40 protein-coding genes (2 of these 40 only partly in view) are annotated in these 57671 nt (G+C 41.3%); 23 read left to right on the top strand and 17 right to left on the bottom strand.

The genetic code is table 11. The annotated features are described in order from the left end of the window. From K6V30_RS11735 to nfo, 12 genes are all read left to right on the top strand, one after another. Positions 1-1838 carry the 3' portion of a surface glycan-binding family protein gene (locus K6V30_RS11735; RefSeq protein ID WP_224207295.1) on the top strand. The gene continues 328 nt to the left of window position 1, outside the view, so only the last 1838 of its 2166 coding nucleotides appear in the window; its start codon lies beyond the left edge, outside the window; it ends in the stop codon at positions 1836-1838. Between the two features lie 20 nt (positions 1839-1858). Beyond that, positions 1859-5011, top strand: a complete 3153-nt coding sequence (locus K6V30_RS11730) for a SusC/RagA family TonB-linked outer membrane protein (protein ID WP_055271187.1) — start codon at positions 1859-1861, stop codon at positions 5009-5011. Positions 5012-5023: 12 nt separating this feature from the next. Continuing rightward, a complete protein-coding gene (locus tag K6V30_RS11725) occupies positions 5024-6715 on the top strand; it encodes a RagB/SusD family nutrient uptake outer membrane protein (RefSeq protein WP_010537303.1) in 1692 nt (563 codons plus the stop codon). A 100-nt stretch (positions 6716-6815) separates the two neighbouring features. Next, positions 6816-9743, top strand: coding sequence for a chondroitinase family polysaccharide lyase (locus tag K6V30_RS11720; RefSeq protein WP_055271189.1), 2928 nt, complete (start codon positions 6816-6818; stop codon positions 9741-9743). A gap of 1 nt (position 9744) precedes the next feature. Beyond that, entirely contained in the window at positions 9745-12180 is a 2436-nt protein-coding gene (locus tag K6V30_RS11715; RefSeq protein WP_055271191.1) for a glycoside hydrolase family 95 protein, read from the top strand. Positions 12181-12364: 184 nt separating this feature from the next. Beyond that, positions 12365-13651, top strand: coding sequence for a DUF4995 domain-containing protein (locus K6V30_RS11710; protein ID WP_010537300.1), 1287 nt, complete (start codon positions 12365-12367; stop codon positions 13649-13651). A gap of 28 nt (positions 13652-13679) precedes the next feature. Further along, positions 13680-15680 (top strand): heparin-sulfate lyase HepC, encoded by a 2001-nt coding sequence (hepC, locus tag K6V30_RS11705; RefSeq protein ID WP_055271193.1) that lies wholly within the window; start codon positions 13680-13682, stop codon positions 15678-15680. A gap of 114 nt (positions 15681-15794) precedes the next feature. After that, positions 15795-17405: a sulfatase family protein gene (locus K6V30_RS11700; RefSeq protein ID WP_010537298.1), complete on the top strand. Its 1611-nt coding sequence runs from the start codon at positions 15795-15797 to the stop codon at positions 17403-17405. A 154-nt stretch (positions 17406-17559) separates the two neighbouring features. Next, on the top strand, positions 17560-19188 hold the full coding sequence (locus K6V30_RS11695) for a PHP domain-containing protein (protein WP_055271195.1): 1629 nt from the start codon (positions 17560-17562) through the stop codon (positions 19186-19188). 160 nt (positions 19189-19348) lie between these two features. Then, a complete protein-coding gene (locus tag K6V30_RS11690) occupies positions 19349-20320 on the top strand; it encodes an ROK family protein (protein ID WP_055271197.1) in 972 nt (323 codons plus the stop codon). Between the two features lie 76 nt (positions 20321-20396). Then, on the top strand, positions 20397-23015 hold the full coding sequence (locus K6V30_RS11685; protein ID WP_055271199.1) for a DUF4962 domain-containing protein: 2619 nt from the start codon (positions 20397-20399) through the stop codon (positions 23013-23015). Between the two features lie 139 nt (positions 23016-23154). Then, a complete protein-coding gene (gene nfo, locus K6V30_RS11680) occupies positions 23155-23988 on the top strand; it encodes a deoxyribonuclease IV (RefSeq protein WP_010537294.1) in 834 nt (277 codons plus the stop codon). Between the two features lie 104 nt (positions 23989-24092). On the opposite strand, the gene K6V30_RS11675 is transcribed toward nfo, so the two are convergent. From K6V30_RS11675 to K6V30_RS11655, 5 genes are all read right to left on the bottom strand, one after another. Continuing rightward, entirely contained in the window at positions 24093-25664 is a 1572-nt protein-coding gene (locus tag K6V30_RS11675) for a ClC family H(+)/Cl(-) exchange transporter (RefSeq protein WP_010537293.1), read from the bottom strand. Between the two features lie 121 nt (positions 25665-25785). Further along, positions 25786-28515 (bottom strand): outer membrane beta-barrel protein, encoded by a 2730-nt coding sequence (locus tag K6V30_RS11670; protein WP_055271201.1) that lies wholly within the window; start codon positions 28513-28515, stop codon positions 25786-25788. 89 nt (positions 28516-28604) lie between these two features. Then, the gene (locus K6V30_RS11665; RefSeq protein ID WP_055271203.1) at positions 28605-29165 is read right to left on the bottom strand and encodes a hypothetical protein; all 561 of its coding nucleotides are present in this window, start codon (positions 29163-29165) and stop codon (positions 28605-28607) included. Between the two features lie 33 nt (positions 29166-29198). Then, positions 29199-29558 (bottom strand): hypothetical protein, encoded by a 360-nt coding sequence (locus tag K6V30_RS11660; protein WP_070612444.1) that lies wholly within the window; start codon positions 29556-29558, stop codon positions 29199-29201. A 4-nt stretch (positions 29559-29562) separates the two neighbouring features. After that, the gene (locus K6V30_RS11655) at positions 29563-30099 is read right to left on the bottom strand and encodes an RNA polymerase sigma factor (RefSeq protein ID WP_010537289.1); all 537 of its coding nucleotides are present in this window, start codon (positions 30097-30099) and stop codon (positions 29563-29565) included. Between the two features lie 228 nt (positions 30100-30327). Between K6V30_RS11655 and K6V30_RS11650 the strand changes: the two genes are divergently transcribed. Continuing rightward, on the top strand, positions 30328-31989 hold the full coding sequence (locus K6V30_RS11650; RefSeq protein WP_008763902.1) for an IS1182-like element ISBthe2 family transposase: 1662 nt from the start codon (positions 30328-30330) through the stop codon (positions 31987-31989). A gap of 108 nt (positions 31990-32097) precedes the next feature. Here K6V30_RS11650 and K6V30_RS11645 read toward each other — a convergent pair whose 3' ends face one another. The 5 genes from K6V30_RS11645 to K6V30_RS11625 all read right to left on the bottom strand — a co-directional run bounded on the left by K6V30_RS11645 (position 32098) and on the right by K6V30_RS11625 (position 36591). Beyond that, a complete protein-coding gene (locus K6V30_RS11645; RefSeq protein WP_010537288.1) occupies positions 32098-32274 on the bottom strand; it encodes a DUF4250 domain-containing protein in 177 nt (58 codons plus the stop codon). A 61-nt stretch (positions 32275-32335) separates the two neighbouring features. After that, the gene (locus K6V30_RS11640; protein ID WP_055271836.1) at positions 32336-33877 is read right to left on the bottom strand and encodes a carboxypeptidase-like regulatory domain-containing protein; all 1542 of its coding nucleotides are present in this window, start codon (positions 33875-33877) and stop codon (positions 32336-32338) included. Positions 33878-33893: 16 nt separating this feature from the next. Beyond that, entirely contained in the window at positions 33894-34736 is an 843-nt protein-coding gene (locus K6V30_RS11635) for a FecR family protein (RefSeq protein WP_010537286.1), read from the bottom strand. Next, positions 34733-35284, bottom strand: a complete 552-nt coding sequence (locus K6V30_RS11630) for an RNA polymerase sigma-70 factor (RefSeq protein ID WP_055271838.1) — start codon at positions 35282-35284, stop codon at positions 34733-34735. Before K6V30_RS11630 ends, K6V30_RS11635 begins: the two co-directional genes overlap by 4 nt. Positions 35285-35334: 50 nt before the next feature. After that, a complete protein-coding gene (locus K6V30_RS11625; RefSeq protein WP_022301733.1) occupies positions 35335-36591 on the bottom strand; it encodes a carboxypeptidase-like regulatory domain-containing protein in 1257 nt (418 codons plus the stop codon). 526 nt (positions 36592-37117) lie between these two features. On the opposite strand from K6V30_RS11625, the gene K6V30_RS11620 reads away from it, so the two are divergent. The 5 genes from K6V30_RS11620 to K6V30_RS11600 all read left to right on the top strand — a co-directional run bounded on the left by K6V30_RS11620 (position 37118) and on the right by K6V30_RS11600 (position 42466). Then, complete coding sequence (locus tag K6V30_RS11620; protein ID WP_081030986.1) at positions 37118-37555, top strand: GNAT family N-acetyltransferase; 438 nt, start codon at positions 37118-37120, stop codon at positions 37553-37555. Between the two features lie 698 nt (positions 37556-38253). Then, on the top strand, positions 38254-38895 hold the full coding sequence (locus K6V30_RS11615; RefSeq protein ID WP_022301734.1) for a DedA family protein: 642 nt from the start codon (positions 38254-38256) through the stop codon (positions 38893-38895). A gap of 79 nt (positions 38896-38974) precedes the next feature. After that, positions 38975-39622 (top strand): DUF47 domain-containing protein, encoded by a 648-nt coding sequence (locus K6V30_RS11610; RefSeq protein ID WP_010537281.1) that lies wholly within the window; start codon positions 38975-38977, stop codon positions 39620-39622. Between the two features lie 16 nt (positions 39623-39638). Further along, positions 39639-40658, top strand: a complete 1020-nt coding sequence (locus tag K6V30_RS11605) for an inorganic phosphate transporter (RefSeq protein WP_010537280.1) — start codon at positions 39639-39641, stop codon at positions 40656-40658. Positions 40659-40804: 146 nt separating this feature from the next. Beyond that, complete coding sequence (locus K6V30_RS11600; protein WP_224207294.1) at positions 40805-42466, top strand: IS1182-like element ISBthe2 family transposase; 1662 nt, start codon at positions 40805-40807, stop codon at positions 42464-42466. A 90-nt stretch (positions 42467-42556) separates the two neighbouring features. On the opposite strand, the gene dnaK is transcribed toward K6V30_RS11600, so the two are convergent. From dnaK to K6V30_RS11585, 3 genes are all read right to left on the bottom strand, one after another. Further along, entirely contained in the window at positions 42557-44473 is a 1917-nt protein-coding gene (gene dnaK / locus K6V30_RS11595) for a molecular chaperone DnaK (RefSeq protein ID WP_010537261.1), read from the bottom strand. 353 nt (positions 44474-44826) lie between these two features. Beyond that, the gene (locus tag K6V30_RS11590; RefSeq protein WP_224207293.1) at positions 44827-46488 is read right to left on the bottom strand and encodes an IS1182-like element ISBthe2 family transposase; all 1662 of its coding nucleotides are present in this window, start codon (positions 46486-46488) and stop codon (positions 44827-44829) included. A gap of 147 nt (positions 46489-46635) precedes the next feature. Further along, positions 46636-47424 (bottom strand): META domain-containing protein, encoded by a 789-nt coding sequence (locus K6V30_RS11585; protein ID WP_055270610.1) that lies wholly within the window; start codon positions 47422-47424, stop codon positions 46636-46638. Between the two features lie 143 nt (positions 47425-47567). On the opposite strand from K6V30_RS11585, the gene K6V30_RS11580 reads away from it, so the two are divergent. From K6V30_RS11580 to recA, 4 genes are all read left to right on the top strand, one after another. After that, positions 47568-48851: a hypothetical protein gene (locus K6V30_RS11580; RefSeq protein WP_055270612.1), complete on the top strand. Its 1284-nt coding sequence runs from the start codon at positions 47568-47570 to the stop codon at positions 48849-48851. Between the two features lie 105 nt (positions 48852-48956). Then, a complete protein-coding gene (locus K6V30_RS11575; protein WP_055270614.1) occupies positions 48957-50150 on the top strand; it encodes a saccharopine dehydrogenase family protein in 1194 nt (397 codons plus the stop codon). A 24-nt stretch (positions 50151-50174) separates the two neighbouring features. Further along, a complete protein-coding gene (gene bcp / locus K6V30_RS11570) occupies positions 50175-50630 on the top strand; it encodes a thioredoxin-dependent thiol peroxidase (protein WP_055270616.1) in 456 nt (151 codons plus the stop codon). A 24-nt stretch (positions 50631-50654) separates the two neighbouring features. Continuing rightward, entirely contained in the window at positions 50655-51689 is a 1035-nt protein-coding gene (gene recA / locus K6V30_RS11565) for a recombinase RecA (protein ID WP_010537256.1), read from the top strand. Between the two features lie 107 nt (positions 51690-51796). On the opposite strand, the gene K6V30_RS11560 is transcribed toward recA, so the two are convergent. The 4 genes from K6V30_RS11560 to K6V30_RS11545 form a co-directional block, all read right to left on the bottom strand. Then, positions 51797-52789, bottom strand: a complete 993-nt coding sequence (locus tag K6V30_RS11560) for a YeiH family protein (RefSeq protein ID WP_010537255.1) — start codon at positions 52787-52789, stop codon at positions 51797-51799. Between the two features lie 121 nt (positions 52790-52910). Next, positions 52911-53285: a YccF domain-containing protein gene (locus K6V30_RS11555; protein ID WP_010537254.1), complete on the bottom strand. Its 375-nt coding sequence runs from the start codon at positions 53283-53285 to the stop codon at positions 52911-52913. A gap of 240 nt (positions 53286-53525) precedes the next feature. Beyond that, positions 53526-54422 carry a LysR substrate-binding domain-containing protein gene (locus K6V30_RS11550; RefSeq protein WP_010537246.1) on the bottom strand — a complete coding sequence of 299 codons (897 nt, stop codon included), beginning with the start codon at positions 54420-54422 and terminating at the stop codon, positions 53526-53528. Positions 54423-54470: 48 nt separating this feature from the next. Beyond that, complete coding sequence (locus K6V30_RS11545) at positions 54471-55055, bottom strand: DUF6621 family protein (RefSeq protein ID WP_055270618.1); 585 nt, start codon at positions 55053-55055, stop codon at positions 54471-54473. A gap of 223 nt (positions 55056-55278) precedes the next feature. Here K6V30_RS11545 and clpB point away from each other — a divergent pair, with 223 nt between their 5' ends. Then, positions 55279-57671 carry the 5' portion of an ATP-dependent chaperone ClpB gene (gene clpB, locus K6V30_RS11540; protein WP_055270620.1) on the top strand. Its footprint extends 196 nt past the window's final position, so only the first 2393 of its 2589 coding nucleotides appear in the window; the start codon lies at positions 55279-55281; the stop codon falls past the right edge of the window.

Genomic DNA, 57671 nt, shown 5'->3' with positions numbered 1-57671 from the left:
CCTTAAGTGTATCTTGTTATTCTAATGGTAACTATTATGAATTTAAGGATATTGTAACGATTAATATGATGAAGCCGGTACCGGATAGTATCAGTGTAGAACCTAATAAAATAAGTGCAGAGTTTGCTGACATCATAAGTACAGAAAGCACAGTAGAGTTACCTACTGCACAAGTTACTACTGAAGGTGATCATATCTCTATTCAGAAATATATCATTGCCAATGTACGTAAAGACGGAGTACTGGTTGAGGAGAATGATTTCTTCACTATTTCCAGTACAGGTGAGATTTCTATTGTCAAAGGTGAATCTAAAATTCAACCGGGCAAATATGTACTTGATTTAAAATTAACCACAGCAATTGTAGACGAAGCAGCAGAAGAAGGTATCTTTGAAAATGCCATAGAAATAGATATAACTTCTAAACCTTTAACGTTGACTTATACTCCAAACACGGTCAAAGTAGAAGAAAATGCTCAAAATATATCTGCTGTACCGACATTAGTCGGCTCTTCCGAAGGATTGACTTATGCTATCAAATCAGTAAGCCCGACCTCCTCTTCCGTTACGATTGATCCTGTGACAGGAGTTATCACACTGGCAGCCAACAATCAGATGGAAATCGGCACTACCTGTGAAGTATCCGTAACTGTAACGAATCAATACGGAAGTACTGATTTCGAGAACGCATATACAATGACTATTGTAGAGTTTATTAATCCTATTACCAAATTCGAATACAGCGACACAGAAGAACTCATTCAAGCGACTGCTTTTGAACACCCCGTTAAGACAATAGATGGAGATGAAGTCAGCTTCTCATTTGTCAATCTGGACTCTAAATTAAGCGATTTGACTATCGATGCGACTACAGGTACAATTTCTGCTAAAAAAGGAAATAACATACCGGTAGGTCAACATACAGTTACTGTTTTGGCTAAAAACAACAAAAGTGAATTGCAGTCTTCTTTCAAATTAAATATCAAAACAAATCCATATTATTTCACTTATGTGCATTGGGGAAATAATTTAAATCTTTCACCTGCTCAAAATTATGCAAGCCAATATAGAGTTACATCCAACAACGCTCTGCTTTCTTTATCTATTCCAGTAGCAGAAACAGATATACCGGAAGGTGTAGAAGTAGAATGGACTATTGATAATAGCAGTTCCAGTATATCCGGAGGTTCCATTGATGAAAATGGTACGATTACCTTCACCGCAGGATGGACAAACGCTAAAGTTCTTATGATCCTCGTTAAAGCAACTACAGGTAAAGGTACTGCAGGTGAAATAACCATCAAGACTCCTGTATTTATCCATTGCTCGAGTGCTGTAGCCGGAGTTACAGTGAATTATACTCCATTCGTATTCCAGGTGAATCCACGTACCGGAGGAAGTTCCGTAGCCCCCACAATAACAGGTACAGACTTAAGTACATTTATTGCAGACTACCGCCGTACCTTTAATTACTATAATATCAATGGACCTGCAGAACACAAAAATGGTCAACCGGGTAGTGGTAATGACACCTTCATGTACAGCCTTTGGAAAGCATATTATGAGTCAATTGGAGTTGCAAGCGTAAATACCGGACAGAAGTGGCCGTTATCATATTACGACAATACCTCCAGGCTTGCCGCACCATTAGGATATGTAGATGCAACCAACAACTGTGCTGTTAAAATCAACCCAAACAAATGGCAGAATGAATATGGCTATGCTAACGGAGTAATGATTGGACAGATGACGTTCGTAACAGATGGTAATTCAGGTGGTGTCAGCAGCGGATCACAAATGTTCCCATTGGCAATCTGGTTTGATACGAAATTCCAATAACGAAATAAATATATATCATAATGAATACATATAAATCTATAGTGAACACATTGAGCAAAAGAGGGTATCTCACCCTCTTGGCTCTCTTGATAGCAATCACCTCCTTCGCTCAGGAAATTACAGTGAATGGTACGGTGCTCGACGAGACTGACACTCCTTTAATTGGAGCAACCATCCAGATAAAGAATACTCAAAAGGGTGTAATCACAGACTTTGACGGAAAATTCTCTATCAAAGCAAACAATAATGCAACATTGGTAGTCAGCTATATTGGTTACCAGAATCAGGAAATCAAACTGAAAGGACAAAAGAACCTGAACCTCAAACTTATTCCGGACAATGCTATGCTGGACGAAGTGGTAGTCGTAGGTTATGGCAGCATGAAAAAGAGCGACTTAACCGGCTCTGTTTCTTCCGTGGCAGCCAAATCTATCGAAGGTTTTAAAACCGGATCCGTAGTAGAAGCCCTCGGAGGTCAGATTGCCGGTGTACAAATCACCCAATCGGATGGTACTCCCGGTTCTGGTTTTGATATCAAGATTCGCGGTGTCGGCACAGTAAACGGAGATTCTTCTCCGCTTTATATCGTCGATGGCTTTGAAGTGAGTGATATTGACTACCTTCCTAATTCTGATATTGAATCAGTCGAAGTATTAAAAGATGCTTCTGCATCAGCTATTTATGGTGCTCGTGCTGCCAATGGTGTAGTTTTGGTCACTACAAAATCCGGTAAAGAAGGAAAACCAGTTATTACTTATAACGGCTCTGCCACTTATCGTAACATTCCTAAAAAACTGGATATGTTGAGCACATATGAATTTGCCGCATTACAAGTAGAACTCAATCCGACTAAATACGGAACAACCTACTTTCAGGAAGGAAATGATGCTGACGGAGTACCTTATCGTCATCAAACTCTGGAAGATTATCTAACCGATCCGGGAATTGACTGGCAGGGTGAATCGTTCAAGCCGACTTGGTCTCAGAACCACGATTTCAGTATCAGTGGCGGTACAAAAGAAACTAAGTATGCTGCCTCCTTCTCACATTTCGATGAAAATGGTATCTTCACAAACAGCGGTTATAAAAAGAATGCAGGTAAATTGCGTATCAACCAAAAGATTAATAAATTCATTACCTTCGATGCCACTATCAATTATGCAAATACTGTGAAAGAAGGTATCGGTACTTCAGGTACCGGAGGAACACTGAATATGCTATCTAATATTCTGCGCTTCCGTCCTACCGGAGGTAACAGCGTTACAAACGATGAACTTCTGAATTCTGTATTCGACCCATTGGAACTAAGCGAGAACACAACTTACTCACAAATTAACCCGATCAAACAGGCTGAAGCTGTAAAAGACCGGAGACAATCTGAGTTGTGGGGAGCCAATGCCTCATTGACTGTCCAATTGATGAAAGATCTTACGTTCAAAGCATCTGCCACCTACAATACAACGAATACAAGAAGAGATATCTTCTATGGTGAAGACTCCAGCCAGGCATACCGTAGCGGTGGTGTTTATGGTTCTACACAAATGCAGAAAGACTTGCGTTGGCAGAGCAGTAATACATTGACTTACAGAAAGAAGATCAATAAGAAAAATACATTTGATGTCATGTTAGGACACGAATTCGCATTCAGGAGTTCAGAACTTCTGTATGGACAAGCTAAAGACTTCCCATTCGCAAATCTCGGTAACGACAATTTAGGAATAGGAGCTACTCCTAGTAGTGTATCTACTTCCAGAAGTGACAAGAAACTGTTATCCTACTTTGCAAGAGGTAATTACAATTTCGATAACCGTTACCTGTTCACTGCTACCGTTCGTGCTGACGGCTCTACGGTATTCTCTGCAAAAAACAAATGGGGATATTTCCCGTCATTCTCTGCTGCATGGCGTGTATCGGAAGAAAAATTCATGAAGAACATTACTCCGGTATCAAATCTTAAACTCCGTCTCGGATGGGGTACAGTAGGAAATGACCGTATCACCAACTATCTGTCTATGGATTTGTATACATCGAGCAAATATGGACTGGGACAACAAATGGTAACTGTACTGAATCCGAAACAACTGGCTAACAAAGACCTGAAATGGGAAGGTTCTACTACTGCCAACTTAGGTATTGATGTGGGTCTTTTCCAGAATCGCCTGAATCTGACAGCGGATTTCTTCTTAAAGAACACCAAAGACCTGTTGCTTGAACAAAAACTTGCTTATGTAACCGGATTCAACTCACAATGGCAAAATATCGGTAAAATTGAAAATAAAGGTATCGAATTGAATATCAATTCTACTAATATTCAAACCCGCAATTTTTTATGGCAGACAGATTTCAATATTTCATTCATCAAGAATACATTGAAAGCGTTACAAGATGGAACATCATACATACAGTCGGCTACTAAGTTCAACAGTAATTTCAACGGAAATGACTATATCTCAATCGTAGGATCTTCTCTTGGACAGATGTATGGATATGTTTTTGACGGTATATACCAAACTTCTGACTTCAACATGCTCCCTAATGGTACTATGCAACTGAAGCCCGGAGTAGCAGACATCAGCAAACATGCAGGAAAAACAGCAGTACCGGGTATGGTGAAATATAAAGATATAGACGGAGACGGTATCATTACGCCTGACGATCGTACTACCATCGGAAATGGCCAGCCAGACTGGTATGGAGGTATCACCAACACTTTCAATTATAAAAATATTGATTTTAGTTTCATGTTCCAGTTCCAGTATGGCAATGACGTTTATAATGCGACACGTATGTTTAATACACAATCGCAAGACGAACGCAGTAACCAATTGGCTGAAGTTGCCGACCGGTGGACTCCGACAAACGCTTCTAATCGCGTGCCTTCTGCGAAAGGGTATGTGAAGTATGAATTATACTCACGCTTTGTTGAAGACGGTTCGTTCCTCCGCTTAAAAAATGTAACTTTAGGATATACACTTCCCAACAAGTGGACCAAGAAAGCATATATCAACCGCCTACGTGTGTATGGTACGGCCCAGAATTTATTCTGCCTGACTAAATATAGTGGTTATGATCCGGAAGTGAATATGAAAAGCAGCCCGCTCATGCCAGGATTCGACTGGGGTGCTTATCCAAAAAGTAGAGTATTTACATTTGGCGTAGAAGTTCAATTCTAAACAAAAAAGACAATGAAAAAATTCAAATACTACTTATGCACATTAGCCTGTGCAATCACCGTTTCATCTTGCTCGTTAGATGAAACCAGCTATACAGAAATTGAGAAAGGAAACTACATGAAGAATGCAGCAGAAGCTGAGAATGTGCTTCTGGGTGTATATCGTGACATGGTTCAGGATGGTATTTACGGTTTCCACTTATCCTTGTATTTTACTATTCCCAGTGATATAGCCAAAGTAACGGGTAATAGTACTGACGGACTCCGTCTGATTCCTTCTAATGCTTATACCAGTTCACAGACCGAAATCGCAACGACATGGGCTAACCTGTACAGTGCTATCTATGATGCGAACGATTTTATCGAAACACTGGGACAAAAAATAGGAACCTATGACGAAGGCAACTACAAGAAAGCAGCTGTTTATATGGCAGAGGCGCGTTGTCTGCGTGCCATGTACTATTTCGAGTTAGTACGCTGGTTCGGAAATGTAGCATTGATTACCAATACGGCTCAATCCCGTCAGCATCCATCTACCTTCACACAAGCTGATCCGGCAGATGTATACAAATTTATAGAAGCAGATTTGCAATATGCCATCGACAACCTGCCTTATGCAGTAGATGATAATATACGTTCCGACAACAGTTTCCGTCTCTCCAAAGGCGCCGCACTCGGATTGTTGACTAAAGTATATGCTACTTGGGCAGGCTACCCTGTACATGATACAAGCAAATGGGAAAATGCAGCGAAGACTGCTAAAATTCTGGTCGAATCGGGCAAACATCATCTGCTTTCCGACTTCGAACAATTATGGAAGAACACTTGTAATGGCGTTTGGGATGGAAACGAGAGTCTGATCGAAGTAAGTTTTTATGCTCCAACTGTTACCGGAGTATCAGCTAATGACCCTTGTGGACGTATTGGCAAATGGAACGGTGTACAGGCAAGCGGTATCAGAAGCGTTCGTAATGCCGGTAACTGGCGTGTTATCCCAACTTTCCTGCGTGACTGGAAAGATCGTGAAAGCGATAACAGATGGAAGTATTCTTTTGCTGATTACAAATATGGTAAAAACACCGAAACCGGTGAAGACGGAGTCAAGCTCGTAATCAATACTAGCGGCAATATTGAAGACGCTATTAAAGACGACGCAACAGACGCATTAAAGAAAGCGTATATCGATAACGTATGCCCGAGAAAATGGGATACAGAAGAATATGTGAACAGTGCCAACTACCTGGTTGATGCCAATCTTTCCAACATTAACTGGTACATATTGCGTTATGCCGATGTATTGCTTTTATATGCCGAAGCTTTGAATGAATGGAAACAAGGACCGACCGATGAAGCGTATAAAGCTATCAATATGGTACGCAGACGCGGCTTTGGTCTTCCGGTAGAAACCGACAACAGTGCTTCAGACTTATCCGGAATGTCTTATACCGAATTCCAGCAAGCTGTACGTAATGAACGAGCTTACGAACTGGCATTTGAAGGACATCGCCGACAAGATCTGGTACGCTGGGGAATCTATTATGAAAGTATCAGAAAAACATCTCAAGATTTAGTGGATTGGTATAGTGGCGGTTACGGATATTATGTTTGTGTCGATTATACCAAAAAGAACAAGAATGAGCTACTCCCCATACCACAACAGGAAATGGATATATGTACTCAATTTGATCAAAACCCGGGATGGTAAATAACCTCACCATAATATAATATGAAAGCGTTACCGAAGAAATCCCCTTTCTTTCGTAACGCTTTTATTTAATCATTCAGTCCACAGATTTCTATATACCATGAAAAAGAATATTAGCACAGCCATTCTTCTGATATCTTTAGCTATCAGCCAATCGGCATTCTCTCAAATCTATTCATTTGAGAATGGAATAGTACCCGAAGATTGGAAAGCGGATAAAGGGACGCTCAGCATCTCCTCCGAAAAATATAAGTCAGGTACTCAGTCACTCCAAATCAATTGGAAACAAGGAGATATCCTTACCATCCCCTCACCTGCCGGTATTTCCGAAGCATGCAAAAGTAAAAATGGAGGTATGAATGTATGGATTTATAATGAATCCCCCATCAAAGAAAAGATAGTCTTTTCTTTCAGAAATGAGGCTGAAAAAGAAGTATGCCAACTCCCCTTTCTACTCAATTTTAAAGGTTGGCGATGCATTTGGGCTAAATTTCAAGGAGACATGAATATGCCATCTAAAAGTAGTATTCAGTCTGTCGAAATACAATTTCCGCAACATACCAGAAAAGGAGTCACTTACATCGACCTTTTAGAATTTACACCTAAAGTTTCCTGGCAGAATATGTCAGATGCACAATATAAAGTGAACCGTACTGACTACAGCTTAATTCCCGATTTTACAGGCTATAGAAATGCTATTCCAAAAGTAGAAAAAGTAATCACAGATAAAGATGATCAGATTACGGTAATTACAAACAGACTAACAGCATGGTATCTTGGCAGCGAACAGCAATCATCCGAAAAGTGGGTGAAAATGAGAAAAGAAAATGAAAAGGTATTTATTCAAAATGGCCTGAAAGCTGCTCAAAAAATTAAAATACAATATAATGAAGATCGTACTCCTAAGGGAGAGCCATTATTTCCAATGGGTGCACCCAGTACCATAGATGGAATAGAAGCCAAGAAATTCAGAACAATCAACGAAAACATCTTGCTCCCGTTAGCACTGGATTACCGTAAAAATAAAAATGCCCAAAGTCTTAAAAAAGCACTTTATATTTATGACTGGTTCAACGACCAAGGTTGGGCAGACGGTAGCAGCATGGGAACCTTATGTTTTGAAAAGCTGAGAAGTTCGGGCTATTTTCATTCATTCTTCCTGCTGAAAGATCAATTATCTCCTGAACAATTAGAGCGTGAACTTCAGTCACTAAACTGGTTTACCATGTTCGGAATATGCTATCAACTTCCTTCGCACCCGGGCGAAGTAGCAGACAACCTACGCGCGCTGGCTATTCCCAAACTAATATATGCTCTATCACAAAACAAAATACAAGAAAGAGAAGTTGCCCTGACCGCATTCAAGCATTATATGGATAACGCATTAGGTATTGCACCGGGATTCTTCGGAACGTTCAAAGCCGATTTCTCCGGCTATCACCACAGAGGGCCTTATAATAGCGCCTATTACCCTCATGCACTTTACGCAGGTGCATTAATCGCCTATTTGTTACACGATACTCCTTATGCACTGTCTGAAACGACCTTGCATAATCTGAAACAAGGATTATTGACTTTCCGTTTCTTTTGTGCCGGTCTGGATGTACCTGCCGGAACAGTCGGACGCTTTCCGAAAGGACAACAGATTCTAGAGACTTTGTTACCAGCATTTGCCTATACCGCTCTGTCATTTAAAGAACCGGATAAAGAATTGACCGCCGCTTTTAAACGAATACTGGAATCCAGTGATAATAAACAGGCCATTACAGAATACATCAGCAATGTGAACTCCAATCTGGCATATACCAGCACCGTAGGAGAAATTGAGTTAATGGCTCAATTGGCATCAACTTCCATTACCAAAGAAAAACCTGTCACCGGTACACTCTTTATGCCTTATTCCGGATTATTGGTTGCCAAAGACAGTCTTTTCCATTTTAATATCAAGGGATTCAGCCGCTATATATGGGACTTTGAATCTTCTGCTACAGAAAATACCAAAGGACGTTATCTGGCATATGGTCAAATAGAATATTTTGACTTAAAAAACAGACACAAATCCTTTAACCCGCAAGAGCCTGACTTTGACTGGAATTATATTCCGGGAGCTACTACTAAAGTATTACCTGATAAAATATTACAAGATAAAGGTGGTTCCAGTTCCGGACATCGCAATTTCTCTGATGAAACATTCTTAACAGGGGTATATGCTTCTGATAAAAACGCCATGTTTTCTTTCAGAATGCACGACATCACATATGATCAATCATTCCGTGCCAACAAATCTGTATTTGTATTCGAAGATTTTCTGTTTTGCCTGGGCTCGGATATCCAAACCAAAGATAAAAGATATCCGACCGTGACTACATTGTTTCAGTCATTCAGCAGAAATACCGGTGAAGAAAGAATACCGGAAGGATATATCCTGACAGACCCTTCACTCATGTATGCAGTTAAAGGAGGAGCCGTCCGAACATCTTGTGAGGGATCACATACACGAGCTTATATAGAACACGGGAATGCTCCGGAAGCAGCTAAATATCATTATTATATACTCAAAAATAAAAACAACGTATTAGCCCGTCAGTTATTGTCCAATGAGAGTCCGATAGAAGTGATAGCTCAAGATAATGATGCGCATATCGTTACTCATAAAACGAAAGAAATCACATGCGGCGCTCTCTTCAATGCACAGAAGACGTATGATGGGCAACTGGTTTCTCAAGTGAATATTCCGCTTTCTTATATACTGGAAAAGCAGAAAGACAATTCATTTAAACTCTCTGTCTGTGAACCGGATATGAGAAGAATATCTCATGCACATATGGGGCTACTGACGGAAGAGGACGTGATACAACAAGAGAAGCCTTATGATACCCGGCTGACAATCAATGGACTATACAATGTGAAAAGTCCTCAAAAACCAGTGGAAGTATCCCTCGACAGGGAAAAGGATAAAACCTATATTACCATTTCTACTATCCGTGGGGAAAACTATACGCTTTTATTACAACAAGCTGATAATTAATATGAAGAATAGATTAATAACATTGTTTATTGTTTCCCTTGGCATAGCAGGTACCAATGCTCAAAACCATCTGACACTCTGGTATAAGTCTCCTGCAAAAGCATGGGAAGAGGCATTGCCTGTAGGAAACGGACGTCTGGGAGCTATGATTTTTGGAGATACTCAAAAAGAGAGAATACAATTCAATGAGAATACTCTTTATAGCGGAGAACCGGAAACGCCCAAAAACATAAATATAGTACCTGATCTTGCTCATATACGCCAGTTGCTCGGTGAAGGGAAAAATGCAGAAGCAGGCACCATCATGCAAGAAAAATGGATTGGCAGGCTGAATGAAGCTTACCAACCTTTTGGAGATTTGTATATCGACTTTGATTCCAAAGAAGCTGTTACAGATTATATGCACTCGCTGGATATGGAAAATGCAGTGGTTACAACTTCTTATAAACAAAACGGCGTAGACATAAGCAGAGAAGTTTTTGCATCCTATCCGGCACAAGCTATTGTCATACATTTGAAGTCTTCCAAACCTGTTTTAAATTTCACCGCCTATCTGGCTTCACCACATCCTGTAACCAAGGAGTCCGATTCGCAAGTAGTTTATCTGAAGGGACAGGCACCTGCACATGCCCAGCGGAGAGACACAGACCACATGAAACGCTTTAACACTCAACGTTTGCATCCGGAATACTTTGATGCTTCAGGACACATCATACAGAAAAAACAGGTGATTTATGGAAACGAAATGGATGGAAAAGGCACTTTTTTTGAAGCATGTCTACTTCCAACCCATAAAGGCGGACAATTGTCCATTTCAGACAATCAGATCACTGCCCGGAATTGCAGCGAAGTGACTCTCATGTTGTATGCAGCCACCAGTTATAACGGACCACGTAAAAGTCCGAGCAAAGAAGGAAAAAATCCGCATCAGGCGATCATGAACTATCGGAGAATCAGTGAGGGAGAAACCTACAAAGAATTAAAGAGGCAACACACCACCGACTATCAGGCTTTATTCAACCGAGTATCTTTCGATCTTCCTGCGAATAAACAGCAAAAAGAATTACCTACAGACGAACGATTAAAAAGATTCAAAGATGAAGAAGACCAGGCACTGATCGCACAATTATTTCAGTTTGGACGCTATTTAATGATAGCCGGCTCCCGGGGTGAAGGTCAGCCCTTAAATCTGCAAGGTCTATGGAATGACCAGATATTGCCTCCATGGAACTCAGGCTACACTTTAAATATCAACCTGGAAATGAATTATTGGCCGGCAGAGGTCACTAATCTATCAGAATGCCACCAACCTTTATTCAAACTTATTGAAGAGATAGCAGATAAGGGAAAAGATCTTGCGCGTGATATGTACGGTCTGAACGGCTGGGCTATTCATCATAATATATCTATTTGGAGAGAAGCATATCCGTCAGATGGATTTGTATACTGGTTTTTCTGGAATATGTCCGGTCCATGGTTATGTAATCATCTGTGGGAACACTATTTATTTACTAAAGACGCCAATTTCCTGAAGAAATACTATCCGATACTTAAAGGCGCGGCCACTTTCTGTTCCGAATGGTTAGTCGAGAACAGCAAAGGTGAACTGGTAACCCCTGTCAGCACTTCTCCCGAGAATGCTTATCTCATGGGCGACCATACTCCGGCATCCGTTTGTGAAGGAAGTACAATGGATATAGCCATTATCCGCTCTTTATTTTCAAATACCATTCAAGCGGCAGAAATACTTCAGACCGATATGGATTTCCGTTCTGAGCTAATCAAGAAAAGGAATAAACTGAAAAAATACCAGATCGGCAGTAAGGGACAACTACTGGAGTGGGATAAAGAATACAAAGAAAGTGAGCCACAACACCGCCACGTATCCCATCTCTTTGGATTGTATCCGGGATGTGATATTACAGATAGTACTCCAGAAGTATTTAAAGCAGCACGAAAATCTCTGGATGACCGTGGAAATAAAACTACAGGATGGAGTATGGCATGGAAAATCTCTCTTTGGTCACGTCTATACGATTCTTCGAATGCTTATGAAGCATTGAGTAATCTTATCAATTACATTGACCCTCATATGAAAGCTGAAAATCGGGGTGGACTATACCGCAATTTATTGAATGCGCTTCCTTTTCAAATTGACGGGAATTTCGGGGCAACTGCCGGTATTACGGAAATGTTATTGCAAAGTCATAAAGGAAATATCCATCTGCTTCCGGCCTTGCCTTCAACCTGGAAAGAAGGAAATATCAAAGGACTCAAAGCAAGAGGTGGATTTACTGTAGATATGGAATGGAAAGAAGGAAAAATAACAGTTGCAAACATCACCAGTCCATATGAACAGACCGTCGAAATTGTTTATAATAACAGTATAAAAAAGACTCATTTCAATGCAGGAGAAAGAAAAAAGATCTCATTTTAAATAATCGAGAACAAGGCCATAGCCCCCTTGAAAAGGGTATACTTGACAAATTTAATAGTTTTTTCAACAAAACTAATAGTCGTAAATCTGTTTCAATGTCCTTTTCAACATTCGTATCATTTTAAATTAAATAGATCACCTACTTTTGCATCAGTTACAAAACTTCTAAAAACAATCACTTAAAATGAATAACATGAAAAAGAAACTTGTTCTCTTTGCTTCAGTTGCCATCGCACTTGCGTCGTGCCAAACAACTCCAAAGGAAGACTACAGTTGGATTAAAAAAGGGTTGGATGTAGCTTCTGCCCAATTACACCTTACAGCAGAAGAAATCGACGGAACAGGTCAGCTTCCACGCTCTATCCGTACAGGATATGATATGGATTTTCTATGCCGTCAATTAGAAAGAGATCCATCTACCTTTCAAGACTCACTCCGCCCGCAACCCACTCCCGAACAAATGGGCAAACGTCGTTTATGTGTAGTATACGACTGGACAAGCGGTTTCTTTCCGGGTTCACTGTGGTATGCCTACGAGCTGACAGGAAACGATACGCTGAAAGCAGATGCCATTCAATATACTAATCTTCTGAATCCGGTACGCTACTATAAAGGCACACATGACCTGGGTTTCATGATCAACTGCAGCTACGGCAATGCCGAACGTCTGGCTCCGAATGATACTATTAAAGCTGTCATGAAAGAAACAGCGGACAATCTTTGCGGACGCTTCAATGATTCTATCGGTGCTATCCGCTCTTGGGATTTCGGAAGCTGGAACTTCCCGGTAATCATCGACAATATGATGAACCTTGACCTTCTGTTTACTGTAAGCAAATGGACCGGTGACAACAAATACAAAGATATTGCCATCAAACACGCTGTCACTACGATGAACAATCATTTCCGTCCTGATTATACTTGTTGGCACGTAGTCAGCTACAACAATGACGGTACGGTAGAGCGTAAACAAACTCACCAAGGAAAAAATGACGATTCTTCCTGGTCGCGCGGACAGGCTTGGGCTGTATACGGATATACTTCCTGCTACCGTGAAACAAATGATACCACTTTCTTAAACTTTGCAGTGAACATTGCTGACATGATTATGGAACGTGTAAAAACAGACGATGCCATTCCTTACTGGGATTATGACGCTCCAGTTACCGAAGAGACTCCTCGTGATGCTTCAGCTGCTGCTGTAACCGCTGCCGGATTCATTGAACTGAGTACAATGGTTCCCGATGGAAAGAAATACCTGGATTACGCAGAAAAGATACTAAAGAGTTTATCCAGCGATGCATATCTTGCCAAAGCAGGTGAAAATCAAGGATTCATTCTGTTGCACTCTGTAGGTTCATTGCCTAACGGCTCTGAAATAGATACTCCATTGAACTATGCTGACTATTACTATCTGGAAGCATTGAAGAGATTCATGGACCTGAAAGGTATCAATTACCAAAACATCTAATCAATAAAACCATCATTCTGATTATATCATGAATAAAACTATCAAATATATTGTCCTGCTGGCATTTGCATGTTTTGTAGGCAAGGGGTATGCACAAGAATTGAAAAGCGAAGTATTCTCGCTTCTCAATCTGGATTATCCGGGATTGGAGAAAGTAAAGGCATTGCACCAGGAAGGTAAAGATGAAGATGCCGCCAAAGCATTGCTCGACTATTATCGTGCCCGCACGAATGTGAAGACTCCGGACATCAATCTGAAAAATATCACCATTGGCAAGGAAGAACAAAAATGGGCGGATGACGGATTGCAGCACACATTCTTTGTACACAAAGGCTATCAGCCTTCGTATAACTACGGAGAAGATATCAACTGGCAATACTGGCCGGTGAAAGATAACGAACTTCGTTGGCAACTCCACCGTCACAAATGGTTTACTCCGATGGGTAAAGCATATCGCGTATCCGGTGATGAAAAATATGCCAAAGAATGGGCGCACCAATACATCGACTGGATCAAGAAAAATCCGTTGGTTAAAATGGATAAGAAAGAATATGAACTGGTAAGCGACGGAAAAATCAAAGGTGAACTGGAAAATGTACGTTTTGCATGGCGTCCACTGGAAGTCAGCAATCGTCTGCAAGACCAGACTTCACAATTCCAGCTGTTCCTCCCCTCTCCTTCTTTCACGCCGGACTTCTTAACCGAATTCCTTGTGAACTATCACAAACATGCCGTACACATTCTGGGTAACTACTCGGATCAGGGCAACCACCTGTTATTTGAAGCTCAGCGTATGATCTATGCAGGTGCATTCTTCCCTGAGTTTAAAGATGCCCCGGCATGGAGAAAAAGTGGTATCGATATTCTGAATCGTGAGGTTAACGTTCAGGTATATAATGACGGCGGACAGTTCGAACTCGACCCACACTACCATCTGGCAGCAATCAATATTTTCTGCAAAGCTCTGGGTATTGCGGATGTTAATGGATTCCGTAACGAATTCCCGCAAGACTATCTGGATACAATCGAAAAGATGATCATGTTCTATGCCAACATCTCTTTCCCCGATTATACTAACCCATGTTTCAGCGATGCCAAACTGACCAATAAAAAAGAGATGTTGGGTAACTACCGTTCATGGAGTAAACTGTTCCCTGAAAACCAGGCTATCAAGTATTTTGCAACAGAAGGTAAAGAAGGCGCATTGCCTGATTATATGTCGAAAGGTTTCTTGAAATCAGGTTTCTTCGTTTTCCGCAATTCTTGGGGAACGGACGCTACACAAATGGTAGTGAAAGCCGGTCCTAAAGCCTTCTGGCACTGCCAGCCGGATAACGGTACATTCGAGCTGTGGTTCAACGGTAAAAACCTTTTCCCTGACTCAGGTTCATATGTGTATGCAGGCGAAGGTGAAGTGATGGAACAACGCAACTGGCATCGTCAGACTGCCGTACACAATACTGTGACATTAAATAACAAGAATCTGGAAACGACAGAATCCGTGACTAAATTGTGGCAGCCGGAAGGCAATATCCAAACATTGGTTACAGAAAATCCCGGCTATAAAAACCTAAAACACCGCCGTTCTGTATTCTTCGTTGACAATACTTATTTTGTTATCGTAGACGAGGTGGCCGGTAGCGCCAAAGGTTCTGTCAACCTACACTATCAGATGCCTAAGGGAGAAATAGCCAACAGTCGCGAAGACATGACCTTCCTTACCCAATTTGAAGATGGAAGCAACATGAAACTGCAATGCTTCGGCCCTACCGGCATGACTTTGAAAAAAGAACCGGGATGGTGTTCCACTGCATACCGCAAACGTTACAAACGTATGAACGTTTCATTCAATGTGAAAAAAGAGAATGATGACGCAGTACGTTATATCACCATAATCTATCCAGTCAAGAAAAGCGCAGATGCCCCTAAATTTGCCGCTAAATTCAAGAACAAAACATTCAATGAAAACGGATTGGAAGTAGAAGTGAAAGTAAACGGAAAGAAACAGTCATTAAAGTATAATTTATAATATAGCGACCAGCGAGCCTCCGAAGCCTTTTTCCGTAGCAGGCATATATATCCATACGGAAATCAGGCTCCAGTGTCTCGCTGGTTATCACTGTAATCTGATAGTATTTCTATTATGAAAAACAATACCTCCACTTTACTTCTTCCACTGGCAGCACTGAGCCTTGCTTCCTGTGCCGGCCAAAAGAAAGAAGAAACTAAACGCCCGAATATCATTTTTATGATGACGGACGACCATACCACCCAAGCAATGTCGTGCTATGGAGGAAATCTGATTCAAACTCCCAACATGGACCGTATTGCCAATGAGGGTATCCGTTTTGACAACTGCTATGCAGTGAATGCTCTTTCCGGCCCTTCACGCGCTTGTATCCTCACCGGTAAATTCAGTCACGAAAATGGTTTTACCGATAATGCAAGCACATTCAATGGCGATCAGCAGACATTCCCGAAACTGCTTCAACAATCCGGCTACCAGACTGCAATGATTGGTAAATGGCATCTCATCAGCGAACCTCAAGGATTTGACCATTGGAGTATCCTGAGCGGTCAGCATGAACAAGGTGACTACTATGATCCTGACTTCTGGGAAAATGGAAAACACATAGTAGAAAAAGGATATGCTACGGATATCATCACGGACAAAGCGATTGAGTTTCTTGAAGGTCGTGACAGGAACAAGCCTTTCTGCATGATGTATCACCAGAAAGCGCCACACCGCAACTGGATGCCTGCTCCCCGTCATCTGGGTATATTCAACAACACTACTTTCCCCGAACCGGCCAATCTGTTTGACGATTACGAAGGACGTGGAAGGGCAGCCCGCGAGCAGGATATGTCCATCGAACATACTCTGACAAATGACTGGGACCTGAAACTGTTGACCCGCGAAGAAATGCTGAAAGATACAACCAACCGACTATATAGCGTTTACAAACGTATGCCGATAGAAGTACAGGACAAATGGGACTCTGCTTATGCACAACGCATAGCCGAATATCGCAAAGGTGACCTGAAAGGCAAAGCACTGATCAGTTGGAAATATCAGCAATACATGCGCGACTATCTGGCTACCGTTCTTGCTGTAGACGAGAACATAGGCCGCCTGCTGAACTATCTGGAAAAAACAGGAGAACTGGATAATACCATCATCATCTATACTTCCGACCAAGGCTTCTTCCTTGGCGAGCACGGTTGGTTTGACAAACGTTTCATGTATGAAGAATGTCAGCGCATGCCGCTTATCATTCGCTTTCCAAAAGCAATCAAAGCCGGAAGCACCAGCAATGCTATCAGTATGAATGTGGACTTTGCTCCCACTTTCCTCGACTTTGCCGGAATAGAAATTCCATCGGATATCCAAGGCTCTTCTCTGAAACCAATTCTGGAAAATGAAGGTAAGACTCCGGCAGACTGGCGCAAAGCTGCTTACTACCATTATTATGAGTATCCGGCAGAGCACTCTGTAAAACGTCACTACGGAATCCGTACACAGGACTTCAAACTGATTCATTTCTATAACGATATCGATGAATGGGAAATGTATGATATGAAAGCTGATCCGAGAGAGATGAACAATGTTTTCGGGAAGCCGGAGTATGCTGAGAAACAGAAAGAGTTGATGCGACTACTCGAAGATACTCAGAAACAATATAAAGATACTGATCCGGACGAAAAGGAAACAGAACTTTTCAATGGAGACAGAAGACTAATGAAGAATCGTTAAATAATAAATATAGGCACGAATGTCACGGATTTCACGGTTTTGCTTCGCTTTATCGTGTTCGAGAATCCGTAAAACCAATATCATTTATGCCTAAAAAGTATTATACGAAAGTTTCATTTGAATAGAAAAAGAATTAACCCAAAATAATTATATCATGGACAGAAGAAATTTTATAAAAAGCACTGGTTGGTCTTTTCTAGGACTGGCAGCTTCAGGCAGCCTGCTTGGTTCTTGCGCAGCAGGAAGCAAAGAAGCTAAAAAGAGAATGCCATCGGCGAGTAATCTGAAGATGTACTGGGGCGACTTGCACAACCATTGTAATATTACATACGGACACGGTGACATGCGCGATGCTTTCGAAGCAGCCAAAGGACAACTGGATTTTGTAAGCGTGACTCCCCACGCTATGTGGCCCGACATACCCGGTGCAGACGATCCGCGTCTGAAATGGGTGATTGATTATCATACCGGTGCTTTCAAGCGCCTACGCGAAGGGGGATATGAGAAATACGTAGCTATGACAAATGAATACAATAAAGAAGGCGAATTCCTTGCTTTTGTCGGCTATGAAGCTCACAGTATGGAGCATGGTGACCATGTTGCACTCAACTACGACCTTGACGCACCGCTTGTAGAATGTACTTCTATCGAAGACTGGAAACAAAAAGCCAAAGGGCACAAAGTATTTATCACTCCGCACCACATGGGTTATCAGGGAGGCTATCGCGGTTACAACTGGAAATGCTTTACCGAAGGAGATCAGACTCCTTTCGTAGAAATGTATTCCCGTCATGGTCTGGCAGAAAGTGACCAGGGTGATTATCCGTATCTACATGATATGGGGCCTCGCCAATGGGAAGGAACCATCCAATACGGTCTTGAATTAGGAAATAAGTTCGGAATCATGGCTTCTACGGACCAGCACTCCGGTTATCCCGGAAGTTATGGTGACGGACGTATCGGTGTATTGGCTCCGTCACTGACTCGTGACGCCATTTGGGACGCTCTTCGCACTCGTCACGTATGTGCCGCAACCGGTGATAAGATATTAATAGACTTCCGTCTCAACGATGCTTTTATGGGCGATGTAGTACGTGGCAACAGCCGCCGTATCTATCTGAACGTTGACGGAGAAAGTTGCATCGACTATGTAGATATCGTAAAGAACGGACAGATTCTGGCCCGTATGAATGGTCCATTGACTCCGGTTGCTCCCGAAGGTGACACGGTACGCTGCAAAGTAAAAGTAGACTTCGGTTGGAACCGTGAAGAAAGGTACGTACACTGGCAAGGAAAATTGTCTGTTGACAAAGGACGTATCCTGAGTGTAACCCCATGCTTCCGCGGCGCAGCTTTCACTTCTCCGCAAGAAGGGGAAACAGAATTTCACACTCATGTGAACCGTATTGTATCTGTAGGCGATAAAGAAACGGAACTGGATATGTACAGCAGCAAAAATCCGAATACGACTACCGCCGCCATGCAAGCTGTCATCCTTGAACTGGAAATGCCCAAAGATGGAAAAGTCATTGCCGAATTCAATGGCAAGAAATTTGAACATACATTAGGAGAGTTGCTTGAGGGGTCACGCTCTCACTTCATGATTGGCTGGCTGAGTGAAGCGATTCTTTTCAACCGTGCTATGCCCGAAAGTTGTTTCAAGCTGGAACATTACATGGAAGATAAAGAGCCTCAACGTGATACGGACTATTACTATGTACGTGTTCGTCAACGCGACGGACAATGGGCATGGAGTTCACCCATCTGGGCAGAAAGAGTATAAGTTGGTATATGAGAGGAAACAGTTGCTTTGTTTGTGCCAAGCCGTTGGCACAGTTGTGTCAAGCCGTTGGCACTACTATGCCAACGCGTTGGCACAAGCGTGCCAATACGGTGGCACAAACATGGCACAGTATAAACGAATTTAAAGCATACCTGGTTATATGAAAAAAAAATACGCTATAGGAATTGATCTTGGCGGGACTTCTGTGAAATACGCTCTTATTGACAATAACGGCGTATTTCACTTTCAAGAGAAGCTACCGTCGAATGCCGACGTATCAGCCGAAGCTGTCATCGGGCAATTGATCAAGGCAGTCAATGAAGTGAAAAACTTTGCCGACGCAAAGGGATATACAATAGCCGGTATCGGGATAGGAACACCGGGAATTGTCGATTGTACGAATCGTATCGTATTGGGAGGTGCGGAGAATATTCAAGGTTGGGAAAATCTGAAACTGGCAGACCGGATGGAAAAAGAGAGCGGCCTTCCGACCCAACTGGGAAATGACGCTAATCTGATGGGACTCGGCGAAACAATGTACGGAGCCGGAAACGGAGCCACTCATGTTATCTTTCTGACTGTAGGAACCGGTATCGGTGGCGCAATCGTAATTGACGGCAAGCTTTTCAACGGATATGCCAACAGAGGTACCGAACTGGGACATGTCCCTTTAATAGCCAATGGCGAACCTTGCGCCTGCGGTTCAGCAGGGTGTCTGGAACATTATGCTTCCACTGCTGCACTGGTCCGTCGTTTCAGCAAACGGATAGCCGAAGCCGGCATATCTTATCCGAATGAAGAAATAAACGGAGAGTTGATCGTCCGTCTCTATAAACAAGGAGATAAGATCGCTGTCGAATCACTGGAAGAACATTGCGATTTTCTCGGACACGGCATTGCCGGATTTATCAATATCTTCAGCCCGCAAAGAGTCGTCATCGGTGGAGGACTGTCCGAAGCCGGAGATTTCTATATTCAGAAAGTAAGTGAGAAAGCCCTCCGTTATGCCATCCCCGACTGTGCCGTAAATACGGAAATTATGGCTGCTTCTTTAGGAAACAAAGCAGGAAGTATCGGAGCGGCATCACTTGTATTTACTCAACTTTCCGCTCCTAACTTAGTCAGATTATGAAGAAAAAACAGGGCTCACCCACTGATCAACAATAGGACCGTCAGCCTGAAAGAACTCTTTCTAAAAAATGATTCTAATGAAACAACGATACTACTTACTCCTATTATTTACAGCACTGCTTTCCGGCACTGGATATGCGCAGAAAAACGTTATGCATTTAAGTCAATCCACGCTGATGCATGAAGTTCGTGAAACACCTTCTCCATTGGACGGACAACACATTGCTGTCAATCCGCCACGCTTTATGTGGCCGGATAAATTTCCTCATCTCGGAGCCGTACTGGACGGTGTAGAAGAAGAGGACTACAAACCTGAAGTTACTTACCGTATCCGGATCTCACGCGACCCGGAGTTCCAATCAGACGTAATCACCGCCGAGAGAAACTGGGCATTCTTCAACCCTTTCAAACTCTTTGAGAAAGGAAAATGGTATTGGCAACATGCCTATGTAGATAAAGATGGAAAAGAAGAGTGGTCACCCGTCTATCATTTCTATGTAGACGAACAGACACGAACATTCAATCCGCCTTCCTTACAAGAAGTATTGACTAAATTGCCTCAAAGCCACCCACGCATTCTGCTCGATGCGAAAGACTGGGATCATATCATTGAACGGAATAAAAATAATCCGGAAGCACAGCTATATATTCAAAGGGCGCAGGAATGTCTCAACCATCCGTTGAAACACCTGGAAGAAGAAATCGATACGACACAAGTAGTCAAACTGACTAACATTGTACAATACCGTTCTGCCCTGATTCGCGAAAGCCGAAAAATAGTGGACCGTGAAGAAGCAAATATCGAAGCTATGGTACGTGCTTACTTACTGACCAAAGAAGAGATTTACTACAAAGAAGGAATCAAGCGTCTTGCCGAAATCCTTTCATGGAAAAACAGCAAATACTTTGCCGGAGACTTCAACCGTTCAACCATCTTATCTATGAGCACTTCCGCCTATGACGCATGGTATAACTTGCTGACTCCGGAAGAAAAGAAACTGCTATTGAGAACTATCCGAGATAATGGCAAGAAATTCTATCATGAATACGTAAATCATCTTGAAAACCGTATTGCCGACAATCACGTCTGGCAAATGACTTTCCGTATTCTGAATATGGCAGCCTTCGCCACCTATGGAGAATTGCCGATGGCTTCTACTTGGGTAGACTACTGCTACAACGAATGGGTATCACGTCTGCCGGGACTTAACACGGACGGAGGATGGCACAATGGAGATTCTTACTTCCACGTCAATCTTCGTACGTTAATCGAAGTTCCTGCTTTCTACTCACGTATCAGTGGTTTCAACTTTTTTGCCGATCCCTGGTATAATAACAATGCGCTTTATGTAATCTACCACCAGCCTCCGTTCTCCAAATCTGCCGGACATGGTAATTCACACGAGACTAAGATGAAACCCAATGGAACACGGGTAGGCTACGCCGATGCACTGGCACGGGAATGCAACAACCCGTGGGCTGCCGCTTATGCACGTACGATCCTGCAAAAAGAACCGGACATCATGAAAAAGTCTTTCCTTGGAAAATCAGGAGATTTGACCTGGTATCGTTGTACAACCAATAAATCTCTCCCAAAAGAGGAACATTCCCTGGCGGAACTGCCTATGACGAAAGTCTTTAATGAAACAGGAATTGCAACCATGCATACTTCACTGGGAAATATAGAAGAAAATGCTATGTTATCATTCCGCTCCAGCCCGTACGGTTCTACTTCACATGCACTTGCCAATCAGAACGCATTCAATACCTTCTACGGTGGCAAAGCTATTTTTTATAGTAGCGGACATCGTACCGGATTCACTGACGATCATTGTATGTATTCATACCGGAATACCCGTGCTCATAATAGTATTCTTGTGAACGGAATGACTCAAACTATTGGTACAGAAGGATATGGATGGATTCCACGCTGGTATGAAGGAGAAAAGATTTCGTATATGGCAGGAGATGCTTCCAATGCATATGGAAAAATCACCGCTCCTATCTGGCTGAAACGCGGTGAACTATCAGGTACTCAATATACTCCCGAAAAAGGATGGGATGAGAATAAGCTGGATTATTTCCGTCGCCATATCATCCAGCTAGGGAATACCGGTGTATATGTGATTTACGATGAATTGGAAGGTAAAGAAGCTGTCACGTGGAGTTACCTTCTACATACAGTAGAGCTCCCTATGGAGATGCAGGAACTTGGCAATGAAGTAAAAGTCACAGGAAAGAACAAGGCGGGAGGTATATCTGTCGCGCATCTTTTCAGTTCTGCTAAAACAGAGCAAGCCATTGTAGATACATTCTTCTGTGCTCCGACCAACTGGAAGAATGTAACCAATGCCCAAGGAAAAGCGATGAAGTATCCTAACCATTGGCACTTCTCCTCCACAACTGTTCCTTGCAAGATTGCCCGTTTCCTTACTGTAATGGATACGCACGGAAATAACCGTCCGGACATGAAAGTCATCCGTAAAGGAAACACAGTACAAGTAGGTGACTGGATAATTACCTGTAATCTGACTGATAAAGGAAAATCAGCTATCAGCGTCACTAATAAAACGGAGAAAGTTTCTCTAAACTATGATGCTGGTAAAAAGGAAGGTGTAACTATTGTAACCGATCAGGTAAATGGCAAACAAGTAAATAAAGTTTTAACAGACTATTTACCGGACTTCGAAATATAATTATCAGTTCTCAATCATTAGCCCCCGATATTTATGGCATGCCAACATATCGGGGGCTATTATTATATATGCAACGATCAAACATTGAATCCTGCAAAAACGTTATATTTGCAGACAGAAATAAAAAAAGAAACAAAAAATGAAGTATATCGGAGCACATGTAAGCGCATCCGGTGGTGTGGAGTTCGCCCCCATTAATGCGCATGAGATAGGAGCAAATGCGTTTGCTCTATTTACCAAAAACCAACGTCAATGGGTGAGCAAGCCTTTGACCGAAGAAAGTATCCAACTTTTCAAAGAGAATTGTGAGAAGTACAATTTTCAGGCGGACTATATTTTACCACACGACAGTTACCTCATTAATCTGGGACATCCCGAAGAGGAAGGACTGGCGAAAAGCCGCGCTGCCTTTTTGGATGAGATGCAACGCTGCGAACAACTAGGTTTGAAACTACTCAATTTCCACCCTGGCAGTTCTCTCAATAAAATAGCGATAGAAGATTGTCTGGCACTTATCGCAGAAAGTATCAATATCACCCTTGAAAAGACTAAAGGAGTAACGGCAGTAATAGAAAACACAGCCGGACAAGGCAGTAATCTGGGAAGCGAGTTCTGGCAACTTAAATATATCATCGACCGGGTAGAAGATAAAAGCCGTGTCGGTATCTGCCTGGATACTTGCCATACATACACGGCAGGGTATGATATCGTAAATGATTATGATAAAGTGTTCGATGAGTTTGAGAAAGAAGTAGGATTCAAGTATTTACGTGGTATGCACCTGAATGATTCTAAAAAAGAATTAGGCAGTCATGTTGATCGCCATGATAACATTGGTAAAGGGTTAATCGGAAGTACGTTCTTTGAAAAATTAATGAAAGATTCAAGGTTCGACAATATGCCGCTTATTCTCGAAACACCTGATGAAAGTAAGTGGGCAGAAGAGATTTCATGGCTGAGAAGCGTTGAATAACAGAGATAACCGATCCCAATTATACAAAGAATATGCCAATAGCCGGAAGTGTATCATTCCGGTTATTGGCATAAATTAGTAACACAAATTCAGTAGATACTTCACTAATAAATATTTGCCATACTGACTAAAGGCTCATAGAGTTTCTCTATATCCTGTGAATCCATCTCTATCTGCACCTGATCGCCCGGCATCAGCCGTTGTCCTTTAGGAGCCCAATTTTTCCGGTCACGATGAACGTTAATAATAACACAACGTTCCGGCAAGCGAAGTTCATCTACTATTTTACCATCCAGATAAGAGCCACTCATGACCTCTACTGATAAAGTATAGCGGGGCTCTTCTTTAAAGGCAGGGGAGTTAATCATATCATCATATAAAATCACATTGAAGGGTTTTATCTGGAGCATCTCCGTGAAATAGTAAGTCAATCCCCCCACGACAATAGATGGATAAAAGACTTCCAGATGTCCCGTTATCTCTGTAATAAGTACGATAGCCGTCAGTGGAGTACGAACTACAGCTACAAGAAAAGCTGACATACAAATTAACATGATATAGCTGATGTTTTCATAAGCAATCACTCCCTGCCGGACCATTATCAAGGCTACGATTTGTCCCAGCAATCCTCCTGTTACCAATGTAGGGATGAAACTTCCTCCCGGCAAACCCGAAGAAAAAGAAAAGATACTGAATACAAAGTGTAGCAACATCATGCCTACAATCCAAAGAATATGTGTATCCGGACTCGTTGCCTGCAAAAGTAAGAATTGCTCTCCTCCACCAGTCAGATTGACTTCGGCCATAGAAATAAGGAAAGCGATAAAAAGGAGATATAGCATCTTCACATACTCCGGATGCTTGATGGCGGGATAAATCCGTTTAACTTGAAGAGTCGTGACGGAAAAGAACTTTCCGAAAACAGACACCACAGCTGCCAACAAGAGAAACAGCTTAACCTGTGACCAGAAAGTCATTCCCGGTACAATGGCATCGATCTGAAAATAAGGGCTGATCGGAAATATCCAACTGGCAACTCCACCCGCCACTACTCCTGCCAAAAGAGTAGTAATGGCTGTCTTTGGAGCATCAAACCGTTCAATAGATTCGATAACGAGTAAAGAAGAAGCCAATGGGGCAGCAAACGCGGCAGCTAGTCCCGCACCGGCACCTGCGGCCAATAACTGTTTTCGTTCACCAGTAAGCACTCTCCCCCATTTAGAGACCAAAAATCCTACATACGAACCAATCTGTACAGAAGGACCTTCGCGTCCTAAAGACAACCCGGTGCTTAACGCAAGTATTCCACCCACGAATTTAGCAACCAGTTCGATGAACGGATGTTTATATGCCACCCTGCCGTTAATTACTCCACGTGTTTGCGGAATGCCTCCACCCGTTATCAAGGGCATCTTCTTCACCAACCATGATACGAATATAAGAATCCCCCACATCAACAGGAATAGAGGAAGATACCAGTACCATTTAGGGTGCGAATTAAAGAAATCATGCCGAAGATTAAAGAAATACTGAAGCATATAATGATAGGGTACAGCAATAAGCCCTGTCAGTAATCCAACAAAGATACTGACAAAGTAAAGCCGCGCATCAATCAATTTAAGCTTAAAGATACGCCAGCGCCCTTTATCTTTTAATTTTTTTATCAGTCGAAACATTCAACAGGGGTTTCATTGTTTTAAATGCATGGATACAACAATGGAAACCCCGTTGAGGTTTTTGAATTTCCTTTAAAATTCAGGTGAATAACGATTTAAATAACATCTATTGTTATCTTCTTCAATGTCCCATCAGATTGAGACGCAATATAACATGTACCATAAAATAAGAACCCAGGGCATTATAATCTACGTCACGAATAGCCGAGGGAGTAATGGTACGTACCAATGAAATGTCCTGGTGGAGTATATCATATATTTTAAAACGAATCAATAATTGCTTCTTTTTCAGAAACGCCTTGGAAAGTTGACTATTCCACATAAAGTTCTCGCGTGCATTCCCTTCATAGTCATAACCTTCCCGGATAAAGTAAGTCAGGTCTGTATACAGTTCTACCCCCCAGGGAAGATAAAGCTGCAACTGTGTTCCGATCTGATAATCATAAGTCTCAGTCCTCTTTTCTCCAACATTATTATACGAGTTATTATAAAGCAATCCGGCAAATCCTGTAATCTCTACCTGACGGGTTCGATAAGTTAACTGTAAGCGTTCACGGGCCGTCAAATGCTTTACTGTACTTTTCATTGGTTCCTCTCTATTCAGCGTAGTATATCCATTTTGATTTCGGTATTGTACATAAGAATAGGTGCGGAATATCCAGCTACGATTCCTGAAAGGAGTGTTCAGAGAGAAAGAACCTAAGGCCCGCCAATTACCATTCATATTCATCGGAGTCGTAACACGTCCACCCGTTTCTTCATCATAGGTCACTTGATTGGTTACACTGTTGACTGTATTCTCCACCAAAAGGGAAGCCACAATGTTGCGCTGACGCTTCGTATGATACGAATTGAAGTTTAACGTAAAAGTATTCGTGTATGAGGGCTTCAAAGCAGGATTACCGATACGGATATTCAACGGATTCGTCCGATCTTCCACCGGTTGCAAATCACGGACATTAAGCTGACGTCCTTTTCCCCGATATACTATCTGTAAGCGGGTACGCTTCGAGAATTTATATCGGAAGTTAACCGTAGGAGAGAAATTCAGAACAGATCTCTTCAAAGGCTCTTCCGGGGGATCACTCAATAAAGAATGACTGACCGACTTTTGAGGCTCCAAATCTACACCTACATTATAATTATACTTCTTACGGGAAGTACGCACAGCCAAGTTGAGCAGATGATTGCTATATTGATTTTCAAACTGATTGCTAGCACTTTCATCATAGTCGGGAGTAAATTCTCCTAAATCCTCATTCCAATCATAAACAAAACGATCCGAATTATTCACCTTATACTGATAACTGTAACGAAGCTGAAGATGATGCATCCAAAGTAACGGTTCTACATATACAAGCTGTACCCTATAATTATACCCGTCGATATCATCTTCAATCTTTTGATTCTTACTATCTTCTCTGTCATTTTTAAAGTAATGTGTAGTAGAAAGATTCTTCCTGTCATTAGAAGAAGAATTCGTTCCATAATCTACTTTTAAGGCAACATTCCTTCCTTTCTGGCTAAGTTTACGGCTAAGTTGTAGCATCATTGTCACATTATACTGGGAATTGTGGTTTGAACCGGATGATACTTTCTCATTCAGCAGCACGTCATTCCCCCACCCTTCCTGAAAGCCTTTATTCTCTCTGCCATTGGCAGAGAAACGATATTGAGGACGAAATATCAAGGTAGTTACAGAGTCCATTTTCCATTCGAGGAAAGCATTAGCAACCAGGTTATTATTCTCCGTGCGACTATTATTCGTACTCCGGGTAATTGATTTGTCTTTTCTAATATAATTATCGACGGTGGTACGACTGTCTTCCAAACGATCTGTTCCGACATATTGGATGTTTGAACGGAGTTTGACACGTTTCCAGTCATAAGTCGCATTCACGCCCAAAGAACGGGATGTAGTCAGTCCCATACGATTGCGGATATTCCCAGTGGAACTTGAAGATTCTTTCTGTATTTCCGAGAATCCTTGATTATTGGTATTATTGAGATTACCGATGACGGTCAACTGAGAATTATCGCGGAAACGATTCAATGTATTCGCCACCTCATAGCGATCCTTACTGCCATATCCACCCATAAAATTCTCAAGCCAACCTTGTTTCATGCCTTTCTTTACCGATAAATCAAGGATCATTTCTTCTTCTCCGTCATCAATACCTGTCAGACGCGCCAAATCCGATTGTCGTTCATAGGCTTTCAGTTTCTCTACCATTTCTACTGGAAGATTCTTTAGTGCAGCTTTCGGGTCATCGGAGAAAAACTCCTTGCCATCTACCAGAATCTTCTTCACTTCTTTGCCGTGAATCAGCAACTTGCCATCTGCATCAATCTCTCCGCCAGGAAGTTGTTTCACTAATTCTTCGAGCATAGACCCCTCAGGAGTACGGTAAGCAGAAGCATTAAACACAGTTGTATCTCCTTCTGTTATTACCATTGGCGCTTGCCCTACTACCACCGTTTCATCCAGAGCATAGCTTTCCGGTGTTAAGGATATATCTCCCAAATGGGCAGAAACAGTCCTTTGAGAATTGAATACAAGCTGATAAACAGGCTTATATCCAACGAAGGAAACATGAAGAAGCAGAGACTTATTTGGAGTCTTTCTTATGAAAGAAAGCTGAAACTTTCCATTTATATCTGTAGCTCCACCCACTAATAATGTGCTGTCCGGTAAAGACAAAAGCCGGATCGTTGCAAACGATACCGGCTGATAGGTTTCAGTATCAACTACCCGCCCGGCAAAGCTCTCTTTGCCGGACTGTGCATAGACAGCCAAACTTATCAGTAACAAGACATAACAACTAATCAAACGATACTGAAAAGAATACATCTGTCTATGCGCTTTCGTGTTGAATCAGTAAAATAAAACTATAATAAACCTAATATCTATTACTTATTCTGACCTTGATGGGGAGCGTGTTATCTTTGTCTCTGACGATCTCCCTGTCCGGGTTTGTGACCCTGCCCGGGTCTTTGGCCTTTTCTGCGGTCAAATTCTTTTCTGAATTTATTCATATTGCTCTTCTCTTGCTGATAGATCTTCATAATTTGCTTCTGAGAGAGAATCTTACTGAACTCATTATAATACTTCTCACGGATATCCAGCATTTTACGGCTTTGTGCAAACTGACCTTTCAGCATCTTGGCTATTTCCGCATCAGTCATTACAGGTCTCGGAGTTCCTTTTGCAGTCTTCGCTTCAGTACCTTGAGCAGTTTCTTTTTTCACTCTAGGCTCACGATTCATCATACGGCAATCACGTAACTCCTTCAGATATTTCTCATAAATAGGAGTAAATTTAGCAGCTGTAGCATCATCCAACATGAGTGCTTTCACCATTTGGTTGGTCTGCATCTGCATCATTTGTTCCGGTGTAGGACGTTGTTTCTTTTCTTTATTATCCTTTTCCTGAGCGGAAAGAGTCATCTGGCTTCCCATAAACAAAACCGCCAGCACCACATAAATAAATTTAGTCTTCATAATCTTCACTGTTTAATAATTATTGATTGAGTTTTAGTTTAAAAATATATCGTTTTCAGAGAAGCTGACGATCTCTTCCAGCTCCTCATCTGATAATTCTTTGATCCATTTATCTACCGGATCAGCAGCTACATTATTATTTTCAATAGCGAGTCTGTTCGAAGTAGCCGGAACATCTGTATTCATATAGCGGAGAGACGGAGTAAACAAAATTCCCGCCAAGACCGCTGCAACAGCTATTACAGCAGGGATAATCCTCTTTAGCCGACGGTTTCTTCGTTGTTCGCCAACCGTACGTTCCAGAATCTTATGCTGTGCCTCCTCGAAAAAGTTCTCCGGAGTGCGATAAGGCGTCCGCTTACCAATATTGTCAAAATCAAAATCCTTATCCATGATGTTACCTATTTAATATGTATTCCTTTATTTTATCCTTCGCATAGTGATAATTCACTTTCAAGGTTTCAACCTTGCTATCCAACACACGTGCAATTTCTTCATATTCCAATTCATCGTAATAGCGCAAGTTGAAAACGATCCGCTGCTTTTCCGGCAAAGTCAATATGGCTTCCTGAAATTTCACAGCCAACTCATCTTCGTAGTCTATATAGTCAGAAGCTTTTAGCTTGTTCATCAGTTCTTCCTGAACCTCTTCTGCCGATATTACTTCTTCTTTACGACCATTCAATAACCGAAGACATTCATTAGTTGCAATTCTGTAAATCCATGTACTCAGCGAACTTTCATCCCGAAATTGGTCTAAATGACGGAATACACGAATAAAGACTTCCTGCAGCACATCTTCTGCATCTTCATGAGACACCACCATTCTCCGGATATAATTATATATCGGTCCCTGAAAACTGTCCACCAGTAACCTGAATCCCCGTTCGCGATCGGAAGAACAAGCTTTTCGGATTTTATCTTCGTTTATCATCTATTATTTCTGAACTTTGATTATTAGAACGTCGAAAAGGAACGAAGTTAAATGTGCAAAGAGCGATTTCACATTTATTAATAGAATGGAGAGAGTGAAGAATAAAAAAACGAGGTTGTGTCAAAACGCTGGCACAACCTTTTTTTATGCACAAAGCCCAGACTTTCACAAGCCCGGGCTTTGTTATTACCCAAAGTTTTTGTATCTTTAGGCATAAAGTTTTTCGTTATGGCAAAGTTACATTTTCGTCCTTACATTCCCAACCAAACAGTTCTTTTTCCCGGAAGAATTGATGAAAACATAGCAGCGAACGATCCGGTTCGCATAGTTAATACTGTTGTTGATAATCTCAATCTTGACAATTTCAAGAAGCTTTATAAAGCAACCGGTCGTTGTCCTTATCATCCTAAAATGATGCTTAAGGTGATTATCTACGCCTACATGAACAATATCTATTCGTGCCGCAAAATAGAGAAGCTTCTCCTACGTGATATTCATTATATCTGGCTTTCCGGTAATGAACATCCGGATTTTATTACCATCAACCGTTTTCGAAACCGTGTAAAAGAGGAAATAAATACCGTATTCACGCAGTTGGTTCTTGTCCTTGCCGACAAAGGTTTCATCAGCCTTGACGTAGAGTATATCGACGGTACCAAGATTGAGTCCAAAGCCAACAAATATACTTTTGTCTGGCGCAAGACAGTCGAAAAGAACCGTACAAAGCTGATGGATAAGATCCGCATTCTCCTGGAGCAGGTGGATGAAGTCATAGCCCAAGAGAACTCCATGAAAGATACACCCGTAGAGTTCACTCCCGCCATGCTCTCAGATATAGTGAATGAACTTAAAGAGGTGCTGGAACACCAGCCTGTAACAAAGGACAAGGAACAAAAGAAGGTCATCCGGGAAAAGAAGAAACAGGTCCGGGAACTTGAGGAGTACCGTGACAAGTTGATAGAATACGACAACCATCTTGATACTCTTGGAGAACGCAACTCCTACTCCAAGACCGATCCTGATGCCACCTTCATGCGCATGAAAGAAGACGCCATGAGAAACGGACAGACCAAACCCGGATATAATCTGCAAATAGGTACCGAGAACCAATTCCTCATAGACTTCCGACTGTTTCCCAACCCAACCGACACACTGACCCTCATACCTTTCTTCCACTCCTTTGAGCAACGCTATAACCGCTTACCAACTGTCGGTGTGGCAGACTCCGGTTACGGCTCGGAAGAAAATTATCGGTTCATGCAAGATAATGGGATAGAAGCCTTTGTCAAGTACAACTACTTCCATAAAGAACAGCGTCCCCGTTATACCCCCAATCCATTCCATGCGGAGAGTCTCCATTACAATGCGGGGGAGGATTATTACGTTTGTCCTATGGGGCAGCACATGAACCGTATAGGAACTAGACGTGACAAAACAGCAAGCGGATACATCACCGAAAGTGCCCGATATAAAGCACAAAGATGTGAAGGGTGTCCTTTGTGTGGCAGTTGCTTTAAAGCTCGGGGGAACCGTATGATAGAAGTCAACCACCGGTTAAACCAATACAAACGGCAGGCACGGGAAAGGTTACTCTCGGAAGAAGGCATCAGGCATAGGGGAAGGCGATGTATAGAACCGGAAGCAGTTTTTGGACAAATGAAACACAACATGGCATACAAAAGGTTCCGGCATGTGGGAGAAGACAAGGTTACAATGGACTTTGCCTTCTTTGCTATAGCTTTTAATATCAAAAAGATGTGTACAAAACTACTAAAAGCAGGAAAGAGAAGGAGTGCACACACTATATTTATCTTTATCAGACCACGTGTGACTCAAAATACGACGAATATTAAGCCTTATTACCTAATTACTGAAAAAATAGTCGCATAGACAAAAAAGAGGAACGACTATTTTATATGAAAAAAAGAAGGGGATGTGCCTTAGTTTTGACACAGCCCCGCTATTCATCCTTTTATATACAAGTTAGTTGCCCTAAAATCACCAGAACTTATTATGTTCTGCACTATATTCAAAGCCAACAGCTTTCAACTGACTGATAATATGTTCTTTACTTACGCCCATATCTTCGCAAAGCTCATCCAGTGAAGAATAACAATCGCGTAACTTCATATTGATGACACTAAACAGCATCATCGGATCTTTAGGTAATTCCATAATTCACAATCTTTTAAACCGGGGGCAAAGTTACAGCAATCTCACCGAATAGCAAAACAAATCAAGGACCGATTTCTTCTATTTTCAAAGAGATTCTCTCAATCAGTTTGCTAAGTTCTTCCTCCAAAGGTATCACATTGAAATCTTTCCAGAAATCTTCGTCATATCTGAAATTCATATCAGAAAAGATAGTACGTGTAGGTAATCTCTCTGCCCGAGGAAATGCAGTCACCTGTTCCGTATCCACTTTGCAAGTGATCATTTCAAACCAAATCTGCATATGCGGACTACCAGACAGCAAGCGCTTTCGTTTCACTCTGAAAGAAAGATCGCCGCGAATATGATGAATATAATAAATTCCTTGCCATGGCTTGTAAGAAATAGTATAAACCACCTTTTGCGGTATCATATTAATACCACGCGTACGCCTTTCTACAAACATTTCCGATGCTTTCTTCACACGTTGAGGATCGACCTCAAAACGAGCTTGCAACAAAGCATTTGTCTCAGCATCAATATACAAATCTCCACAGTAGAGAGGCTCGATTATCTCTTTCTTTTGTTCAAAGTGTATAACATTAACACAGCGATCATCAATGAATGTCACTCCCTGTGAAGTGTAGAGATAGCCGTTATCACCTGCATCAGGTATCAGAAATGAAGGCATATCTTTCATTATATCCATCTGAAAACATGCCTGAATGCCGGACTTTACCTTAACAAGCAGACTGTCCTTAGCTTCCACATTACTCAACCGACTCATCTTTAGCAGCTTTACCTGATCGGAAACAGAAGGGTGAGTAGCGATTTTATAAACTTTAAAGACTGCTTCAGTTAGATTCTGAACCTTATTTTTCAATAGAACCCCTTCACGGTAGAATGTTGTCAGGTAAGTGGGAGAATGAGAATAATTCTGCTCTCTTTGCCGTCCCATTTCCTTCAACAATTTATAAGGATCAACCCATTGAACCACCACTTCCTGCAGAGGGACCACCTTCGGTTCCAAACTCAAAATATTATGCCTTCCTGCCAAAACGGAAACTTCCAAAGTTTGTGAAACATATCCTATATGGGAAAACACGACCGAATCATTTTGCAAAGAATCCGGTAAAGAAAGTCTGAACTCACCTTCCTTATTAGTGACAATACCCACAGATGTCCTCCGAACTCCTACGGATGCAGAAGCGACAGGCATCCCGGTTTCCTTATCCAGCAAAGTTCCTGTAAGCATAATATTTACAGGCTGAGCAGATGCAGGGCCCGCATGCTGCTGTTTAATTTGTGTAAAAGGAGTTATCAGAATATGGGTGCCTATTACTTTAAACTCCAAACTGGTATCTCCTACAATCTCATAAATGGCCTGACGAATAGTTCGTTCTCCTTTTTGTATCTTTACCGTTGCGTCATTATTCACTACCTTGCTATCATAAATAAACAGATAACCCGACTGTTGAGAAATATAGCCTAACAGGGAGTAGACTGTTCCTTTCGTCTTGGGCAGACTGATCATGCTCTCCAGCACATCTTCTCCGGTTGCTCTTAACGTATTCGACACGAAAAAGAGTAAACACAGAATAGCCATATAGCGATAAACCAGCCTCATCTTACTTTTTTAAAAATTATTCTGCCAGCATAAATGTATCTCCCTGTCGTGTACACTTCAAGTTTAGTGCACATGCTATCAGTGTAGCCACCGTCTCTGGAGATTCGTTAGAAAACTCAACTGTCAGCTTTCTTTTTTCAAGTGCAGGAGAAGCTACACGTATCTGTAAACTTCCGGCATTCATATTCATTACTTTCAGAATGTGTTCCAAAGATTCATCCTTAAAACAGACATGTTTCAGATAACGGTTCAACTCTTCCGTATTTTCATTCGCACTAAGTAGCAGTTGCTGCGATTTCAATACCACTGTCTCACCAGCTTTGACATAGCATTCCTTATTCCCTTTTTTTAAGGTTACCCTAACAGTTCCACGTTGTACTGAGAGACGAAACGGAGCATCCTCGACACTCTTCACACTAAAAGCAGTACCCAACACCTCAATCTTCACTTGTTCGGTATCAATCCAAAAGGGTCGTTCCCTGTTCTTCGCCACATCAAAGAAAGCATCTCCCTGTAAACTGACTTCCCGTTTATCGGAAACAAAATGTTCAGGATATCGGATAGAAGTTTCCTTTGCCAAAAATACGACAGAACCATCTTCAAGAGTCGTAACCAATGTAGGAATATCTTGATTTTTCTGTGTAATAAGGCTTGGTAATTCTTCTCTTTGCCCAAATTCCCAATACAGAGTCCCCAAAACAAAACCTACTACTACCGCTGCAACAGCCCCATAGCGTACCCATATCGAAATTTTAGGTTTCCGATGATCTTCAACAAGCAAATGATCTTTGTCCAATCGGTCATACAACTGGTTCCAAGCCTGTTCCGTCTTTATTTTATGAATATCCGTTTTCATCATCTCATTTGAATATAATTTTCTATTTCTTTTCTCAAAGTTCGTAAAGTCTTCGTCATTTCCGCCTCCACCGTTTTAACGGAAAGAGAAAGCAGAAGTGCAATTTCTGCATATTTCTTTCCCTCCTCCCGGTGCATCTTAAAGATTCGCATTCTACGTTCCGGTAATTTTTCAAGGGTACTATTAATCAACTTCTGAAGTTCTTCATATTCCATCTGTTGATGAGGATCTGTAACCTGTTCCGAAGATGGTGCAGTCAATATGGACTCTCTATACCGTTCCTTCACCTCTTCATGTTCACAATATTGAATAGACTGATTACGCGTCGCTCTGTAGAGATAGCTTTTTACAGATTGAAAAATCTGTAATTGTTCCCTATCCTTCCAAAGCACATAAAACAGTTCTTCAACGATTTCCTCAGCTACCTCTATCCGTCCGGTAATGCTTGCCGCATACCAACACAGGGGAGAATAATAACAGCGAAATAATTCCTCAAACGCCTTTATGTCACCTGCTTTTATTTTTGTCAGTATGAGCAGTTCATTCAGCATACTACTATCATTTTACGATTGTTCCCAAATATAAGAAAACAATTCTGATTTTAATTAGATTGCTTTTTCAATTTATCGACAGCATGTTCCAAAGACTCCGTAGGTTCAATGATATTATAATTTCCCCAAAAATCTTCACTCCAGTAGTTTCCTACTTTATCGTAGAAAATCTGATTAGAAGCGAACACTTTATTCCTCGGAATCATTTCGGATGGATTCTCTCTCCTGTCCGTCACCACCATTTCTGATGTTACCGCATAATTCGTAGAGAAAAGTCTCCGTTTCCAGTCACATTTAAAACGAATATCATTTCGGATATAGTTCATATATGTCCTTCCATCAATCGTTTTATAAGTAATCAGAAAAGATAATTCCTGTGGTTTGAATCTCAACCCAAGTGGCTTTTGATGAAGAATAGCAGCAATCGCCTTCGATTTATTCTGCATATCCAGATCCATTTCGACACGTGTAAACGACAGGTTATCACAATCTACATACAATTTTCCATGAAATAACGCATAAGGTAAAAGAACTCTCGGACGGAAATTAATAACATATTGTATCCGGTTATCTATCAGTGCGGATTCACTCATCCAGAACTCATAGTTATTCAGTTCTTCCAGTTCCAGCAAGGCTTCTTTATTCTTCACGATATCCAAAACGACCGATATATTAGGACCACCCATAACCTTTACTGCTAATGTATCACTAGCTTTTTGACTTAACAAACGGCGTCCCTTCAGAACTTGCAATTTATCATCATCCGTAGTACGGTTGGTATATGCCGTTTTCGATACATCAAGTACAGCTTCCGATACACTGATATAACGGCGTCCTTTCTGCACAGTCTCCCGATAAAAACAAGTAAGCATGTTCCGGTTCGCACTATAATTTACCGGAATCTTCTCCATCGCCTTTTCTATGATCGTACGCGGATTATTGGCATAAACTACCACTTCATTCAACTGATTAGTATGAGGAATCATCCAGACCGTCAGTTTTGAGGCATTATGCTTATCCAAAGACACATGACTATTGATATAGCCAATATGAGATATTTCCAGTTCGCGCGGAACCTCCTCTTTTTTTACTTTCAGAGCAAATTCTCCCTCTGCATTTGTCACCGTACCAATATTGCTCCCCTGAACAGATACATTCACGTTTTCAAGCGTTTTTCTATTCTGCTTATCCTTCACCATCCCAACGATCGTGTAATAATCTCCCGCATCTTGCGCCCATATATCAGCATTCCCTATCCATAGAAAAGCTAATAACCATCCAACCCAAAGTATAACAGACTTTTTCATCTTAATAGAGTTTTAAAGTTAATAATTCCTGCTTCTATCAATAAGATCGTTCAAGCCGCCAATACCCTATTGTTTGAAATAAAAAAATCAGTATCTTGTCCCACCAATAAAAAATTGAATGAATACTATCAATACGATTGCTCCCTGCGGAATGAATTGTGCATTATGCTATGCCTTTCAGGATAGAAAAAAACCTTGCTCCGGCTGCCGGAGTAAAATGGCAGAAGTACGCAAAAATTGCCGAAACTGCTTAATTCTCTCGTGTGATAAAAAAGAGTACTATTGCTTCGAATGTTCAATTTTCCCATGCAGACGGTTAAAATCGTTGGATGCAAGATACCGTATTAAATATGGCATGAGCATGCTTGAGAATCTTATATTCATAAAAGAAAAAGGAGAAAAACATTTTCAGATTGCCCAAAATCAGAAATATACTTGTCTTGATTGCGGCAATCTCCGGACTGTACATTATAAATATTGTTTCAATTGTAAACAAGAAAATAATCACATAAACAAATGATTAATTATGATACGTAAATTAAATAAGACAGAATTTCATCAGGCAGTAGCTGTAGCATTAGAAGTGTATTTGCAATGCGGTCAAGATGATTTCGACGACGAAGGTCTTGAAGCTTTCAAAAGTTTCATCTTCAATGACGAGCGAATGAATGAACTCAGAATTTATGGGGCTTTCGAAGAAAATCGATTGGTTGGCATCATGGGAACCAAAAATAAGGGCAAGCACATTTCTTTATTTTTCATCAACAAGGACTTCCATAGAAAAGGAATCGGTAAACAACTTTTCGATTACTCACAATATGATTGTCCGGCAAATGAAATAACAGTTAACTCATCTACATATGCTATCAAGTTTTACGAATCACTGGGATTTGAAAAAACAGACGACAGACAACAAACAAACGGAATCAGATATACTCCAATGAAATTCGTCCCAAACAAATAAGAAAAGAAACGCCATCATTCCACTTTGATCTTGCCAGACTCAAATCTAATTGTTAATTATACTTTCATATATATTTCGTATAAAAATAGTTTCTACCTTTGTAGCCGTTATGATGAAATATATATTCTGTATATTATTTAGTATATTTCTGATATGGGGATGCAGTTTAATTCCCGATAAAGAACTACAGGAGTTCCGGACAGAAGCCGGTACTACAGCTATACAATCCCATACCCAACTACAGAATTATAGATCTAAAGCAGTCGTTAAACAATCGGGTAAAGAAAAAAGCTTCTTCCAAGCAGGGAAATATGATGGAAAATATGATTGTAATATTGCTGACGGCATTTTAGGAAACTCACTTTTATCTCGTACCACTTATTTTTCCAAAATCCTAAGATTCAGCGTTTCTTCCGTCACAATTCGGATACTAAGTTCCTTAAAATATCAATTTCCAAAAGAAAAATGGACTGGTCTCCCCTACTATACAAATCTCACCAAATTCTCATATAGATATTACGTCTATACACTAGGACGAATACTTATTTAATATCTCTTTTCCTTCTATGGGATGAGATGAGTGTATCTTCATGCCCATTTTATCCCTTTATATTCAAGGTAAGAAAGCAAGAAGAGTCTTTTCCATTACCGGGAATATGCATACGATTTCTCTTTTACATATTAATAACTGATATATAATGGAATTTATATTAGACTTTATTCTCCACATTGATCAATACATGATTAGTATAGTGCAGGATTACCATACTTGGGCATACGCTATCCTATTCATTATTATATTTTGCGAAACCGGGCTTGTACTCACCCCCTTTCTTCCTGGTGATTCTTTACTTTTCGTTGCAGGAGCCATTTCCGCATTACCCAGTATGTCGATCGATATCCATATTCTTGTTTTAATCTTATTTGCAGCAGCCGTATTAGGTGACTCCTGCAACTACATGATCGGACATTTTTTCGGACGCAAACTTTTTCATAATCCCAACTCCAGGATATTCAAACAAAGTTATCTTGATAAAACGCATGAATTTTATAAAAAATATGGTGGGAAAACGATTATTCTCGCCCGCTTTGTGCCTATCGTCCGCACTTTTGCTCCATTTGTAGCCGGAATGGGAAAAATGCATTACTATTACTTTATGATCTACAATCTGACAGGTGGGGCCATATGGGTAGTTTTATTTTGCTATGCAGGCTACTTCTTTGGCGATCTGCCGTTCGTACAGGAAAATCTTAAACTCTTGATTATCGCTATTATATTTATTTCAATATTACCTGCAATAATAGAAGTATTACGAGCGAAGTTAGGATCGAAGCAATAAAAAACTTTATTTATTTGTTTATTAATAACAACGACCATCAAATTAAACATCTCAAAAACAATTTAATGTACTCATATTTATGAAAAATTCTTTTTTTAGTAAATTCACGCCCAAAGAACCAAAGTTCTTTCCTCTGCTGAAGCAGTTATCAGATGTTTTATCTGCCTCATCCGTTCTACTTGTAGAAAGTCTGCAACATGATCTACCAACAGAAAGAGCTGACTACTACAAGCAAATAAAAGATATGGAACGCGAAGGCGACCGGTTGACTCATTTAATCTTTGATGAGTTAAGCACCACATTCATCACTCCCTTCGACCGTGAAGATATCCACGATCTGGCTTCCTGTATGGACGATGTTATTGACGGAATCAACAGTAGCGCCAAACGAATTGTAATCTATAATCCTCGCCCCATTTCTGAAAGTGGAAAAGAACTGAGCCGTCTGATTCATGAAGAGGCGATTAATATAGGTAAAGCTATGGATGAACTGGAAACCTTCCGCAAAAATCCAAAACCGTTACGCGAGTACTGCTCTAGATTACATGATATAGAGAATCAGGCGGACGATGTTTACGAACTCTTTATCACTAAACTCTTTGAAGAAGAAAAAGACTGTATCGAACTGATTAAGATTAAAGAGATCATGCATGAGCTGGAAAAGACAACCGATGCAGCTGAACATGTAGGCAAAATATTGAAAAACCTGATCGTAAAGTATTCATAAAATCAGAGCAAGACACATGGAATTATTAGTGATTATCATTATACTGGCTCTGATATTCGATTATATCAACGGCTTTCATGATGCGGCAAATTCGATAGCTACCATCGTATCAACCAAAGTACTGACTCCTTTCCAAGCAGTATTATGGGCAGCATTCTTTAACTTCGTTGCGTTTTTCATAGCCAAATATATTATAGGGGGCTTTGGTATAGCAAACACTGTGTCAAAAACGGTTGTAGAGCAATATATCACACTGCCTATCATTCTGGCAGGTATCATTGCCGCTATTTCCTGGAACCTGATTACTTGGTGGAAAGGTATTCCATCTTCCTCTTCCCATACGCTTATCGGTGGTTTTGCAGGAGCTGCCATCATGGCAAATGGTTTTGAAGCTATCCAACTCAACATCATTCTTAAAATCGCAGCTTTTATCTTTCTGGCTCCATTCATAGGTATGGTTATCGCTTTTGGATTCACTCTGCTTGTACTCTATATCTGCCGACGTGCCAATCCGCATACTGCGGAAATGTGGTTCAAAAGATTACAGTTGGTTTCTTCGGCCATGTTCAGTGTGGGACATGGCTTGAATGATTCCCAAAAGGTAATGGGTATTATCGCCGCCGCAATGATAGCCGCTCACTCCATGGGTTTAGGAATCGGTATAAACAGCATTTCTGATCTACCGGACTGGGTAGCGTTCTCTTGTTTTACAGCTATCTCACTGGGAACCATGTCCGGAGGATGGAAAATTGTAAAAACAATGGGAACGAGAATTACCAAAGTAACTCCATTGGAAGGTATGATTGCTGAAACTGCAGGAGCTTTTACACTTTATATCACAGAAATGCTGAAAATTCCTGTAAGCACGACTCATACGATCACCGGAGCAATTATCGGGGTCGGAGCAACCAAACGTTTATCTGCTGTTCGCTGGGGAGTGACTAAAAGCCTCATGACTGCATGGGTGCTTACTATCCCTGTCAGTGGACTCTTGGCTGCAATTGTTTATTTAATAGTATCACTATTTCTGAAATAAAAATCACATATAGGAATTAAAAAAACAAAGAGGTTGTGTCAAAACGCTGGCACAACCTTTTTTTATGCACAAAGCCCAGACTTTCACAAGCCCGGGCTTTGTTATTACCCAAAGTTTTTATATCTTTAGGCATAAAGTTTTTCGTTATGGCAAAGTTACATTTTCGTCCTTACACTCCCAACCAAACAGTTCTTTTTCCCGGAAGAATTGATGAAAACATAGCAGCGAACGATCCGGTTCGCATAGTTAATACTGTTGTTGATAATCTCAATCTTGACAATTTCAAGAAGCTTTATAAAGCAACCGGTCGTTGTCCTTATCATCCTAAAATGATGCTTAAGGTGATTATCTACGCCTACATGAACAATATCTATTCGTGCCGCAAAATAGAGAAGCTTCTCCTACGTGATATTCATTATATCTGGCTTTCCGGTAATGAACATCCGGATTTTATTACCATCAACCGTTTTCGAAACCGTGTAAAAGAGGAAATAAATACCGTATTCACGCAGTTGGTTCTTGTCCTTGCCGACAAAGGTTTCATCAGCCTTGACGTAGAGTATATCGACGGTACCAAGATTGAGTCCAAAGCCAACAAATATACTTTTGTCTGGCGCAAGACAGTCGAAAAGAACCGTACAAAGCTGATGGATAAGATCCGCATTCTCCTGGAGCAGGTGGATGAAGTCATAGCCCAAGAGAACTCCATGAAAGATACACCCGTAGAGTTCACTCCCGCCATGCTCTCAGATATAGTGAATGAACTTAAAGAGGTGCTGGAACACCATCCTGTAACAAAGGACAAGGAACAAAAGAAGGTCATCCGGGAAAAGAAGAAACAGGTCCGGGAACTTGAGGAGTACCGTGACAAGTTGATAGAATACGACAACCATCTTGATACTCTTGGAGAACGCAACTCCTACTCCAAGACCGATCCTGATGCCACCTTCATGCGCATGAAAGAAGACGCCATGAGAAACGGACAGACCAAACCCGGATATAATCTGCAAATAGGTACCGAGAACCAATTCCTCATAGACTTCCGACTGTTTCCCAACCCAACCGACACACTGACCCTCATACCTTTCTTCCACTCCTTTGAGCAACGCTATAACCGCTTACCAACTGTCGGTGTGGCAGACTCCGGTTACGGCTCGGAAGAAAATTATCGGTTCATGCAAGATAATGGGATAGAAGCCTTTGTCAAGTACAACTACTTCCATAAAGAACAGCGTCCCCGTTATACCCCCAATCCATTCCATGCGGAGAGTCTCCATTACAATGCGGGGGAGGATTATTACGTTTGTCCTATGGGGCAGCACATGAACCGTATAGGAACTAGACGTGACAAAACAGCAAGCGGATACATCACCGAAAGTGCCCGATATAAAGCACAAAGATGTGAAGGGTGTCCTTTGTGTGGCAGTTGCTTTAAAGCTCGGGGGAACCGTATGATAGAAGTCAACCACCGGTTAAACCAATACAAACGGCAGGCACGGGAAAGGTTACTCTCGGAAGAAGGCATCAGGCATAGGGGAAGGCGATGTATAGAACCGGAAGCAGTTTTTGGACAAATGAAACACAACATGGCATACAAAAGGTTCCGGCATGTGGGAGAAGACAAGGTTACAATGGACTTTGCCTTCTTTGCTATAGCTTTTAATATCAAAAAGATGTGTACAAAACTACTAAAAGCAGGAAAGAGAAGGAGTGCACACACTATATTTATCTTTATCAGACCACGTGTGACTCAAAATACGACGAATATTAAGCCTTATTACCTAATTACTGAAAAAATAGTCGCATAGACAAAAAAGAGGAACGACTATTTTATATGAAAAAAAGAAGGGGATGTGCCTTAGTTTTGACACAGCCCCTCCTTTTATATATTAATCATTTTACTTCACTTCCTCGAAGTCAGCATCCTGAACGTTATCGCCATGCTTGCTATTATCCTGACCAGCATTCTGACCTGCATTCATATCAGGACCAGCCTGTGTACCACCTTGGGCACCCTGTTGTGCATACATTTCAGCACTTGCAGCCTGGAACGCAGTATTGATTTCTGCCATAGCCGTATCAATAGCAGCCAAATCCTGAGCCTTGTGAGCATCTTTCAGTTTCTGCAAAGCAGCTTCAATCGGAGCTTTTTTATCAGCAGGCAACTTATCACCTAATTCTTTCAGCTGATTTTCTGTCTGGAAGATTACACTGTCAGCCTGATTCAACTTATCAATCTTTTCACGTTCTTTCTTGTCTGCTTCTGCATTAGCTTCAGCTTCAGCCTTCATCTTTTCGATTTCTTCCTTGCTCAAACCGCTGGAAGCTTCGATACGGATTGCCTGTTCCTTACCTGTAGCCTTATCCTTAGCAGATACCTTCAAGATACCATTCGCATCGATATCAAATGTAACCTCAATCTGAGGAACACCACGACGAGCCGGAGCGATACCTGACAAGTTGAACTGGCCAATTGACTTATTCTGAGCAGCCATCGGACGTTCTCCCTGCAATACATGAATCGTTACTTCACTCTGATTATCAGCAGCAGTAGAGAATGTTTCACTCTTACGAGCCGGAATTGTAGTGTTAGCATCGATTAACTTCGTCATTACACCACCCAATGTTTCGATACCCATTGACAACGGAGTAACATCCAACAATACTACACCCTTGATTTCATCTGTCAAAACAGCACCCTGTACAGCAGCACCGACAGCTACTACTTCATCCGGGTTCACGCCTTTAGAAGGAGTCTTTCCGAAGAAATCTTCTACCAGTTTCTGTACAGCAGGGATACGAGAAGAACCACCCACAAGGATTACTTCATCAATGTCAGAGTTGCTCAAACCAGCATCGCTCATTGCTTTCTTACATGGTTCCAGACAAGCCTGAATCAATCCGTGAGCCAATGATTCGAATTTTGCACGAGTCAGAGTCTTAACCAAGTGCTTAGGTACACCATTTACCGGCATAATGTACGGCAAGTTGATTTCTGTGCTTGTTGAAGAAGAAAGTTCAATCTTAGCTTTTTCTGCAGCTTCTTTCAGACGTTGTAAAGCCATCGGGTCCTGGGTCAGGTCAGCGCCTTCGTCATTTTTGAATTCCTGTACCAACCAATTGATGATTACCTGGTCAAAGTCATCACCCCCCAAGTGAGTATCACCATTAGTAGAAAGAACTTCAAATACACCACCACCAAATTCAAGGATAGAGATATCAAATGTACCACCACCAAGGTCGAATACGGCAATCTTCATATCTTTGTGAGCCTTATCCAGACCGTAAGCAAGAGCTGCGGCAGTCGGTTCGTTTACAATACGTTTTACTTCCAGACCTGCAATTTGTCCGGCTTCTTTAGTAGCCTGACGTTGAGAGTCAGAGAAATATGCAGGAACAGTGATGACTGCTTCTGTAACTTCTTGTCCCAGATAGTCTTCAGCAGTCTTCTTCATTTTCTGAAGAATCATTGCAGAGATTTCCTGCGGAGTATACAGACGTCCGTCAATATCAACACGCGGAGTGTTGTTATCACCTTTCACTACTTTATAAGGAACACGTTCAACTTCTTTTTGTACCTGATCCCAATTTTCACCCATGAAACGTTTGATTGAGAAGATCGTACGTGTAGGATTAGTAATAGCCTGACGCTTAGCAGGATCACCTACCTTACGTTCGCCACCATCTACAAAAGCAACTACAGAAGGAGTTGTACGCTTACCTTCGCTGTTTGCAATTACTACAGGTTCGTTGCCTTCGAATACGGCAACACAAGAGTTTGTTGTTCCTAAGTCAATACCAATAATTTTTCCCATGATCGTTATTCTTTTTATTTATTATTATTCAATTTCTTTTTGTCCGGTTGTTTTCTTTCTCTTTGTAAGAGCTTTCAAACGGACGCTTATTAAAAAACAAACCATGTGCCAAAAAGAAATCAGACGGATACATGACATATTTTCTGCCAAAACGACAGTTTCAAATCTAAATTACTGCTGGCAGAGTCATACAGAAGCCGGGCAGCAACTGCTTCTTTAAACAAATGGAAACGGCTCTGGTTCAATAAAGAAAACGAATTCATCAGAAAGGAATAAAAAAATATGGGGCTGTGTCAAAACTAAGGCACATCCCCTTCTTTTTTTAATATAAAATAGTCGTTCCTCTTTTTTGTCTATGCGACTATTTTTTCAGTAATTAGGTAATAAGGCTTAATATTCGTCGTATTTTGAGTCACACGTGGTCTGATAAAGATAAATATAGTGTGTGCACTCCTTCTCTTTCCTGCTTTTAGTAGTTTTGTACACATCTTTTTGATATTAAAAGCTATAGCAAAGAAGGCAAAGTCCATTGTAACCTTGTCTTCTCCCACATGCCGGAACCTTTTGTATGCCATGTTGTGTTTCATTTGTCCAAAAACTGCTTCCGGTTCTATACATCGCCTTCCCCTATGCCTGATGCCTTCTTCCGAGAGTAACCTTTCCCGTGCCTGCCGTTTGTATTGGTTTAACCGGTGGTTGACTTCTATCATACGGTTCCCCCGAGCTTTAAAGCAACTGCCACACAAAGGACACCCTTCACATCTTTGTGCTTTATATCGGGCACTTTCGGTGATGTATCCGCTTGCTGTTTTGTCACGTCTAGTTCCTATACGGTTCATGTGCTGCCCCATAGGACAAACGTAATAATCCTCCCCCGCATTGTAATGGAGACTCTCCGCATGGAATGGATTGGGGGTATAACGGGGACGCTGTTCTTTATGGAAGTAGTTGTACTTGACAAAGGCTTCTATCCCATTATCTTGCATGAACCGATAATTTTCTTCCGAGCCGTAACCGGAGTCTGCCACACCGACAGTTGGTAAGCGGTTATAGCGTTGCTCAAAGGAGTGGAAGAAAGGTATGAGGGTCAGTGTGTCGGTTGGGTTGGGAAACAGTCGGAAGTCTATGAGGAATTGGTTCTCGGTACCTATTTGCAGATTATATCCGGGTTTGGTCTGTCCGTTTCTCATGGCGTCTTCTTTCATGCGCATGAAGGTGGCATCAGGATCGGTCTTGGAGTAGGAGTTGCGTTCTCCAAGAGTATCAAGATGGTTGTCGTATTCTATCAACTTGTCACGGTACTCCTCAAGTTCCCGGACCTGTTTCTTCTTTTCCCGGATGACCTTCTTTTGTTCCTTGTCCTTTGTTACAGGATGGTGTTCCAGCACCTCTTTAAGTTCATTCACTATATCTGAGAGCATGGCGGGAGTGAACTCTACGGGTGTATCTTTCATGGAGTTCTCTTGGGCTATGACTTCATCCACCTGCTCCAGGAGAATGCGGATCTTATCCATCAGCTTTGTACGGTTCTTTTCGACTGTCTTGCGCCAGACAAAAGTATATTTGTTGGCTTTGGACTCAATCTTGGTACCGTCGATATACTCTACGTCAAGGCTGATGAAACCTTTGTCGGCAAGGACAAGAACCAACTGCGTGAATACGGTATTTATTTCCTCTTTTACACGGTTTCGAAAACGGTTGATGGTAATAAAATCCGGATGTTCATTACCGGAAAGCCAGATATAATGAATATCACGTAGGAGAAGCTTCTCTATTTTGCGGCACGAATAGATATTGTTCATGTAGGCGTAGATAATCACCTTAAGCATCATTTTAGGATGATAAGGACAACGACCGGTTGCTTTATAAAGCTTCTTGAAATTGTCAAGATTGAGATTATCAACAACAGTATTAACTATGCGAACCGGATCGTTCGCTGCTATGTTTTCATCAATTCTTCCGGGAAAAAGAACTGTTTGGTTGGGAATGTAAGGACGAAAATGTAACTTTGCCATAACGAAAAACTTTATGCCTAAAGATACAAAAACTTTGGGTAATAACAAAGCCCGGGCTTGTGAAAGTCTGGGCTTTGTGCATAAAAAAAGGTTGTGCCAGCGTTTTGACACAACCTCATACCTATATTATATAATATACTCTCAGTATTACTTTTCAAGAACCATCACCAACGCATTGTTCGCATCGTACAGACCAATGCCGCCACCGGACAGTTTATCAAATGACTTCACTTCATTCAAAGCTTTCAAAACCTTGCTTTCCACTTCCATATCGGGACAAGCCATCATTGTACTTGCTACTCCCGGGAAAGAGATTGATTTGGCATTGCTCGTACTGGTTTCAAAACCGCCGTTGATCAGGTTGCATCCTGCATTGCCATGAATTGTTTTCTTTTTCACGTCAAAAGCAATAAAAGGCTGCTTCTCCATTCCCGAAGGAATTGCTTCACCATTTACTTCTTTAATCTTCCATTCTCCGTTCAATACAGAAAGTTTCACATCAGCCTCCTTTTTTTCAAGAACAACAACCGGACGATTGGAATCGTTGCACAAATACATCTTATCTTTACCGGCTTTCTTATAACCTTTCACCTGTGCCAGAGCCCCCAGTACATTTCTCTCGGTAGTCATATCCGGACACATCATTTTGGTGCCGGCTATTCCTTTAAAGTCAATGCTACCCGGCTTTGCATTTACATCAAAGCTACCCATCATACGGTTACATCCACTGTTGCCCGACAGTCTGCCGGTTGCAGTATCAAAAGTAATAAAGGGAAGGTTTCTGCTTTCGCCCGGAGTTACTTTCGAGCCGTTAACTTCTATAATATTCCATTCGCCATTGATAGAAGACAAAGGGATTGCCTTCTCTACAGAGCGGCATGAAAACATTGCAAGTACTGTGCTGGCAATGCAAATTGAAACAAATACTTTTTTCATTTTGTTATAACGTTTAAGTTAAATCGTGGGCAAAGATATCAAAAAGATTGGAATATTCCATCTTATGCGATATAAAATACATACATTTGCCATTAGTTATAAAACAAACAATAGATTACAAAGTTCACCAAAAGTAAAAAAATATGAGAGTAACAGCCTTATTCTTTATTTTATTGTGTTGTAGTATATCCTATACCACAGCTCAAAACGATTATCTTGTCGCAACTTCTCCGAGTCAGGAAATTTCTTCCAGTAAAGAAGAATTATTCATTAAAGAGAACTTTCCCCTACAACTTCTTTGTAAATGGGCGCCGGGAATGAAATTCATGTTCGTCCCCTCCCAACGTGACATGTTTCTCCCCACACTTTCGGTATACGACACAGAAAAGGGTACCGACAACAGTTCACTGAAACATAAGATTCTCACCTTTGCCGGTACTGAAGAAAAAATTCAAGAATTATCAAATAGCACCAGCTATACCACCCGATTTATCTTCGAGTGCGAAGGAGGAAAGTATTATTATGAGATAAAAAACGTACGCCTGGAAGAAATATGTGAAAAAAATCCTCGTGCATATATCAATGGATTGGTTTATCTGAAGGACGTAGATACCGCTAAAGAACTGCTGACTGGAAAAAAGATATATATTCAATCCGATATGGCACGAGTGGACGATGCCAACAGTTATTCCGGTTACCGGGAAGTTCCCATTCCCGTCAACACGGAAGCAATCGTTACTGCAATAGGAGTCGGCAGTCAAGCATATCCTGTGAAAATTGTATTTCAAGACTCACAAGAGCGCTCCTATTATCTGGAAGTTGCTCTCTCACGCACCAATTCGGGTATGGACGTAAATGATTTTCAAGCAGAAAAGAAAATGAGATACTTCTCTAATGCCATTAGTTTCAGTAATAAAAAGTCGGGAAATCTGGAGGCACTGAAAGACAGATACATGGACTTGACTGTCTACCCCAAACAAACATTAACCGTCAAAAGAATATTCGGTCTTGAAAGTAAGCAGATGGAGGCTCGTGTACATTTGCCGCGCTATACTGTTTTGAAAATAAAAGAAATAACCACCTCCTCTCCCGGTAGTCTGGCCATTTTATCGTTGGAAGACCGGCAAGGGGCACTTTATATAACAGAAGTTGACCTAAAATACGATGTGATCGTTAAAAACGAGAATTATATTGAAGACCTTTTCGGTTTCGGGGATATGAAGCAGAAATATCCGGCTATCACCGAAGAACGCTGGAAAATCATTGCACAAGGCGAGCTGGAAGAAGGCATGAGTGCCGATGAATGCCGCCTGTCGATAGGCAATCCGGTTGACATACAACTAAAAAAAGACAGCCGTTTTGAAACCTGGTTCTACAACGGAAGAACACTGGAATTTGAAAATGGTACCTTGCAACGTTTCAAATAAAAAGGAGTACCGACGCTATGATTATCTGAAAATAATCACGTATATTTGCCAAACTAACGATTCTAAAATCTTAATTTTTGATTTATAATATATTAATTAAAAGAAATGGGTAGAGTTCTTATTATCGGTGCAGGCGGTGTTGGTACTGTCGTAGCACACAAAGTGGCACAAAATGCCGATGTATTCACAGACATCATGATTGCCAGCCGTACAAAGGAGAAATGCGATAATATCGTCAAAGCTATAGGCAATCCCAATATAAAAACGGCTAAAGTCGATGCTGACAATGTAGACGAACTGGTAGCTTTATTCAATGACTTTAAACCGGAAATGGTGATTAACGTTGCTCTTCCTTATCAGGACCTTACCATAATGGAGGCCTGTCTGAAAGCAGGAGTCAATTATCTGGATACCGCAAATTACGAGCCGAAAGATGAAGCTCATTTTGAATACAGCTGGCAATGGGCCTACCACGACCGCTTCAAAGAAGCCGGTCTGACAGCTATCCTTGGTTGCGGATTCGACCCGGGAGTCAGCGGCATCTATACTGCCTATGCAGCAAAGCATTACTTCGATGAAATTCAGTATCTGGACATTGTGGACTGTAATGCCGGTAATCATCATAAAGCATTTGCTACAAACTTCAATCCGGAAATAAACATCCGCGAAATTACCCAAAACGGACGTTATTATGAAAACGGACAATGGGTAACAACCGGTCCGTTGGAAATTCATAAGGACCTGACTTATCCAAACATCGGTCCGCGTGATTCTTATCTTCTTTATCATGAAGAACTGGAATCATTGGTAAAACACTTCCCGACAATCAAACGCGCACGTTTCTGGATGACTTTCGGACAAGAGTATCTGACTCATTTACGTGTCATCCAAAATATAGGTATGGCCCGTATCGACGAAGTTGACTATAACGGAACGAAAATCGTACCATTGCAATTCCTGAAAGCCGTATTGCCCAATCCGCAGGATTTGGGTGAGAACTACGAAGGAGAAACTTCTATCGGCTGCCGTATTCGTGGTATCAAAGACGGAAAAGAACGTACTTATTACGTATACAACAACTGCAGTCATCAGGAAGCTTACAAAGAAACTGGTATGCAGGGTGTAAGCTATACCACCGGAGTTCCGGCAATGATCGGTGCAATGATGTTCTTCAAAGGCGAATGGAAACGTCCGGGTGTGAACAATGTAGAAGAATTCAATCCGGACCCATTTATGGAACAACTCAACAAACAAGGATTGCCTTGGCACGAAGTGTTCAATAAAGACCTGGAATTATAAAGAGATTGTTTAAAAAGAAAGTTTATGATTAACGTAGGAGATAAAGCACCGGAAATCTTAGGCACCAATGAAAAAGGTGAAGAGATCAGACTAAGTGCTTACCAAGGAAAGAAAATAGTGCTGTACTTCTATCCGAAAGACAGCACATCAGGTTGCACGGCACAAGCATGCAGCCTGCGCGACAACTATTCCGAACTGCGTAAGGCCGGTTATGAAGTAATCGGCGTCAGCGTAGACAACGAGAAGTCGCACCAGAAATTCATTGAAAAAAACAATCTTCCCTTCACACTGATAGCCGATACCGACAAGAAACTGGTAGAAGAATTTGGTGTATGGGGAGAAAAGAAACTGTATGGCCGTGCTTATATGGGAACCCTCCGTACGACCTTCCTGATCAACGAAGAAGGAATTGTAGAACGGATTATCACCCCGAAAGAAGTGAAAACCAAAGAACATGCCACACAGATTTTGAATCAATAAATCCATCAATTAGAAGAATAAGGTATGGCAAAGAAAGACGAACTTAATTTTGAAACAGATAATAAAATGGCATCAAGCGAAAAACTAAAAGCCTTACAGGCCGCCATGGAAAAGATAGAAAAAAACTTCGGTAAAGGTTCTATCATGAAAATGGGCGATGATAGTGTTGAACAAGTAGAAGTGATTCCTACCGGCTCCATTGCTTTAAATGTAGCACTCGGCGTAGGTGGGTATCCCCGGGGAAGAATCATCGAAATCTATGGTCCGGAATCTTCCGGTAAAACGACATTGGCTATCCATGCCATTGCCGAAGCGCAAAAAGCCGGTGGTATCGCAGCTTTCATTGACGCTGAGCATGCTTTCGACCGTTTCTATGCAGCGAAACTAGGTGTGGATGTGGATAATCTCTGGATTTCCCAACCAGACAACGGTGAACAGGCTTTGGAAATAGCCGAGCAACTAATCCGTTCTTCCGCTATTGATATCATTGTAATTGACTCTGTTGCAGCATTAACCCCAAAAGCAGAAATTGAAGGTGACATGGGTGACAACAAAGTAGGTCTACAGGCACGCCTGATGTCACAGGCTTTGCGTAAATTGACCGGTACAGTCAGCAAGACACGTACGACTTGTATCTTTATCAATCAACTTCGTGAAAAAATTGGTGTTATGTTTGGTAATCCGGAAACAACAACAGGTGGTAACGCATTGAAATTCTATGCTTCTGTACGTATAGATATCCGTGGCAGCCAGCCAATCAAGGATGGTGAAGAAGTGCTTGGTAAGTTAACCAAAGTGAAAGTAGTAAAGAACAAAGTAGCACCTCCTTTCCGCAAAGCTGAATTCGACATTATGTTTGGTGAAGGTATCTCCCACTCCGGAGAAATCATCGACTTGGGTGCCGAATTGGGAATTATCAAGAAGAGTGGTTCATGGTATAGCTACAATGATACTAAACTAGGTCAAGGACGTGATGCAGCCAAAGTTTGTATCAAAGATAATCCGGAACTGGCAGAAGAACTGGAAGGACTGATCTTCGAAGAACTGAAGAAAAAATAATCCGGGGCTCTTAAAACGGATACTAAAAATAAAAGTGGAGGAATCACCGTATGAACCGATATTCCTCCACTTTTTTATGCTATATTACTCTCTATTTGTCTACGGCTTTACACAAAGTAAATGTAAGCCAATGTGCTCAAACTAATTACTACCCAAAGTAGTACTCCTTGAATCAGAGGTTTGACTCCGACATTTTTCAATACATCGATAGAAAGAGAAGCACCGATAAAGAACATTGTAATAGTCAGTGTTTTGCGGGCAATTCCATTGATAGCTGCGCCTAAAGCCGATACTCCGTCAAGCAAATAGGTATTTACTACCATTGCCAGGATAAAGAAAAAGATAAACCAAGGAATACTAATTTTCTGTCCTTTGCTCTTAAATATAAAGGAAGTGGCGAAGGCTATCGGAATAATCCAAAGCGCACGAGTCAGCTTAATAGTAGTAGCCACCTTCAAAGCTTCCTCACCATAGGCAGCACCGGCTCCTACTACGGAACTCGTATCATGAATAGCAATAGCCGCCCATGTACCAAATTCATGCTGACTCATATTTAATGCGTGACCGATCATCGGGAAAATAAACAGTGCGATAGCATTTAAAACGAAGATTGTGCCCAATGCAACAGACATTTCACTGTCCTTAGCTTTCAGCACCGGTCCTACTGCTGCAATAGCACTACCACCACAAATAGCAGTTCCCGAACTGATGAGATAAGAAGTATTCCGGTCGATCTTAAAGAGTTTGCGTCCGATGAACCAACCAATCAATAAGGTACCCACTACCGAAATAACGGTAAACTCCATACCTTCTTTGCCGGAAGCCAGAGCTGAATGAAGATTCATCCCAAATCCTAAGCCAACAACTGAATATTGCAATAAATATTTGGAAGTCTTTTTATTAAATTTCGGATGAGCCTGTCCACAGGTCAACGCAAAAATCAGTCCCAAAAATAAAGCAACCGGAGGAGTAACCCATGCCGACCAAGCCTGTAGCCCCGGAATATAATCTAAAAACAGAAAGAAAGTCAAAGTAGAAAGCAGTGCGACATAAATTGTCTTGTTGTTTGCCTGCAACGTTTTTGTAGCTGTTGAAATCATATTTTTATCTTTAATTATTTTTCTGGGCACAAAAGTACGGCAAACAATCAAGACAGACTAATCGTTTCTAATTATGAGTTATAACTTTTAGTTATAAGAAGAGGGGAATCACTTTTCAATTCTATACCGTCACAATATCTTTTCCAAAAGGAGACAATGCCAAAGCCGCCAATTTGAAGTGTTGTAAACCAAAGGGAATACCAATAATAGTGATACACAAAATTGCTCCAAAAACTAAATGTGACAGACAAATCCAAATGCCTCCCAAGAATATCCATAAAATATTCATTAATACATAAAGGCAGCCACCGGAACGCTGTCCACTCCTCACTTCTTTCCCAAAAGGCCATAAAGCAAGCCCGGCCAACTTTAATGTCTGTATGCCAAAAGGGATACCGATAATGGTAATCATCATCAGCAAACTTGAAATAAGATATTCCACTGCGGTAAAAATTCCACCTAGCAATAGCCACAATAAATTCATCAAACAGCCCATATTATAGTAATATCTAATTATTTTTAAGTTTCTTCATTACTACCCCATCAGGTCTACCGTGATAATATCGGTCTATCACCTACTGAAACATTTTATCAGTAACCACTTCATTAAAGAAAGTCGTGGGGAGAAACAAAGATACAGAAGATATGTGAAAATACAATTAACTTTATTTACTTTTCAACAAAGTTTCTTTTTATGTAAAAAGTGCTTTTTGACATCACATAGCATCCGGCGTGATTACAGATTCTTGCTATGGAGCCCCGCAAATCTCATAAACACTTGGGATAATCCCCCCTCCTGCCCTTGCAGCTGTACAAAATTAAATTCACGCTGCATCGGCATTCCTTTTATCTCAACTACCCGCAAATTGCCCGCAACAAGTTCCTTATGAACCGACCGAATGGAAACGATCCCCATACAATCGGTATGTTCCAAAAATAGTTTAATGCTTTCCGTACTTCCGAGATACATAAGAACATGCAATGAAGACAGCTTCATATTATGCTGTGACAAAGCACGTTCGAATACATCCAGCGTACCCGATCCTCTCTCACGCAATACCAGAGGAATATCCGGTAACTCCTCAGGAGTAATTTCATCTTGAACGGCGAATTTGCTATGCGCATTTACCACTGCAACGAGTTCATCTTGCAGAAAAGGGAGATATTTTAAACTAGGTAAACGAAAGATACCTTCTACCAATCCCAAATCAATTCTGTGTTCTTGTAAAGCCGCTTCTATCCCACGGGAATTTCCATTCAACAAAGAAAGGCTGACCTTAGGAAACTTTGCAATAAAGTTGGCTAATAGTGGAGGCAATACATATTGCGCAATAGTCGTACTAGCCCCCAACTTCAACTCACCAATATATTCGTTGTGCAGCAAATGCATCTCATATTCCAGGCGTTTGTAGTCCTCCAATATCTTTTCACTGTGCTTGAGCAGCAGTTCACCGGCAACAGTCAACGAAATCTTGCTACCCTGACGTTCGAACAAACGAACCTGATAGTAAGTCTCCAGTTCCTGAATATGCTTCGTAATAGCAGGCTGGCTGACAAACAACTCCTGCGAAGCCTTTGTAAAACTCAGATTCTTCGCTACGCTCTGAAATACTTTTAAACGAAAATCGGACACCTTTTAATTAAAGATTAAGAATTAAAAATTGAGAACTAAAGACAAAGATCATAATTCATCAGCTCTGATCCCCAATGCCTGCATAACAGGAAAAGCCAACATATCCCACTTATATTCAACCGATGCTTCAGGCTCATTCATACGGAACTGAATGATCTCTTTACCTTTCACCTCATGCAAAGCATCAGTCACTTTCTTCCCATATTCCTCATTAAAAGACACGACAATCATCCTTTTCACATCTGCCGAATCGGAAACGATAGCCACTAAATCCAGAAACAGTTCTTCCCTCGATACCATCCCTTCAGAAGGAACACTTGCAAATGAATATTCTCCATAAGGACTTTGAAAAGCGACTCCATTCAGCTCTTTTTCCAGATCAGAAGGATGGCAATGCGCAAGATGACTTGAGTCTTTGTCGTAAGCAAAAAGGAATTGCACTTCATTTTTTCCTTCTGTAATGCCCGCATCCAAAGTCAGATAAGTAGTCAGCATAGAAAGGTCTATCTCTTGTAAAGAACGCTGCAAGGTCTCTTCAAAATAACCTTTCATATCTGTAATTACAAAATTCAAGAAAGCAGCATCAATCAACACTACTGTTTCAGACAGTTTTATTTGAGGTTTATCATTCATACCTTATTTATAATATGATTACAGCGGATAAAGATACTACAATACTTTTATTTATCCGCTTCATTTCACGGCAAATTCGTCAGTTATGTTTAGGTAAAAATGGTCATTTTGTCCTTTAACTCCTTAATAATCATGCTATTTTGTCATATTTTTATACTTGGCAAATCTTTTGCGCCCTCTCAAGTGTTATTAAAAACGTGAAAAAAGAAAGGAGAACAACGATATGAACTTTAACAATTTTACCATCAAATCTCAAGAAGCGGTACAGGAGGCTGTTAATCTGGTACAAAGCCGGGGCCAACAGGCTATCGAACCCGCTCATATCCTGCATGGAGTTATGAAGGTAGGCGAAAATGTAACCAACTTCATCTTCCAAAAATTAGGTATGAACGGTCAGCAAGTAGCTCTCGTGGTTGATAAGCAAATCGACTCACTGCCAAAGGTTTCTGGTGGCGAACCTTACTTGAGCAGAGAATCTAATGAAGTATTACAGAAAGCAACGCAGTATTCTAAGGAAATGGGTGATGAATTCGTTTCACTGGAACACATCCTGCTGGCATTGCTGACCGTAAAAAGCACCGTATCCACCATCCTAAAAGATGCCGGAATGACGGAAAAAGAACTGCGCGATGCCATCAACGAACTAAGAAAAGGAGAAAAAGTAACTTCACAATCCAGTGAAGATAACTATCAGTCTTTAGAGAAATATGCCATCAATCTGAACGAAGCGGCCCGCAGCGGTAAACTAGACCCGGTAATCGGACGTGATGAAGAAATCCGCCGGGTACTCCAGATATTGAGCCGTAGAACCAAAAACAATCCGATTCTGATTGGTGAACCGGGTACAGGTAAGACAGCTATCGTAGAGGGACTGGCACATCGTATCCTCCGGGGAGACGTGCCCGAAAACCTGAAAAACAAACAGGTCTATTCTCTTGATATGGGAGCACTGGTAGCAGGAGCAAAGTATAAAGGAGAGTTCGAAGAACGTCTGAAATCAGTTGTCAACGAGGTGAAGAAATCAGAAGGTGATATAATCTTGTTTATTGATGAGATTCACACACTGGTAGGCGCCGGCAAGGGCGAAGGTGCAATGGATGCCGCAAATATCCTGAAACCGGCATTAGCACGTGGAGAACTACGTTCAATCGGTGCGACAACCCTTGATGAATATCAGAAGTATTTCGAAAAGGATAAAGCACTGGAACGTCGTTTCCAGATTGTACAAGTAGATGAGCCTGACACTCTGAGTACTATCTCTATCCTTCGTGGATTGAAAGAGCGCTATGAGAACCATCATCATGTACGTATCAAAGACGACGCCATCATAGCAGCCGTAGAACTTAGCAGCCGCTATATCACCGACCGTTTCTTACCGGATAAGGCAATCGACCTGATGGATGAAGCTGCAGCTAAGCTACGCATGGAAGTAGATTCTGTCCCAGAAGAGCTGGATGAAATTTCACGTAAAATCAAACAGTTAGAGATTGAACGTGAAGCCATCAAACGTGAAAATGACAAGCCAAAGCTGGAAATTATCGGTAAAGAACTGGCAGAATTAAAGGAACTTGAAAAATCTTTCAAAGCCAAATGGCAGAGTGAAAAAACGCTGATGGATAAAATCCAGCAGAACAAAGTGGAAATCGAAAATCTGAAGTTCGAAGCAGAAAAGGCGGAACGTGAAGGAGACTATGGAAAAGTAGCCGAAATACGTTACGGAAAGCTTCAGGCCTTGGATAAAGAAATAGAAGATACACAAGAAAAGCTTCGTGGCATGCAAGGTGATAAAGCCATGATCAAAGAAGAAGTGGACGCTGAAGACATCGCTGATGTTGTTTCTCGCTGGACTGGTATTCCTGTCAGCAAAATGTTGCAAAGTGAGAAAGATAAATTGCTGCACCTGGAAGATGAACTTCATCAACGAGTTATAGGTCAGAACGAAGCGATTGAAGCAGTTGCAGACGCAGTACGCCGTAGCCGTGCCGGATTGCAAGATCCCAAACGCCCGATCGGTTCATTTATCTTCCTTGGAACAACCGGTGTCGGTAAAACAGAATTGGCAAAAGCTTTGGCAGAATTCCTCTTTGACGATGAATCGATGATGACTCGTATAGATATGAGTGAGTATCAGGAGAAACACAGCGTTTCTCGTCTGGTCGGAGCACCTCCGGGATACGTTGGATACGATGAAGGCGGTCAGCTGACAGAAGCCATTCGCCGAAAACCTTACTCTGTTGTTTTGTTTGACGAAATCGAAAAAGCGCATCCGGATGTGTTCAACATTCTGTTACAAGTACTGGATGATGGACGACTGACAGATAATAAAGGAAGAGTAGTCAACTTTAAAAATACGATCATCATCATGACTTCAAATATGGGAAGTTCTTATATACAAAGTCAGATGGAGAAACTGAGCGGTTCGAATAAAGAAGAAGTGATCGAAGAGACGAAGAAGGAAGTGATGAATATGCTAAAGAAAACCATTCGTCCGGAATTCCTGAATCGTATTGATGAAACAATTATGTTCTTACCGTTAACGGAAACTGAAATCAGACAAATTGTGCTCTTACAAATTAAAGGTGTACAAAAGATGCTTGCAGAAAACGGAGTAGAACT

It is taken from the genome of Bacteroides faecis (assembly GCF_020091505.1).
GTDB classification, from domain to species: Bacteria; Bacteroidota; Bacteroidia; order Bacteroidales; family Bacteroidaceae; genus Bacteroides; species Bacteroides faecis.
This window is presented reverse-complemented; position numbering and strand designations above follow the sequence as displayed.

Coding starts and splice junctions, on each gene's coding strand:
- K6V30_RS11715 (WP_055271191.1), top strand. CDS start 9,745: ATGAAGAATAGATTAATAACATTGTTTATTGTTTCCCTTGGCATAGCA.
- K6V30_RS11620 (WP_081030986.1), top strand. CDS start 37,118: ATGATACGTAAATTAAATAAGACAGAATTTCATCAGGCAGTAGCTGTA.
- K6V30_RS11585 (WP_055270610.1), bottom strand. CDS start 47,424: ATGAAAAAAGTATTTGTTTCAATTTGCATTGCCAGCACAGTACTTGCA.
- K6V30_RS11545 (WP_055270618.1), bottom strand. CDS start 55,055: ATGAATGATAAACCTCAAATAAAACTGTCTGAAACAGTAGTGTTGATT.
- K6V30_RS11720 (WP_055271189.1), top strand. CDS start 6,816: ATGAAAAAGAATATTAGCACAGCCATTCTTCTGATATCTTTAGCTATC.
- K6V30_RS11725 (WP_010537303.1), top strand. CDS start 5,024: ATGAAAAAATTCAAATACTACTTATGCACATTAGCCTGTGCAATCACC.
- K6V30_RS11670 (WP_055271201.1), bottom strand. CDS start 28,515: ATGTATTCTTTTCAGTATCGTTTGATTAGTTGTTATGTCTTGTTACTG.
- K6V30_RS11640 (WP_055271836.1), bottom strand. CDS start 33,877: ATGAGGCTGGTTTATCGCTATATGGCTATTCTGTGTTTACTCTTTTTC.
- K6V30_RS11645 (WP_010537288.1), bottom strand. CDS start 32,274: ATGGAATTACCTAAAGATCCGATGATGCTGTTTAGTGTCATCAATATG.
- K6V30_RS11650 (WP_008763902.1), top strand. CDS start 30,328: ATGGCAAAGTTACATTTTCGTCCTTACATTCCCAACCAAACAGTTCTT.
- K6V30_RS11660 (WP_070612444.1), bottom strand. CDS start 29,558: ATGGATAAGGATTTTGATTTTGACAATATTGGTAAGCGGACGCCTTAT.
- K6V30_RS11695 (WP_055271195.1), top strand. CDS start 17,560: ATGGACAGAAGAAATTTTATAAAAAGCACTGGTTGGTCTTTTCTAGGA.
- K6V30_RS11575 (WP_055270614.1), top strand. CDS start 48,957: ATGGGTAGAGTTCTTATTATCGGTGCAGGCGGTGTTGGTACTGTCGTA.
- K6V30_RS11655 (WP_010537289.1), bottom strand. CDS start 30,099: ATGATAAACGAAGATAAAATCCGAAAAGCTTGTTCTTCCGATCGCGAA.
- K6V30_RS11555 (WP_010537254.1), bottom strand. CDS start 53,285: ATGGGCTGTTTGATGAATTTATTGTGGCTATTGCTAGGTGGAATTTTT.
- K6V30_RS11590 (WP_224207293.1), bottom strand. CDS start 46,488: ATGGCAAAGTTACATTTTCGTCCTTACATTCCCAACCAAACAGTTCTT.
- K6V30_RS11580 (WP_055270612.1), top strand. CDS start 47,568: ATGAGAGTAACAGCCTTATTCTTTATTTTATTGTGTTGTAGTATATCC.
- K6V30_RS11685 (WP_055271199.1), top strand. CDS start 20,397: ATGAAACAACGATACTACTTACTCCTATTATTTACAGCACTGCTTTCC.
- K6V30_RS11560 (WP_010537255.1), bottom strand. CDS start 52,789: ATGATTTCAACAGCTACAAAAACGTTGCAGGCAAACAACAAGACAATT.
- K6V30_RS11625 (WP_022301733.1), bottom strand. CDS start 36,591: ATGAAAAAGTCTGTTATACTTTGGGTTGGATGGTTATTAGCTTTTCTA.
- hepC (WP_055271193.1), top strand. CDS start 13,680: ATGAATAAAACTATCAAATATATTGTCCTGCTGGCATTTGCATGTTTT.
- nfo (WP_010537294.1), top strand. CDS start 23,155: ATGAAGTATATCGGAGCACATGTAAGCGCATCCGGTGGTGTGGAGTTC.
- K6V30_RS11710 (WP_010537300.1), top strand. CDS start 12,365: ATGAATAACATGAAAAAGAAACTTGTTCTCTTTGCTTCAGTTGCCATC.
- K6V30_RS11690 (WP_055271197.1), top strand. CDS start 19,349: ATGAAAAAAAAATACGCTATAGGAATTGATCTTGGCGGGACTTCTGTG.
- K6V30_RS11610 (WP_010537281.1), top strand. CDS start 38,975: ATGAAAAATTCTTTTTTTAGTAAATTCACGCCCAAAGAACCAAAGTTC.
- bcp (WP_055270616.1), top strand. CDS start 50,175: ATGATTAACGTAGGAGATAAAGCACCGGAAATCTTAGGCACCAATGAA.
- K6V30_RS11635 (WP_010537286.1), bottom strand. CDS start 34,736: ATGATGAAAACGGATATTCATAAAATAAAGACGGAACAGGCTTGGAAC.
- dnaK (WP_010537261.1), bottom strand. CDS start 44,473: ATGGGAAAAATTATTGGTATTGACTTAGGAACAACAAACTCTTGTGTT.
- recA (WP_010537256.1), top strand. CDS start 50,655: ATGGCAAAGAAAGACGAACTTAATTTTGAAACAGATAATAAAATGGCA.
- K6V30_RS11665 (WP_055271203.1), bottom strand. CDS start 29,165: ATGAAGACTAAATTTATTTATGTGGTGCTGGCGGTTTTGTTTATGGGA.
- K6V30_RS11700 (WP_010537298.1), top strand. CDS start 15,795: ATGAAAAACAATACCTCCACTTTACTTCTTCCACTGGCAGCACTGAGC.
- K6V30_RS11630 (WP_055271838.1), bottom strand. CDS start 35,284: ATGCTGAATGAACTGCTCATACTGACAAAAATAAAAGCAGGTGACATA.
- K6V30_RS11615 (WP_022301734.1), top strand. CDS start 38,254: ATGGAATTTATATTAGACTTTATTCTCCACATTGATCAATACATGATT.
- K6V30_RS11600 (WP_224207294.1), top strand. CDS start 40,805: ATGGCAAAGTTACATTTTCGTCCTTACACTCCCAACCAAACAGTTCTT.
- K6V30_RS11675 (WP_010537293.1), bottom strand. CDS start 25,664: ATGTTTCGACTGATAAAAAAATTAAAAGATAAAGGGCGCTGGCGTATC.
- K6V30_RS11730 (WP_055271187.1), top strand. CDS start 1,859: ATGAATACATATAAATCTATAGTGAACACATTGAGCAAAAGAGGGTAT.
- K6V30_RS11605 (WP_010537280.1), top strand. CDS start 39,639: ATGGAATTATTAGTGATTATCATTATACTGGCTCTGATATTCGATTAT.